This window comes from Streptomyces sp. NBC_01445 (genome assembly GCF_035918235.1).
In the GTDB taxonomy this organism is placed as follows: Bacteria; Actinomycetota; Actinomycetes; order Streptomycetales; family Streptomycetaceae; genus Streptomyces.
On the sequence record NZ_CP109485.1, the window covers coordinates 5,498,007 to 5,555,677 of the forward strand.

Here is a 57,671-nt window from a genome sequence, read left to right on the forward strand (position 1 = left end):
CCGGCCCGGCCATGGGATACGTGCCGTCGCCCGACGCCCACCCCGGCGCGGCCGCGCAGGTCCCTGCGGGGGGCGGTCCTGCCGCTGCCCGGGCCGCGGTGCGGGGGCCGGGACCGGGCGGGGAAGCGGCGCCCGCGCCTATGGCTCCAGCGCCCGCTCCTGCACCGGCACCTACTCCTGCTCCTGCTCCTGCTCCGGCACCGGCTCCGGCTCCTGCTCCTCAGGTATCCGCGCCGCCGGCCGTTGCTCCGGCAGAACCCGCGCCCGCGGCGCCGCCCGCCGGGGCCGCACCCGGCGCGTGGCCCACTGCCGCCCCCGCCGGTGGCGGCAGGCGCCCCGGCGGGTGGCCCACGGCCGCGCCCAGCGGCGGAGGCACTGGTGGGGGCCAGCCCTCCGCCGCGGCGCCCACGCCGCCCCCCGCCCAGCCCCAGCCGCAGGCGCCCGCTCAGCCCCCCGCCGCGGCACCGCCCGCCGCCGGTGGGCTCGACCCGCGCAGTCTGTGGCCGAACATCCTCGAAGTGGTCAAGAACAAGCGCCGCTTCACCTGGATCCTGCTCAGCCAGAACGCGCAGGTGACCGGCTTCGACGGCACGACCCTCCAGCTCGGCTTCCTGAACGCCGGAGCGCGGGACAACTTCGCGAGCAGCGGCAGCGAAGAGGTCCTGCGGACGGCGCTGGCCGAGCAGTTCGGCGTCCACTGGAAGGTCGAGGCGGTCGTCGACCCCTCGGGCGGCGGTGGTGGTGGCGGCCAGGCTCCGCCCCCCGCTCCGGGCGGCGGCTACCCGGGCCAGGGCGGTGGCTACGCGGGTCAGGGCGGCGGTGGTGCCCCCGCGGCACCCACTCCGCCGCGCCCGCCGGCCCCGCAGGCGCAGGCCCCGGCCGCGCCGCGCCCCCCGGAGCGGTCCGCTCCGCAGGCATCCGCCCCCGCGCCGAGACCGGCGGCCCCGGAGCCGCCCCCGGTCTCCATCGAGGACGACATCCCGGCCGACGACGACGCCGACCTCGACGAGTCGGGGGTCCTCTCCGGCCACGACCTGATCGTCCGCGAGCTCGGGGCGACGGTCGTCGAGGAATTCACGAACGAGTAGGCGGCCTCGTAGCGGGACCGGACAGCACGGGCCACGCAGCACAGCCACTGCCCACACGGCTCAGACCCCCGTAAAGGCCCCGGATCGGCCCCCGGCACCCCGTCCCATGGAGAAACGCACGAACCCCCGCCGCCCCCGCTCTCGGCGGCCCGTACAAGAGCACACCGGCCCGCCGCCTATGCTGGCTGGCGTGAAGGTCCTCGTCATCGGCAGCGGCGCCCGCGAACACGCCCTGTGCCGCTCACTGTCCCTCGACCCCGACGTCACCGCGCTGCACTGCGCGCCCGGCAACGCAGGAATCGCCGAGGTCGCCGAGCTACTCCCGGTCGACGCCCTCGACGGCGCTGCCGTGGCCCGGCTGGCCGGTGAGCTGGCCGCGGACCTCGTCGTGGTCGGTCCGGAGGCGCCCCTTGTCGCAGGGGTCGCCGACGCCGTACGCGCCGCGGGCATCCCCTGCTTCGGTCCCTCCGGGGAAGCCGCACAGCTGGAGGGCTCGAAGGCGTTCGCCAAGGACGTGATGGCGGGGGCCGGCGTGCCGACCGCCCGCTCGTACGTCTGCACCACCCCGGCCGAGGTCGACGAGGCGCTCGATGCCTTCGGCGCCCCGTACGTCGTCAAGGACGATGGCCTCGCGGCCGGCAAGGGCGTCGTCGTGACCGACGACCTCGAGGCCGCCCGCGCGCACGCCAACGCCTGCGACCGCGTCGTCATCGAGGAGTTCCTCGACGGCCCCGAGGTCTCGCTCTTCGCGATCACCGACGGCGTGACCGTCGTCCCGCTCCAGCCCGCGCAGGACTTCAAGCGCGCGCTCGACGGCGACGCGGGCCCCAACACCGGTGGCATGGGAGCCTATTCGCCGCTCCCGTGGGCCGACCCGAAGCTCGTCGACGAGGTCATGGAGACGGTCCTCCAACCGACGGTCGACGAACTGCGCCGCCGCGGCACGGCCTTCTCCGGCCTGCTGTACGCGGGGCTCGCGATCACCTCGCGCGGTGTGCGGGTCATCGAGTTCAACGCCCGGTTCGGCGACCCGGAGACCCAGGTCGTCCTGGCCCGCCTGAAGACCCCGCTCGCCGGCGTCCTCCTCGCCTCGGCCGACGGCACGCTCGCGGACCTGCCGCCCCTGCGCTGGAGCGACGAGGCGGCCGTGACCGTCGTCGTGGCCTCCCACAACTACCCGGAAACGCCGCGCACCGGCGACCCCATCACCGGGCTCGCCGACGTGGCCGCGCAGGACGCGCCCCACGCGTACGTCCTGCACGCCGGGACGAAGCGGGACGGGGACGCCGTCGTCAGCGCCGGTGGCCGTGTGCTCTCCGTGACCGCGACGGGCTCGGACCTCACACAGGCCCGCGAGCGCGCGTACGCGGCGGTCTCGCGGATCGGCCTCGACGGCTCGCAGCACCGCACCGACATCGCGGCGAAGGCGGCCGCGGAGGCCTGACCGTAAGCCTCACCTGCGTGGACCTCAGGCCCTTGATCCGAAGCGGATCAGGGGCCTGAATGTCATCTACCTCTACCCAAAGCCATTCCATCGAGTGACCGCTCGCCCATCCGGCTGACGATGCCTTGAGCCCCAACTAGGGTGCGGCGGAAGCGTTCGGGCACTTGGCCCACCGGCATTGCGATGTCAGTGACGGGTGCCACAGTGGGGGAATGGACAACGCCATGGGTGCAGGAAACATAAGCAGCAGGGGGTGACATCGGTCGTGTCCGGTATGGGTGCGGAGATGGGCGCGCAGGCCGCGCGCTCCCGGGCTCTCGCGGTGCTGCGCATCCGCGGCAGAGCGCTGGCCGTCGCCCTGCTGCCCGCGGCCTTCGCGGTCGTGCTGGCCGCGGGCGCCGCCACCGGGCACATGGCCGGCGACGGCTGGCGGACGGTGCGGTGGATCGTGACGGTCCTCGCCCTGGTCGTCCTGGCGTGCGCGGCGGGCATCGCCCTCGTGGTGGCCCGCGCCCGTCCGGCCGTCAGCCCGACGGTGCCGATCGCCGAGGAGCGGGCCCCCGATCTCTACCGGCTGGTGCGTGATCTCGCCGACCGGCTCGACGTCCCGGCCCCCTCCGCCATAGCGCTCACCCCGGACTGCGACAGCTGGCTGGAGGACCGTACGCACCCCGCGCACGGACCGCCCAGACCCAAGGACGACGAGGGCCGGATCCCGCGTGACGCCGACGGCCCGGGCATCCGGGGCGGCGGCGCCGGCAGAGGCCGGGTGCCGGCCGCGCCCGTCCTGGTCATCGGCTCCCCCTTCCTGTGGTGGATGCGCGTGGGCGAGCTGCGCGCCGTACTCGCCCCGGTCGTCGCCGGTACGGGGCCGTCGGCGCACCCGGACATAGCGGCCGCGCGCCGCTTCGTGCGGGGCCTGGACGCGGCGGTCGCCGTCGCTGCGGCGCCCGGTCGCGGACCGCTGGGGCGGGCGGTCCTCGGTTGCGTCGGCTGGGTCGCGCGCCTGCTCCTTCGCAGCTGCCGGGGCCACGCCGGCGAGATGGAGCGCGGGGTCGCCGCGGCCGCCGCCGAGCGCGCACAGACGGTGGACTACGGCGTGCGGATCGTCGCCCAGGAGCAGGTCGGCCTGGCCTACGCGGGCTGGGACCGGCTCCTCACCCGGGTCGCGCTGCCCGCCTGGCGCATGGGGCGCTGGCCCTCCCGTCTGGACGTGGGCGTCGTCGCCGCACTCACCGAGCTGTCCCGGCGCGACCGCCTCGCCGAGGGCTTCGCCTCCCGGCTCGGGGAGCGGCCCGCCTGCGATCTGCTGGAGGAGCCGGGCACGGTGGACGAGGCGGCGTCGCTGCTCGCGGCCAGGCTGTTCCACGGAGGCCCCGCCGAGCCGGGCCCCGACTGGGCGCCGGTCGACTGGCAGGAGTATCCGGACGAGGTCGTGGACCGTAAGTGGCGCATGGACGCGGCGCGCCTCCACCGCGTCCTCGACGCACTGGGCGTACGCAGCTCCGCGGACCCCGCGTCCCCCGACCCGGAGGGCCCGACACTCGCCCGGGTGATGGAGCACCTCGCATCGGCGACGCGTGCCGGGGACTCCGTAGGGCCCGTGGCCCCCGTAGACCGGGAAGATCCCACCGTCCCCGCCAAGGACCTCACCGACGCTGCCGACACCGACGCCACCGTCTCCCCCGACGACGACTCCACCGCCCCCGAGGACCCCGAAGACGCCGAGGAGCGCGAGGACACCCCCACCGCTCTTCTCGCCGCCGGCCTCAGTGCCGAGTCGGCCCGCGAGGAGAGTGAGCGCCCGGCCCCGCCCGTGCCCGCCGCCGGCCAGGGGCCCGACGACGCGCTGTGGGACGAGGGCATGCTCCCGCTCTTCCCGCTCCAACCACCCCGCACAGGACGCGAGTTGGTGGCCGACCACGTCACGGCGATGGTGTGCTGCGCCGCCGTGGACACGGCCGGAGCCGCCCCCGGCCTCGACTGGCTGGACGGCCCCTCACTCCTGGTCGACGGCGAGCGCGCCAAGGATCTGACCCCGCGGGTCCTGAGCCTCGTGGAAGAGGGAGACCCGGAGCCCCTGCGCGCCTGGCTCACCCGCCTCGGCATCCGCCCCGAGAAGCCGGTCCGACTGGTGTAGGCCGCGACGGCAATCGCGGCACACCCGCACCCCGCGCCTCTCGCATCCGCACCGTCCACCCCCAACCTCCGGAGGCTCACGTTCCGTTCACGTCAATTCGCGACGAACGGTGACGGAGTGCGTGCGTAATGTGATGTGCTGGGGTCGGTCGCTGACAGACGGAGCGCACGAGGGCTCGGGGGAGCGAGGGAGGGAAGCGGGCATGGGGCCGGAACGGGAGGGGCAGAAGGCCGAGTGGCCGGAACACGCGCGGTCACCCCGCACCATCCGCCGCTGGGAGTCCGGCGCGCTCGCCCACGCCGTGAGCGACCCCTTCGGCCAGGGCCCCCTGCCGTGGCTGCGCGGCAGCGAGCACTACTTCGACGACACGGGCCAGGTGGTCCCCTGGTACGTCGACCACGCCCCCCAGCCCGGCGCGAGCACCGTCGCCACCAGCATCCCCAGCCCCCGCACCGGCGGCCCCCGCACGGCCGACGACGTGCACCGCCAGATCAAGGGCTTCACGTCGACCGGAGCGGCCGCGCCCGGCGAGGCGATCGACTTCCACATCACGGTGGACCCGCCCCAGCAGTTCAGCGTCGACATCTACCGCATCGGTCACTACGGCGGCGACGGTGCCAGCAAGATCATCACCAGCCCGCGGCTCTCCGGCATCGTCCAGCCGGCCCCGCTCACCGCGGACCGTACGGTCTCCTGCCACCACTGGTGGCTGTCCTGGCGCCTGCAGATCCCGTCGTTCTGGAACGTGGGCGCGTACGTGGCCGTCCTCACCACCGTCGACGGCTACCGCTCGCACGTCCCCTTCACGGTCCGCGACAGCCGGCCCGCCGATCTCCTCCTGCTCCTGCCGGACGTGACCTGGCAGGCGTACAACCTCTATCCGGAGGACGGGCACACGGGCGCGAGCCTCTACCACGCGTGGGACGAGGAGGGGCGACTGCTCGGCGAGGGCGACGCCGCGACGACGGTCTCCTTCGACCGTCCGTACGCCGGCGCGGGTCTCCCCCTGCACGTCGGCCACGCCTACGACTTCATCCGCTGGGCCGAGCGGTACGGCTACGACCTCGCGTACGCCGACGCCCGCGACCTGCACGCGGGCCGCATCGACCCGACCCGCTACCGGGGCCTCGTCTTCCCCGGCCACGACGAGTACTGGTCGACGCCGATGCGCCGCACCACCGAAGTGGCCCGCGAGCACGGCACGTCACTCGTCTTCCTCTCCGCCAACACCATGTACTGGCAGGTGGAGTTGGGCCCGTCCCCGTCCGGCGTGCCGGACCGGCTGCTCACCTGCCACAAGCGCAGAGCGCCCGGGAAGTCCGCCCTGTGGCGCGAGATCGACCGCCCCGAGCAGCAGCTCATGGGCATCCAGTACGCGGGCCGGGTCCCGGAGCCGCACCCCCTCGTCGTGCGGAACGCCGACCACTGGCTGTGGGAGGCCACCGGGGCGCACGAGGGCGACGAGATCGACGGCCTGGTCGCGGGCGAGGCCGACCGCTACTTCCCGCGCACCGCGCTGCCCGAGCACGAGGACCGCATCCTGCTCGCCCACTCGCCCTATCGCGACAGCGAGCGGGCGCCGCGTCACCAGGAGACGTCCCTGTACCGGGCGCCGTCCGGATCGCTGGTCTTCGCGTCCGGCACGTTCGCCTGGTCCCCGGCCCTCGACCGCCCCGGCCATGTCGACCCGCGGATCCAGCGCGCGACGGCCAACCTCCTCGACCGGATCTGCAAACGCGACTGACCAGCCGCTCCCCGACCCGTCTCCGCAGCTGCCGCCCGCCGGACCCGTGGCCAAAACTCATCCCCGTATGAGCGAGAATCAGGTGCACTCGTACATATCCACGGGGAGGAACCGTGTCCGGATTCGTCGAAAAGCCCGAACCCCAGCAGGTGCCGGGCCTGGTACACCTCCACACCGGCAAGGTGCGGGACCTGTACCGGAACGAGGCGGGCGACCTCGTGATGGTCGCCTCAGACCGCATGTCCGCCTACGACTGGGTGCTGCCCACCCCCATCCCCGACAAGGGCCGCGTGCTCACGCAGCTGTCGCTGTGGTGGTTCGACCAGCTCGCCGATCTGGTCCCCAACCACGTCCTGTCGACCGAGCTGCCGCCCGGCGCCCCCGCCGACTGGCAGGGCCGCACCCTCATCTGCAAGTCGCTGCGCATGGTCCCCGTCGAGTGCGTGGCCCGCGGCTATCTCACGGGCTCCGGCCTCGTCGAGTACAACGACTCGCGCACGGTCTGCGGCCTCGCGCTGCCCGAGGGCCTGACCGACGGCTCGGAGCTGCCCGCCCCGATCTTCACGCCCGCCACGAAGGCCGAGGTCGGCGAGCACGACGAGAACGTGTCGTACGAGGAGGTGGCCCGCCAGGTCGGCGCGGAGACCGCCGCCCAGCTGCGCCAGATGACGCTCGCCGTCTACGGCCGGGCCCGGGACATCGCGCGGGAGCGCGGCGTGATCCTCGCGGACACCAAGTTCGAGTTCGGCTTCGACGGCGAGGCGCTGATCCTCGGCGACGAGGTCCTCACCCCGGACTCGTCCCGCTTCTGGCCCGCCGCCGAGTGGGAGCCGGGCCACGCCCAGCCGTCGTTCGACAAGCAGTACGTGCGGAACTGGCTGACGGGCCCCGAGTCGGGCTGGGACCGCAAGAGCGAGCAGCCGCCGCCGGCGCTTCCGCAGCAGATCGTGGACGCGACGCGCGCCAAGTACATCGAGGCGTACGAGCGCCTGACCGGCGTCAGCTGGTAACCACGGCGCCGCAGCTACGCGAAAGCCCCCGGCACCTGAGGTGCCGGGGGCTTTCTGTGGAGCGAACGACGAGGTTCGAACTCGCGACCTCAACCTTGGCAAGGTTGCGCTCTACCAACTGAGCTACGTTCGCACTGCGCCGTGGCGCGAGAGCAACTATACCCAACCTCGCTCCCGTGCGAGCCGCACTGCCGAGTGCCGGTTCTCGGCCCCGAGCTTCGAGACGGCGGACGACAGATAGTTCCGTACGGTCCCCTGCGAGAGCGCGGCGCGCTCCGCGATCTCCGCCACGGGCGCCCCGTCGGCGGCGAATTCGAGCACCTCGGCCTCGCGAGCGGTCAGCGGGGAGTCGCCCGCGGCGATCGCGTCGGCCGCCAACTCCGGGTCCACATAACGGTTTCCCGCGTGCACGGTCCTGATGATCTCGGCGAGCCGCTGGGCGCTCACGGTCTTCGGCACGAAGGCGCGCACCCCGGCGGACAGGGCCCGTTTCAGATGCCCGGGGCGCCCGTGACCGGTCACGATCATGACCCGGCACGCGGGCAGTTCACCGCGCAGCGCTGTGGCGACCTTCACACCGTCGGCGCCAGGCATCTCCAGATCGAGCACGGCCACATCGGGCCGGTGGGCCCGGGCCATGGCGAGCGCCTCGGGCCCGGTGGCGGCCTCGGCGACGACGACCAGATCGTCCTCGAGCCCGAGCAGCGCGGCGAGCGCCCCCCGGATGAGGTGCTCGTCATCGGCGAGCAGCACGCGCACGGTCACCCGGCGCTCCTTTCGTACGCGGCGTCGCGCCGCTGTTCCACGGTGGGCCCGGCGAGCGGCACCTCGGCCACGACCCGGAACATCCCGTCCGCATCCGGCACCACACCGGCCTCAAGCGTCCCGGCGACCTCGGCAAGGCGCTCCCGCAGCCCCGCGAGCCCCGACCCGCCGCTCAGGGCCCCAGGCGTTCCGGCCCCGTCGTTCTCCACGCTCAGGACCACCGCGTCCGGCCCCACCCGTACGCCGATGTCGCAGTGCCGGGCGTCCCCGTGCCGCAGGACGTTCGTCGTGGCCTCGCGGACGACCCAGCCGAGGGCGGACTGTATGGGGCCGGGCAGCTCGGCGGCCGGACCTGTCACCTCGCAGGAGATCCCCGCGGCGGTCAACACGCCCTGCGCTCCCGCCAGTTCGGCCGACAGGTCGGCTTCGCGATAGCCGCGTACGACCTCCCGCACTTCCCTCTGTGACTCCTGGGCGATGCGCTGCACCTCGGTCATCTGGTCCACGGCCTCGGGCCGCCCGCGCAGGGTGAGCTGGACCGCGAGCTCGCTCTTGAGCGCGATCACGGCGAGATTGCGGCCCATCACGTCATGGAGATCGCGCCCGAACCGCAGCCGCTCCTCGGCGACGGCGAGCCGCGCCCTGGTCTCGCGGGCCTCGTCGAGTTCGTGGACGGCGTTCAGCAGCCAGACGGAGAATCCGGCGGTCAGCGCGAAGATCGCGGTGGTGAACAGCACGGTGGCCGCCGTGATGAGAGCGGCGGGCGCGGGCAGCCCGGACGGCACGGACGCCGCCCCGGCACCGAGGGACGCGCCGAGCGCCGCGCCGATCACCCGCCTGCGGGTGCGCAGCCCGGGCGTGGCACAGCCCGCGCCGACCATGAGGATGCCGACGAAGAGGACGAGCGCCGTGCGGGTGCCGGCCTCCTCGTCCGCGGGCACCCGCAGCATCACGCCGAGCGTCCCGACGGCGATCACGGCGGTGACGACGCCGTACGCGATGACGAGGCGGACCGGCTGCTCGCGCCGGCCGCGCGTCCAGTCGAGCGCCCTGGACGTGGTCACCGCGCCGAACACGGCATGCGCGCAGAGCGCGAGGAACAGGGTCCACGCGAGCGCGGCCGGCACCTCACCGAAGGCGAGCGGCCCGAGCCAGCAGATCTCGACGAGCCCGAAGGAGTGCAGAGACCACCGTGTGTACGTCTCCACCTTCGCCGGGGTGCTCTTCCCCCGCCACCACGCGCCAGGCCGCCTCATGTCCCCGCTCCGTCGGATCAACGCCGTGGTTCCCAGCGGAACCACCGTCGTACAGCAAACACGGCGAGGACGGTCCAGGCCACAGCGGTGGCGACGGCGCCCAGGGCGTCGTACGCGGAGAGATCCCCGGTCCAGCCGCCCCGTACGAGGGTGATCACCGGCGTGAGGGGCAGCAGTTCGCACACCGACGCGAGACGGTCCGGCATGACTTCGAGCGGTACGACGGTGCCGGAGCCGAGCATCGAGAGGAGCAGCAGCGGCATGGCCGCGACCTGCGCGCTCTCGACGCTCTTGCTGAAACTCGCGGTGACGGCGGCGAGCGCGGGCCACATCACCAGCCCCAGCAGCAGCCCCACGACGGCGTAGTACGGCGCCTGCGGGGCTCCCACGTCGAGGAACGCCGTGCAGGCGGCGACGAGGACGAGGCTCTGCGCGAGGCCGATGGCGACGGAGGGCACCGCGGCGCCCGCGAGGATCTCCGCGTCCCGCAGCTCACCGGTGCGCAGCCGCTTGAGGACGAGTTCCTCGCGCCGCGCCGCGTACACGCCGACCAGCGCGCTGTAGACGGCGAAGAGGAGGGAGAAGCCGATCGCGGACGGCAGCAGCACCGAGCCGACGGTGAGCCCCGCACCCTTCAGGTCCATGCTGTCGATCGACGAGCGCACGCTGAACGGCAGCACCAGCGGCACGAACACCGCGGTGAAGAGCGTGCCCTTGCTGCGCCCGATCAGCGTCAGCTCCGCGCGGGCGAGCGCCCGCATCCGCCCTGCGGCCGTCGTGCCGCCCGTGACCGCGGGCTTCGTCCTGTCCGTCACGACCGCGCTCATCGCGCCGCCACCTCGTCCCTGTACTCCGTGCCGGCCGTGGTTTCCGTACGCGCCTCCTGCGCGATCCGCAGGAACGCCTCTTCGAGGGACGCGCTGCGCACGTCGAGCCCCCGCAGCTCGACCCGGGCGTCCCTGGCCCACAACAGGAGCCCGGTGGCGGCCCGTTGGAGCTCGCCGGTCCGCAGCCGGATGGTGCGGCCGTCCGTCTCGTGGCCGCTGACGCCGAGCTCGGCGAGCGGCGGGAGGTCGCCGGGGAAGTACCCGTCGGGAAGTTCGAAGGAGATGTGCGAGGGCTGGGCGGCGACGACCTCGTCGACGCGGCCCTCGGCGGCGATCCGCCCCTCGTGCAGGATGGCGAGCCGGTCGGCGAGCTCCTCGGCCTCTTCGAGGTAGTGAGTGGTCAGCAGCACGGTGGTGCCCTCGGCGCGCAGCTCGCGCACCAGGTTCCAGGTGGCGCGCCGCCCCTCGGCGTCGAGACCGGTGGTCGGCTCGTCGAGGAAGAGGACCTCGGGCCGGCCGAGCAGCGCGAGCGCCAGGTCCAGGCGCCGCTTCTCGCCGCCGGACAGCTGCTTCACGCGGACCCGGGACCGCCGTTCGAGCCCGACGAGCTCAAGGGCCTCACCGGCGGGCCGGGCACCGCTCGTGCATCCGCCCCACATCCGGACGGCCTCGGCGACGGTCAGCTCGGACGGAAAGCCGCCTTCCTGGAGCATGACCCCGACGCGCGGCCTGACCAGGTCGCGTTCCGTGTACGGGTCGTGCCCGAGGACCCGTACACGGCCGCCGGCCGGGACGGCGAGTCCTTCGAGGAGTTCGACGGTGGAGGTCTTGCCCGCGCCGTTGGTGCCGAGGAGGGCGAAGAGTTCTCCGCGGGCGACGGAGAAGGTCACTCCGCGCACCGCCTCGTACGAGCCCCCGTACACGCGTCGCAGATCGGTGACGTCGATCACGCGCTCGTTCGTTTCCATGCTCCGAGCCTTTCCCGGCGCCGGGGCGAGGAGCAGTGCGCGCTGTCACCGAACCGCATGACAAATGTCAGAGCGGGTCGCGGACATGCGCCGCGGGAGACGAGAGAGAGGCGGACATGCAGAAGGCCCCGATCCGATGGACCGGGGCCTTCAACTGGAGCGAACGACGAGGTTCGAACTCGCGACCTCAACCTTGGCAAGGTTGCGCTCTACCAACTGAGCTACGTTCGCACTGCCTCCGATCGACTCTCATCGATCGGCGCGAGCACCAGCCTACCGCACTCCGAAGAGTGGTCGGTACGCGATGCAGAGCGGGTGACAGGAATTGCACACTGCGCCTTCCCCCTGGAAGGGGGATGTTCTACTACTGAACTACACCCGCAAGACTCCGTGAGGTCCGGCCTTTCGGCCTCGCCCCTCGGCGTGTTCCAGACTTTAGCTGATCAACAGGGGTGCAGCGCAAGTCGGCTGCTCTGCGGGCTGTCGGGGGTGTCAGTTGGCCGCCTCGAACGCCTCGTAGACCCGCTTGGGGATGCGGCCGCGTGGCGGGACGTCCATCTTGTGCGAGCGCGCCCAGGCGCGGACGGCCGCCGGGTCGGCGGACACCGCGGTGTGCTTGAAACTCCTGACGGTCTTCCCCGACGCCGCACGGCCCGAGCCGGTCTGCTTGCGGCCGGCCTGGAGGAAGGGAGCCAGCGCCTTGCGCAGTTTCTTGGCATTGGCTGGATTCAGGTCGATCTCGTACGACTTGCCGTCGAGACCGAACACGACCGTTTCTGCGGCTTCTCCGCCGTCGATGTCGTCGGAGAGAGTGACCACGACACGCTGCGCCACGAATATCGGTCCCTTCGTGCGACATCTGCACCTTGACGTGCGCCGATGTCGACTGTCCGGCTGTTATGGGGCAAAGCAGAGGCGAACTGCCCGCTTTCGCCATTTCCTTTTTACCCTGCATGGCATTGCATTGTGAAGACCGACTAAATCCCCCCGCGTGTCCGGAGGCAATGGGTCTCCGAAATCTTTCCCCGGATTTTCCACGGGGTCACCGGGGCTGTTGCAGTAACGTGATCCGGCTCTCGTAGCTTCCTACGGTCTACGCGAGTAGAAATTTTGTCCGGGTAGTCTGAAGGGACCTGCTCAGCACCACACACCGGGAGTGCCAGTGGCACGCGTCGTAGTCGACGTCATGCTCAAGCCGGAGATCCTCGACCCCCAGGGCCAGGCGGTGCAGCGTGCACTGCCGCGCCTCGGTTTCGAGGGCATCTCCGACGTACGTCAGGGAAAGCGATTCGAACTCGAGGTTGACGGGCCCGTTGACGATGCCGTCCTCGCCCGTATCCATGAGTTGGCCGACACGTTCCTCGCCAACACCGTGATCGAGAACTTCACCGTGAAGGTGGAAGAACCCGCGGTGGGGGCAGAAAAGTGACCGCTCGTATTGGAGTCGTCACCTTTCCCGGATCCCTCGACGACCGGGACACGCAGCGCGCGATCCGACTCGCCGGCGCGGAACCCGTAGCCCTCTGGCACAAGGACAAGGATCTGAAGCAGGTCGACGCTGTCGTCCTGCCCGGTGGATTCTCCTACGGCGACTATCTGCGGGCGGGTGCCATCTCCCGGTTCTCGCCGGTGATGGAGAGCGTCGTCGACCAGGCCAAGGCGGGTCTTCCCGTTCTCGGTATCTGCAATGGCTTCCAGGTCCTGACCGAGGCGCATCTGCTCCCCGGCGCGATGCTCGGCAACGACCATCTGCACTTCATCTGCCGTGACCAGAAGCTGCGCGTGGAGAACACGGACACCGCCTGGACCGCCGACTACACGGCCGGCCAGGAGATCCACATCCCGCTGAAGAACATGGACGGCCGCTACGTCGCCGACGAGCGCACGCTGGACATGCTGGAGGCGGAGGGCCGCGTCGCCTTCCGTTACGTGGGCTTCAACCCGAACGGCTCGCTCCGCGACATCGCCGGCATCACGAACGAGGCGGGCAATGTCGTCGGTCTGATGCCGCACCCGGAGCACGCCGTCGAGCCGCTCGTCGGCTCCGGTCGCACCGACGGCCTCCCCTTCTTCACCTCGATCCTCAAGAAGCTGGTCGCCGCCTCATGAGCCTCGACACCGTTGAGAACGCCGCACAGACCCCCGACGTCGAGCTCCCCTGGGCCGAACTCGGCCTGAAGAAGGACGAGTACGAGCGCGTCGTGGAGATCCTCGGCCGCCGCCCGACCGGCGCCGAGCTCGCCATGTACTCCGTGATGTGGTCCGAGCACTGCTCGTACAAGTCGTCCAAGATCCACCTGCGCCAGTTCGGCGAGAAGGCGCCGCAGTCCGACGCGCTGCTCGTCGGCATCGGTGAGAACGCCGGTGTCGTGGACGTCGGCCAGGGCTACGCCGTCACCTTCAAGGTCGAGTCGCACAACCACCCGTCGTACGTCGAGCCCTACCAGGGCGCGGCCACCGGCGTCGGCGGCATCGTGCGCGACATCATCGCGATGGGCGCGCGCCCGGTCGCCGTTGTGGACCCGCTGCGCTTCGGCGCCGCCGACCACCCCGACACCAAGCGTGTCCTGCCCGGTGTCGTCGCCGGCATCGGCGGCTACGGCAACTGCCTGGGCCTGCCGAACATCGGCGGCGAGGTCGTCTTCGACGCCTGCTACCAGGGCAACCCGCTGGTCAACGCGGGCGCCATCGGCGTCATGCGGCACGAGGACATCCACCTCGCGAAGGCGTCAGGACCGGGCAACAAGGTCATCATGTACGGGGCCCGTACGGGCGGTGACGGCATCGGTGGCGCCTCGATCCTGGCCTCCGAGACCTTCGACGACGCGAAGCCCTCGAAGCGTCCCGCCGTGCAGGTCGGTGACCCCTTCCAGGAGAAGCTCCTCATCGAGTGCACCCTGGAGGCGTTCGCCGAGAAGCTCGTCGTCGGCATCCAGGACCTCGGAGCCGCCGGAATCTCCTGCGCCACCAGCGAGCTGGCGTCCAACGGCTCGGGCGGCATGCGCGTCGAGCTGGACGACGTACCGCTGCGCGACTCCACGCTCTCGCCCGAGGAAATCCTCATGAGCGAGTCGCAGGAGCGCATGTGCGCGGTCGTCGAGCCGGAGAAGGTCGCCCGCTTCCTCGAGATCTGCGAGAAGTGGGACGTCATCGCGACCGTCATCGGCGAGGTCACCGACGGCGACCGCCTGGAGATCTTCTGGCACGGCGAGAAGATCGTCGACGTCGACCCGCGCACGGTCGCCCACGAGGGCCCGACCTACGAGCGCCCGTACGCCCGCCCCGCGTGGCAGGACGCGCTCCAGGCCGACGATGCGAACAAGCTGCCGCGGCCCGCCTCCAAGGAGGAGCTGAAGGACCAGGTCCTGAAGCTGGTCGCGTCGCCCAACCAGGCGTCGAAGAAGTGGATCACCTCGCAGTACGACCACTTCGTGCAGGGCAACACCGTCCTCGCGCAGCCCGAGGACTCGGGCATGATCCGCATCGACGAGGAGTCGGGGCTCGGCGTCGCCATCGCGACCGACGGCAACGGCCGTTACGCGAAGCTCGACCCGTACCACGGCGCGCAGCTCGCCCTCGCCGAGGCGTACCGGAACGTCGCGACGACCGGCGCCAAGCCGCTCGCGATCTCCGACTGCCTGAACTTCGGTTCGCCCGAGGACCCGGACGTCATGTGGCAGTTCGTCGAGGCCATCCGCGGTCTCGCCGACGCCTGCCAGATCCTCGGCACCCCGGTGACCGGCGGAAACGTCTCGCTGTACAACCAGACGGGCGAGGCGGCGATCCACCCGACGCCGGTCGTGGCCGTGCTCGGTGTCATCGACGATGTCGCCCGCCGCACGCCGGTCGCCTTCAGGGAAGAGGGCCAGCTCCTCTACCTGCTCGGCGACACCCGTGAGGAGTTCGGCGGCTCGGCCTGGTCGCAGGTCGTCCACGACCACCTCGGCGGTCTGCCGCCGCAGGTCGACCTGGAGCGGGAGCGGCTGCTCGCCGACATCCTGATCTCGGCGTCCCGCGACGGCATGGTCGACGCCGCGCACGACCTGTCCGACGGCGGTCTGATCCAGGCCGTGGTCGAGTCGGCGATGCTCGGCGACAAGGGCGCGCGGCTCATCGTGCCCGACGGCCTGGACGCGTTCACGTTCCTGTTCTCCGAGTCGGCGGGCCGCGCGGTCGTCGCCGTCCCGCGGAGCGAGGAGCTGCGCTTCACCGACATGTGCGGCGCACGCGGCCTCCCGGCCACCCGCATCGGCGTGGTCGACGGCGACACGGTCGACCTCCAGGGCGAGTTCGCCCTCTCCCTCACGGAACTCCGCGAGGCCCACGAGGCGACGATCCCGGCGCTGCTGGCCTGACGATCGTCCCCGTACGAACGCGAAGGCCCCACCCGGCTGTAACTGCCGGGTGGGGCCTTCGCGTTGAGAGCCCCACGGGCAGGCGTGAGGCGCCGTCCCGCACGCACCCTGCTGGTAGCTTCGATGACTCGCGGGCCGGGATCCGGGGGTGGAGGAGCGGTGGACGTGCCGCGCCGTGTGCGCAAATCCGTCAACGTACTGCTGTGTCTGGTCGCCGTGGCGGGGATCGGGTGGAGCGGCCGCGAGATCTGGCAGGTCTGGCAGGGCCGGCACCAGATCGACGAGGCCTGTGCGGGGATCGTGCCGGCCGGGCGGGTGCTCGCGCTCTCGCCTGCTGGCGGCACCCTCTCGCACCGACAGGCGGACGAGGGGACGATCGAACTCGACGCGGGCCTGCCGCAGGACTGCGAGATCTTCAGCACCGAGGCGGGCGAGAAGCACGGCACCAGCAGCGGCGAACGGTGGTTCTTCACGGGCACGGTGGGTGCGCTGCCGGAACAGTCTGTGGTCACCGACGACCCGTTGGAAGAACTCGTGGACTTCAACGGCGACCCCACCTACCCCGTCCAGCCGCTCGGCGGCGGTGTGGCGGGCGTGGTGGGGGACACGGGGGTCATGGTCCAACTCCCCTGCCCGAAGGGACGGTCCAACGGAGTGCCGGTCACGGACCTGTGGGCGCGGGCCGAACTGATGGATCCTGGCCCGCATTTCACCGAGAAAGGCCAGCTCGGCGCGCACGACCGGCAGACGCTGGCGAAGGCCGCGGTCACCATGGCCAACCGTCTCGCCGAGCGGCTCGGCTGCGCCGAACGGCTGCCCGATCCTCCGGCGGACATCCCCGCCTTGACCGAGGGTCCGGTCCCGGCAGCGCGCGCGGACGGTACCTGCGCCTGGTACGGGAAGGCGGGCTTCTCCCGCCGGCCGGGGCTCCCCGACCAGGTCCTCCAGAGCCGCACGGACGACAGGCTGTGGGACGAGAGCTGCGGCCTCGTCCTCAGCGGGAGCCGCGCCCGGTCGCTCTGGCTGGCCGGGACGAAGGATCACGAACACCTCATCAGCCCGAAGCGGCCGGGCCAGTACTTCGTCTCCCTCCACACCTACGCGGGAGAGGAAGCCACAACCATCAGGCTCAGCCGCACCGACTACGACGAGCCCGCGGACGAGGCCGAACCGGGCAAGGCGGGCCGCAGCAGCGAGGAGCCGGTCTGGTGGGCCTCATCCGAGTGCGACGGGCGACCGCAGATCCACACCATGACCGTTGCCTACGGCTACGACGACCTGATGACCCCCGTCCTCGAGAAGGTCTTCCGGGCCTACGTCACCGACGTCACCGAGCGCCGCGGCTGCTCGCAGGTCAAGTTCCCCGCCGCCTCGACGTTCCACTCGGACCCCGATGCGGCCTAGGCCCACGTTCGCGAAGAACGCATGCCGGTCGCGGCATAGGCTCCCCCCATGCCACCGGCCAAGAAGCGCGCCCGCTCCTATGACTCCGCCAAGACCCGGACGGCGGTGCTCGCACAGTTCGCCCTCGTACGGGATGCAGTGGCGAGCCTCACGCCCGAGCAGCTCAGCGCCCCGACCCGGCTCGATGACTGGACCGTGCGGGAGCTGGCGGCGCACTTCACGATGGCGGTCGGCGCGGTGGTCAGGGGGCTGGAGATGCCCGAGCCGGCCAAGCATGAACTCCCGCTCCTGGACTGGCCGTCGGGGACCGCTACCGAGTCCGCCGCCATCGCCGACGGCACCCGGGAGCTCGCCGCGAGCGCCACACCCGAGGAACTCTTCGCGCGTACCACGGCCCGTATCGAGAAGTCCCTGGCCGAGGCCCCCGGCACCCGCCTGATCCCCACGCGGTTCGGCGCCATGACTCTCGCCGACTTCCTCGTCACCCGTACCGTCGAACTCGTCGTCCACACCGACGACCTGAACGACGCGCTGCCCGGACTCGATGTCCCCTACGACCGTCAGGCGCTCGCCGCCTGTACGAGGCTGCTCGCCGACGCCCTCGCCGTGAAGGCGCCCGGCGCGTCGACCGAGGTGCGGATCCCGCCGTTCGCCGTCGTCCAGTGCGTCGAGGGCCCCCGCCACACCCGCGGCACCCCGCCGAACGTCGTCGAGACGGACCCGCTCACCTGGATCCGCCTCGCCACCGGACGCGTCGAGTGGCGCGCCGCCCTGGACGACGCGAAGGTCAGCGCGAGCGGCGAGCGGGCCGATCTCAGCAAGCTGCTGCCCCTCATGAGCTGACCCGATGGCGGATCGGGGGAACCGATCCGACCGTCCCGCCCGTCCAACCGCCATGCACAAGCAATCCCGGAACCTCACCGTCCTGGCCGCGCTCCTGCCCCTCGCGGCCGTCGCAGCGTGCGGATCACAGACCGTGTCCGTCGGGGGTACGCCCGTCACCGGGGTCCGCTGGAACGTCGAGAGCGTCACCGTCGACGGCGCCACGACACAGGCCCCCGGGAGCACCTACGTGGAGTTCCCCTCGGCGGACCGGGCGCGCGGCAACAACGGCTGTAACCGCTTCGACGCGGAGGCCGAGATCGACGGCGACACGATCCGTATCGGCAGGAGCACCGTGACGATGTCGATGTGCATGGACAAGAAGCAGCGGGACTTCGAGAAGACCTTCAGCCGCGCCATCGCCGGCAGCAACACGGCCAGGACCGACGGTGACCACCTCACCCTCACCACCGACGACGGCGACACGATCGCCCTGGTCAAGGACCGTCCGGCCCCGCTGACCGGCACCGAGTGGACCGTCACGAGCCTGCTCTCCGACGACGTCGCGATCTCACTGCCCAAGGAGGTCGCGGGCCACGCCAAGATGACCTTCGAGAAGGACGGCCAGGACGGCACCGCCACCGGAAACCTCGGCTGCAACCGCTTCCGCGCGAAGGCCGAGTTCCGCGACGGCCACCTCACGCTCCGCAGGCCCGTCACCACCCGCATGCTCTGCCAGGGCCCGCGCATGGACACCGAACGCGCCCTCCTGAAGCTCTTCGCCCAGAAACTGTCGTACGAGGTCCGGGGCCGCACCCTCACGCTAACGGCCCCCGACGGAACCGGCGCCGCGGCGGGAGCGGGCCGGGACTGACCGGACAGCGCCCGCACCCCGCACCCCGCACCCGCCTCCGCAGCGAATTCCGTCACACTCGCCACCGCCCACGCGCCCGGCGCCGCCCCCACTGGCGCCCACCGCCCTGCACCCGCCGCCGGCGCCGCACCCGAGCCCGCCCAGCCATGCCCGTAGCACACGAAGAACCAGGTCAGCATCATGATCGCGCCGAATGGCCGGGACAGGCGGAAGGGGGTGGGCGGAGGCCGGCGCACCCCCGGACGGAGGCTTCACGGGCGGGCGCCACCGGCTCGACCAGGCGCGGGATCACGTTCGTCAATTCGGACCAGTGGTCGATCTCGCCTACACTCGGAGGCGTGCCACGTGGTGACGGTCGACTCAATCATGATCTGCTCCCCGGCGAGAAAGGCCCCCAGGACGCTTGTGGCGTCTTCGGTGTCTGGGCTCCCGGTGAAGAGGTCGCCAAGCTGACTTACTTCGGGCTCTACGCCCTCCAGCATCGAGGTCAGGAATCCGCGGGAATCGCGGTGAGCAATGGCTCCCAGATTCTCGTCTTCAAGGACATGGGCCTCGTGTCCCAGGTCTTCGACGAGACCTCTCTCAGCTCTCTCCAAGGTCATATCGCGGTCGGTCACGCCCGCTACTCGACCACCGGTGCCTCCGTGTGGGAGAACGCCCAGCCGACGTTCCGTGCCACCGCGCACGGCTCGATCGCGCTCGGCCACAACGGCAACCTGGTCAACACGGCGCAGCTCGCCGAGATGGTCGCGGCCCTCCCCAAGGAGAACGGCCGCAACACCCAGCTCGCGGCGACCAATGACACCGACCTCGTCACCGCGCTCCTCGCGGGCCAGGTCGACGACGACGGCAAGCCGCTGACCATCGAAGAAGCCGCCGCCAAGATCCTTCCGGATGTTCAGGGCGCCTTCTCCCTCGTCTTCATGGACGAGCACACCCTCTACGCGGCCCGCGACCCGCAGGGCATCCGCCCGCTGGTCCTCGGCCGGCTCGAGCGCGGCTGGGTCGTCGCCTCCGAGTCCGCCGCCCTCGACATCTGCGGCGCCAGCTACGTGCGCGAGATCGAGCCGGGCGAGTTCGTCGCCATCGACGAGAACGGCCTGCGCACCTCCCGATTCGCAGAAGCGAAGCCCAAGGGCTGTGTCTTCGAGTACGTGTACCTGGCCCGCCCCGACACCGACATCGCCGGGCGGAACGTGTACCTCTCCCGCGTGGAGATGGGCCGCAAACTCGCCAAGGAAGCACCGGTCGAGGCCGACCTGGTCATAGCGACGCCGGAATCGGGCACTCCCGCCGCGATCGGTTACGCGGAGGCCTCCGGCATTCCGTTCGGCGCTGGACTGGTCAAGAACGCGTACGTCGGCCGGACCTTCATCCAGCCCTCGCAGACCATCCGGCAGCTCGGTATCCGGCTGAAGCTCAACCCGCTCAAGGAAGTCATCAAGGGCAAGCGCCTGGTCGTCGTCGACGACTCGATCGTGCGCGGCAACACCCAGCGCGCCCTGGTCCGCATGCTCCGCGAAGCGGGCGCGGCCGAGATCCACATCCGGATCTCCTCTCCCCCTGTGAAGTGGCCGTGCTTCTTCGGCATCGACTTCGCGACGCGCGCCGAGCTGATCGCCAACGGCATGTCGATCGACGAGATCGGCAAGTCCCTGGGCGCCGACTCCCTCTCCTACATCTCCATCGACGGCATGATCGAGGCCACGACCATCGACAAGCCGAACCTCTGCCGCGCCTGCTTCGACGGCGAGTACCCGATGGACCTTCCCGACCCCGAGCTGCTCGGCAAGCAGCTCCTGGAGACCGAGCTCGCGGCAGGCCCGGCGAACACCGCCGCCACCGACGCCCTCCGTCGCCCGTAAGACCCCCGTCGTACGACACGAAAGTTCTCAAGCCATGTCTGAGACACCTGGTGCCAGCTATGCGTCCGCGGGCGTCGACATCGAAGCGGGCGACCGCGCCGTCGAACTGATGAAGGAGTGGGTGAAGAAGACGCAGCGCCCCGAGGTCGCCGGCCTCGGCGGTCTCGGCGGATTCGCCGGCCTCTTCGACGCCTCCGCCTTCAAGCGTTACGAGCGTCCGCTGCTCGCCTCCGCCACGGACGGAGTCGGCACGAAGGTCGACATCGCCCGCCGCCTCGGCGTGTACGACACCATCGGTCACGACCTCGTCGCGATGGTCATGGACGACATCGTGGTGTGCGGCGCCGAGCCGCTGTTCATGACCGACTACATCTGCGTCGGCAAGGTGCACCCCGAGCGTGTCGCCGCGATCGTGAAGGGCATCGCCGAGGGCTGTGTCCTCGCCGGCTGCTCCCTCGTCGGCGGCGAGACCGCGGAGCACCCGGGCCTGCTCGGCGCGGACGACTTCGATGTCGCGGGCGCCGGCACCGGCGTCGTGGAGGCCGACCGGCTGCTCGGCCCGGATCGTATCCGTACGGGTGACGCGGTGATCGCCATGGCGTCCTCCGGCCTTCACTCGAACGGGTACTCGCTGGTCCGCCACGTCCTCTTCGACCGCGCGAACCTGAAGCTCGACCAGCACATCGAGGAGCTCGGCCGCACGCTTGGCGAGGAGCTTCTGGAGCCCACCAAGATCTACTCGCTGGACTGCCTGGCGCTGACCCGCACCACGGACGTCCACGCGTACAGCCACATCACGGGCGGCGGCCTCGCGGCCAACCTGGCCCGGGTCATCCCGGACGGCCTGCACGCCACCGTGGACCGCTCCACGTGGGCGCCCGGCGCGATCTTCGACCTCGTCGGCAAGGCCGGCGCGGTCGAGCGCCTGGAGCTCGAGAAGACGCTGAACATGGGCGTCGGCATGATGGCGATCGTCCCCCAGGACGCGGTGGACTCGGCGCTCGCGACGCTCGCCGACCGCGGCGTGGACTCGTGGGTCGCCGGTGAGATCACCGAGCGCGGCGAGCACAGCACGGGCGCGGCGCTCACGGGTGACTACAGCAAGTAAGGCCCGCAGGGCAGCACAAAACCCGGTCCGGCGGTGTGACCACCCCGGACCGGGTGAAGTGCAGTTGCTACGAAAACGAGAACTGCGAAGAACTACTGCTGGACTGCAGACTGCAGGACTGCGAGGTCAAGCGCCGCGGCGCTGCGACGAGGGACCGGACTCATCTGAGTCCTCGTCATCCTCGTCGTCGTTATACAGATCCGCGTACTGGGCGTACGGGTCGTCTTCCTCGTCGTCGTCCTCGAACGGCTCGCCATTCGGCGGCTGATTCGAGGTCGAAGCGCCCAGCTCATTGGCCAGACGCGACAGGTCAGTCCCGCCGCTGCTGTACTTCAGCTGGCGGGCGACCTTCGTCTGCTTGGCCTTTGCCCGGCCGCGCCCCATGGCTCGACCCCCTCGGTGACGGGGCTCGACGGCCCCAGAGTCTTGACACGCGTTCATGATCTCGAACGGGCTCTCCGCAGAGAGACCCGTCCTTAGGGCTTCCACGGTACCTGCTCCCGCGGCCATACGGTACGTCGCCCGCAGGACGCGCCTGGGCGCAGGACCAGCAAGGTGCCCTGTCCTCGCTGGTCAGCTGCGATTTTAACCTCTTCTTGGCGGGCGACCCGCCGACGGGCGTGAGTCTTGTCTCCCGCATCCGCCGCCGGGCCGCTCCCGGGCACCCCGAACGTCAGCGGCGGCGGGCCTCCGCCATGCGCTGCTCGGCGATCCGGTCGGCCGCGGCGGCCGGCGGAATCCCGTCCGCCTTCGCACGAGCGAATATGGCCAGCGTCGTGTCGAAGATCTTCGTCGCCTTGGCCTTGCACCGGTCGAAGTCGAAGCCGTGCAGCTCGTCGGCGACCTGGATCACTCCGCCGGCGTTCACGACGTAGTCGGGCGCGTAGAGGATCCCGCGGTCGGCGAGGTCCTTCTCCACGCCCGGGTGGGCGAGCTGGTTGTTGGCCGCGCCACAGACGATCTTCGCAGTGAGGACGGGGACGGAGTGGTCGTCGAGCGCGCCGCCCAGGGCGCACGGAGCGTAGATGTCGAGACCCTCGGTACGGATGAGCGTCTCGGTGTCCGCCACGGCCCGGACGGACGGGTGCTTGTCCTGAATCCGGCGTACGGACTCCTCGCGCACGTCCGTGATCACGACTTCGGCACCGTCCGACAGGAGGTGCTCCACGAGGTGGTGGCCGACCTTGCCGACGCCCGCGACGCCGACCTTGCGGTCGCGCAGCGTCGGGTCGCCCCACAGGTGCTGGGCGGAGGCCCGCATGCCCTGGAAGACGCCGAAGGCGGTGAGCACGGACGAGTCGCCGGCGCCGCCGTTCTCGGGCGAGCGCCCGGTCGTCCAGCGGCACTCGCGCGCGACGACGTCCATGTCGGCGACGTAGGTGCCGACGTCGCACGCCGTCACGTAGCGCCCGCCGAGGGAGGCGACGAAGCGGCCGTAGGCGAGCAGCAGTTCCTCGCTCTTGATCGTCTCGGGGTCACCGATGATCACGGCCTTGCCGCCGCCGTGGTCGAGGCCGGCCATGGCGTTCTTGTACGACATCCCGCGCGAGAGGTTCAGGGCGTCGGCGACGGCCTCCGCCTCGCTCGCGTACGGGTAGAAGCGGGTGCCGCCGAGGGCGGGGCCCAGGGCGGTGCTGTGGATGGCGATGACGGCCTTGAGGCCACTGGCGCGGTCCTGGCAGAGCACGACTTGCTCATGGCCGCCCTGATCCGATCGGAACAGGGTGTGCAGAACATCGGCAGGGGCGCCGGTTACGTCGGTCACTGTGGTGACTCCCGGTCAAGTAGCGGCGGTTGGAGACGGTGCCCGTACGGGTGGCGGGTCCCGTTGGGCAAGAGACTAGAGCCTGCGCCGAGCCGCCAGATGCGCAGTGCCGGGGATCACCCTCTCCCGGAGTACTCGCGTGTCCGGCCAGGTGCGATCAGCTTCGGCCATGGGACGATTTGCAGTGTTTTCCAGGCGCAGGCCGGGGGAGGGAGCAGCCGTGCCCAAGGTGTCTTCGGTGACCGTGCCCTACGCGTCGTATCTACGCGTGTACGAACCCCTCGCGGCGTTCCCCGAGCCCGAGCGGAGCCACTGGGAGCGCTATGCGCAGCGCCGCGAGCGCCCCTCCTACCAGGACGAACTGCGCCGCTCGCTGGCCGACTTGCTGCCCACCCCGCCGGTGCCCGTGCCGGTCCACGAGAGCGACGACGCGTTCGTCATCGAGACGGACGGTGTGGTGTGCGTGTGTCCCTGGCGCACGCGACTGCGCGGCTGGCAGGCGCTGGACGAGCTGCCGGGGCGCCTGCCGACCCCCGTGCTGGACGCGGTGCTCCCGCCGGTGGTCCGCCGGCAGTCCGCCGCGGACTACGAGCGCTGGCTGGCCCGCAACCCCGACGCCCGCCCCTGGATCCGCACGTCCACCTGGCAGATCCCGCTGAACTGGTTCGTGCTCGTCGCGGACGAGGAGCGCGAGTACGGCAAGGGGGCCGCGGACGGCGAGGCGCCGGTGCTGCGCTACCGCACGCCGATGGTGCAGGCGCGCCGCCGGGTCGCGCGGGGGCTTCGCACGCTGCGGGACACGATGGACGAGGGGCCGCTGATCGACGGCCTGGTGGATGTGGGGCGCTGGCTCGAAGAGTTCCATCCGCGTTCATTCGTCGAACTCGACTACGGCGGCCTGGTGCACGCCTTGTCCGCGGAGGATCTGGATGGTGATCATTCCGCTGCGGACGTGGCGGAGGGGATCGAGGCGCTGCGGCGCGGTGATGGTGACGGTGCAGAAGCGGCGTACGCGCGGCTGATGGAACGTTGGCGTGCGGTGCGGGACCGGCAGTTCGCGAACTGACCGGACAGACGTGCGGGGACGTAGGTCCTGAACCGGGCTTTTGCCTCAAGCGTGATGGACCGCACTTACTTCTCCCTTGCGTCCATCGCCCCCCCTCGTGCCAAAATAGGACAAGGAGTCCGGGGAGGGCTCCTGCCGGCTGCTTTCGTCCGCGTTCAGCCGGAATCTCAGCATTGCACGCTATGGGGGGTCTCGTGACTCCTGGCGCCACTGTGACTGATCGTCACAGTGGCGTGACTGTCCGCTATGGCATGGTCCATCGGCTTCCGTCGCTGATGAACACCTGGGAGGGCAATTCCATCGGTTTGGCCGACGCGGCTGGACGGATGGTGTAGTTGTAGTGCCGAGGACAAGCCGTTCGTCCTATAACCGACTCGACTCGCGTCCGCCATTTCGGGCAACGCGGGTCAAGGTGCAGAATTTAGAGGAATGAACCGAGAAGGTTCGGTTCTCCCGAGGAGGCCGCTCATGACCGCTCGCACCCCTGATGCCGAGCCGCTGCTGACCCCGGCTGAGGTCGCCACGATGTTCCGCGTCGACCCGAAGACGGTGACGCGCTGGGCAAAGGCTGGCAAGCTCACGTCGATTCGCACGCTCGGCGGGCATCGCCGCTACCGCGAGGCGGAGGTTCGCGCACTGCTCGCGGGCATTCCGCAGCAGCGCAGCGAGGCCTGAACAACTGAATAAAACGGGCGTTCCGGGCCCTCTAGCCCTTTTCGCGCCCAACCTATAGCTCCACACGACGCGGGTCTGCCCCAACAGGCCCACGCCTGCTCATGCTTCAAGGGTGCGTCGTCGATCGCGCTGGACTCCGCCGGGTCCAGCGCGATTTTTTTATGCGCGGATCCGTGCGGGTCGGGCGGCCTGTGGGGTGCCTGTGCGTGGCTTTGTGGGCGGCCCTGTGGGTCCCTGATGGAGCGCCGGTGACGGTCTGCCGGGGAGCGCCGGCGGGTGCTCGGCGGGTCGCCGGAGAGGTCCGTCGGAGGGGTCGCGGGGTGAGCCTTCGGGAGTGCCCCGGCGGGTCCTGAGGGTGGTGCAATTGCACATATTAAATTGAGGTGTTGTAGGGCGGGTGTAAGAAACGCTGTTTCCAAAACTGATCCCGTGATGCCCGTCACACGCTCGAACACTTGTTGCTGGCGAGGCCCTTGGGTTAGAGGGGATTCGCGTGGCGGTGTCCGTCGTTCTCCCCCAGGCTCCCACCAGTTGGGGCCGCCGTCCGGCGCCTTTGGTCATGCGGTGGAGGGACTTTCGTCCTCCGTGGCCCCCCGGTCCCTCTCGCGGCCTCCTGCGGGCTCTCTGCCGGGCTCCAGGGCGAGGCGCAGGAGTTGGTGGCAGACGGGGCAGTGCCGGGTCAGATGGCGGTAGCCGGAGGCGGCGGAGAGGTGGGCACGCAGCAGAGCGCGCGTCTCGTGCCGGGCGGATGCCGCCATGCGTCACCTCCGGGTCGGGAATCCCTGCTGTCTGAGTACCGGGGGAGCGGGACACAGTCAAGACGCCCGGGGGCGGGGCGCGGAGGCACGGACGCGCAAGGCCGGGCCTCACGGGCGGGCGCACACACGACTGAGGCCCGCACCCCTTGCGGGATACGGGCCTCAGTCTTACGTGCGGTCCTGACGGGATTTGAACCCGCGGCCTCCACCTTGACAGGGTGGCGAGCACTCCAAACTGCTCCACAGGACCTTGCTTGCGGCACTTGGTGTTGCTCTGTGCTGCGAGATGAGACTGTACAGCAGCGCAGGCCCGGCGGTCGAACTCACTTAACGTGCTCGGTCCGTTACGGCGCTGCGGCGTCGATCGCCTTCACGATCCGCTTGTCCGAGACGGGGTACGCGGTGCCGAGCGCGTGGGCGAAGTAGCTGACCCGCAGCTCCTCCAGCATCCAGCGGATGTCCAGGACCTCCTGCGGCACGGGCCGCCCCTGCGGCATCTGTTCGAGCAGCCACGCGTACTCGTCCTGCATCTCGTGGACCTTCTCCATGCGCGACGTGTCCCGCTGGACGTTCGTCGGCATCTGCGTCAGGCGCCGGTCGGCCGCGACCAGGTAGCGCACCAGGTCGGGCAGGCGCCGCAGGCCGGTGTCCGTGACGAAGCCGGGGCGGATCAGGGCCGTCAACTGGGTCCGCACGTCCGTGAGGTTGGCGAGCAGCGTCGGGCTCTTCGTGGACTTCAGGCGGCGCTCGCAGGCCTGCCAGGCGGCGAGCACCTGCTGGACCTGGCCCACCGTCCGTACGGTCGTGTCGACGATCTCGGCGCGCACCTTGTCGTAGAGCTTCCGGTACGACTCCTCGTCCCAGGCCGGGCCGCCGAAGTCCGCGATGAGCTTGTCGCAGGAGGCCATGGCGCAGTCGTCGAAGAGCGCCTGGACCGTGCCGTGCGGGTTCGCGGACAGGGCGAGCTTCTGGGGGTTGGTCAGCTTGTCCGAGGCGAACTTGCCCGGGTTGACCGGGATGTTGCGCAGGATCAGCCGGCGCGTGCCCTTCCACATCGCCTGCTGCTGCTCGGCCTCCGTGTCGAAGAGGCGGACGGAGACCGTGTTCCCGTCGTCGACCAACGCCGGGTACGCCTTGACGGGCTGGCCGGCGCGCCGGGTCTCGAAGACACGGCTGAGCGTGCCGATCGTCCAGTCCGTGAGGCCCGAGCGCTCCACGGACGCGCCGCCCGAGCGCTCGGCCGTGGCCGCTGCCGCCTGCGAGATCGCCTTGCGGGCCTTCGGCTTGAGGCGGAGCTTGAGCGCCTCCAGGTCCTTGTCCTCGCCGAGGGTCCTGCGCCGCTCGTCGACGATCCTGAACGTGATCTTCAAGTGGTCGGGTACGCGGGACAGGTCGAAGTCGTCGGGGGCGACAGGGACGCCGACCATGCGCTGGAGCTCGCGGGCGAGCGTCGTGGGCAGCGGTTCCTGCAAGGGCACAGCCCGCTCCAGGAACGCCTTCGCATAGTTCGGCGCCGGGACGTAGTGCCGGCGGACCGGCTTGGGCAGGGAGCGGATCAGCTCCGTGACCACGTCCTCGCGCAGGCCCGGGATCTGCCAGTCGAAGCCCTCGGACGTGACCTGGTTGAGCACCTGGAGCGGTACGTGGACGGTCACACCGTCCGCGTCCGCACCCGGCTCGAACTGGTACGTCACCCGGAACTTCAGCGGACCCTGGCGCCACGAGTCCGGATAGTCGTCCTTGGTGATGGCCTCCGCCGACTCGCGGATGAGCATCGAGCGCTCGAAGTCGAGGAGTTCGGGCTCGTCCTGCTTCTTGTGCTTCCACCAGCTGTCGAAGTGGGCGCCCGAGACGACATGGTCCGGGACCCGCTGGTCGTAGAAGTCGAAGAGCGTCTCGTCGTCGACGACGATGTCGCGGCGGCGGGCACGGTGCTCCAGCTCCTCGACCTCGGTGAGCAGCCTGCGGTTGTCCGAGAAGAACTTGTGGTGCGTGCGCCAGTCCCCCTCGACGAGCGCGTTCCTGATGAACAGCTCGCGGCTCACCTCGGGGTCGATGCGCCCGTAGTTCACCTTGCGCTGGGCGACGAGCGGGACGCCGTACAGCGTCACCTTCTCGTACGCCATCACGGCCGACTGGTCCTTCTCCCAGTGCGGCTCGCTGTACGTGCGCTTGAGGAGGTGTTCGGCGAGGGGCTCGACCCACTCCGGCTCGATCTTCGCGTTGACGCGGGCCCACAGCCGCGACGTCTCGACGAGCTCGGCGGACATGATGAAGCGCGGGGGCTTCTTGAAGAGGGCGGAGCCGGGGAAGACGGCGAACTTGGCGTTGCGCGCGCCCAGGTACTCGTTCCGCCCGCCGCGTTGCTTGGGGTCCTTGTCCGTGGACTCCTTCACGTCCTTCATCCCGATGTGGGAGAGCAGGCCGGCGAGCAGCGAGATGTGGACCTGCTGGTCGGGGGCGTCAGCACCCGCCGAAGGCTCCTCCAGATGAAGGCCCATCTGCTTGGCGACCGTACGCAGCTGCGTATAGATGTCCTGCCACTCGCGGATGCGCAGGAAGTTCAGGTACTCCGACTTGCACATGCGGCGGAACGCGGACGAGCCGAGCGTCTTCTGCTGCTCGCGCACATAGCGCCAGAGGTTGAGGAACGCCAGGAAGTCGGACGTCTCGTCCTTGAAGCGGGCGTGCTGCTGGTCCGCCTGCGCCTGCTTGTCGCTGGGGCGCTCGCGCGGGTCCTGGATGGACAGCGCGGCCGCGATCACCATGACCTCGCGCACACAGCCGTTCTTGTCGGCCTCCAGGACCATCCGGGCCAGGCGCGGGTCCACCGGCAGCTGGGCGAGCTTGCGGCCCTGCTCGGTGAGGCGTTTACGGACGTCCTTCTCCGCCGGGTTCAGCGCGCCCAGCTCCTGGAGGAGCTGCACGCCGTCGCGGATGTTGCGGTGGTCCGGCGGGTCGATGAAGGGGAACTTCTCGATGTCGCCGAGCCCGGCCGCGGTCATCTGGAGGATGACGGAGGCGAGATTCGTACGGAGGATCTCCGCGTCCGTGAACTCGGGGCGGGCGACGAAGTCGTCCTCCGAGTACAGGCGGATGCAGATGCCGTCCGACGTACGGCCGCAGCGGCCCTTGCGCTGGTTGGCGCTGGCCTGGCTGATCGCCTCGATGGGCAGGCGCTGCACCTTCGTGCGGTGCGAGTACCGAGAGATGCGGGCGGTGCCAGGGTCGATCACGTACTTGATGCCGGGGACGGTCAGCGAGGTCTCCGCGACGTTCGTCGCGAGGACGATGCGGCGGAGCGAGCCCGAGGGGCGCTGGAAGACGCGGTGCTGCTCCGCGTGCGACAGGCGCGCGTAGAGCGGCAGGACCTCGGTGAACCGGAACTTCTTCTTCTCCAGCGCGTCCGCCGTGTCGCGGATCTCGCGCTCCCCGGACAGGAAGACGAGGATGTCGCCCTTGCCCTCGCCCTGGAGCTCCTCCACGGCGTCCGTGATCGCGGTGATCTGATCCCGGTCGGCGTCGTCCGAATCCTCTTCGAGCAGGGGTCTGTAGCGCACCTCGACCGGATACGTACGGCCGCTGACCTCGACGATCGGGGCGTCACCGAAGTGGCGGGAGAAGCGCTCGGGGTCGATCGTCGCCGACGTGATGACGACCTTCAGGTCCGGGCGCCTGGGCAGCAGCTGCGCCAGATAACCGAGCAGGAAGTCGATGTTCAGGGACCGCTCGTGGGCCTCGTCGATGATGATCGTGTCGTACGCGCGCAGCTCGCGGTCCGTCTGGATCTCGGCGAGCAGGATGCCGTCCGTCATCAGCTTCACGAACGTGGCGTCCGGGCTGACCTGGTCCGTGAAGCGGACCTTCCAGCCGACGGCCTCGCCCAGCGGGGTGTCCATCTCGTCGGCGATCCGCTCGGCGACCGTGCGGGCCGCGAGCCGGCGGGGCTGGGTGTGCCCGATCATGCCGCGCACGCCGCGGCCGAGCTCGAGGCAGATCTTGGGGATCTGGGTCGTCTTGCCGGAGCCGGTCTCGCCCGCGACGATCACGACCTGGTGGTCGCGGATCGCGTCGGCGATCTCGTCCTTCTTCTGGCTGACGGGGAGCTGCTCGGGATACGTGATCTCGAGCGCCTCGTACCGGCCGCGGCGCTGCGCCGTCCGGGCCTCGGCCTTCTCGGCCTCCGCCTCGATCTCGGCGAGCACGGCGGCCCGGGCTTCGGGCTTGCGGATGCGGCGCGCGCCTTCGAGCCTGCGGCCGAGCCGGTGCGCATCGCGCAGGGACAGCTCGGACAGGCGCTGGGCGAGGGTGCCGAGGACGGGGGCAGGCTGCGTAGACATACGTCCTTCAGGATCTCACCTCCGGGAAACGGGTGGCGAATGGTTTTGACGTGGGCCGGTATCAGTGGAGACCGGGGCGTTTGCCGCTGAAGGTCCGATACGGGTGTTTTAACGTGTCCATATGTCTGAGCCGAGCGACGACGATCACGATCACGGCGCACACGACCACGGCGCGCACGGGCGCGTGCCGACGCGCGGGGAGCGCTGGGAGGACTTCAAGAAGTCGCCGTTCCTGCCCGCGACCGTCCTCGTGTTCATCATCGCGGCCGCCGCGGGCCTCTTCGCGGGGTCGTACACCTACACGATGGCGAACCCGACGCCGCACCGGATTCCCACGGCGGTGGTGGGCGCGGCGAACGCGAAGCACGGCGGGGCGGCGTTCCTGGCCGGCATGGAGAAGGCGCTGAACGCGTCCCTCGAAGTGCATCTGTACGACAGCGTCGCGGCGGCCGCCGAGGGCGTGGACCAGCAGAAAGTCTTCGCGATCCTCGACGTACGGCACGGGGACCGCGTCGCGCTCAAGGTCTCGGGAGCCTCCGGCGCCTCGGTGGCGCAGGTCCTCGCCGAGACCACCCCGCAGGTCGGCGCCGCACTCGGGGTCCCGGTCACCGTGACCGACATCAAACCGCTTCAGAAGGGCGACCCGCGCGGCCTCGCGATCTTCTACATCTCGCTGGCTGCCGTCATCATCGGCTTCGTCGGCGCGATCCAGCTGAGCGTTCAAGCGAGCGCCCTCAATCCGCTGGAGCGCATCGCCTACACCGCGGTGTACGCGATGCTCGGGGGCTTCGTGATCGCGGCGGTCGTGGACTGGTGGCTGGGCGCGCTCGATCTGCCGTTCGCCGAGTCCTGGGCCATCCTCGCGCTGACGATGTTCACGTCGGGGATGGTCTTCACGATGTTCAACACGCTGGTCGGCCGCTGGGCGATGATCCCGACCTGGGGGCTGATGGTGCTCCTCGGCAACCCGTCGTCGGGCGGCGCGGTGTCGTGGCCGCTGCTGCCGTCGGCGCTCGGCCGCATCGGGCGGTGGCTGCCGCCGGGCGGCTCCGTGAACGCGCAGCACACGGCCGTGTACTTCGGCGGGCACCAGCACGTGTTCCCGTTCCTGGTCCTCACGGCATGGGCCCTGCTGTCGACCACGATCTTCTGGGTCTGGCGCCACCGCCACCCGGGCGGCCGAACGACGGAACCGGCCCATGTGGGGGCGCCGGGGGCGTGACCCTGTCGGGTGACTGCGCCCGGATACGCCGAAAGCCCCGTCGGAGACAGGGCTTTCGGACGGTGGCTCAAGCGGTGTTCCGCTGGGAAGACGCAACAGGCCCCGTCCGGGGACGGGGCCTGAATCTTGTGGCTGGGGCCGGGATCGAACCGGCGACCTATCGCTTTTCAGGCGATCGCTCGTACCAACTGAGCTACCCAGCCACGCGGTTCGCGAACGAATCGCAGCGGTCCTGACGGGATTTGAACCCGCGGCCTCCACCTTGACAGGGTGGCGAGCACTCCAAACTGCTCCACAGGACCAAGCTGTTGTGCGACACAAGTGTCGCACAGGATGTTGCGTGCCCCCAACGGGATTCGAACCCGTGCTACCGCCTTGAAAGGGCGGCGTCCTGGGCCACTAGACGATGAGGGCAAAACTACTGGCCTTGCTGCTTCTGCGTCTATCGCCCAGAAGAGGACGTGAGAAGCATGTGACTCCGCTTCCCCCAAGAGGTTCCGCTTCTTCCTCGACCTCTGGAGGTCTTGGAACGGTCAAGCCCTGACCGGCGCCCTTGGGCACGTCGCAGACTGTACTACGGCGTTTCGGTGTCAGCCAAACCGAATAGGCGAGGGTGTGGGCGAGCCCGTGGGCGGCGTCGGCGAGGGGGTCGCGCCCGGCTGGTTCTCCTTGGGCAGATGGCGGCTGACCTGTGCCGTCGTCAGGCCGAGGCCGCCCAGTTCGATCTCGTCCCAGGCCTGCAGACGGCGCGTGTCGCGGTCCAGATAGAGGACCGACGCCTGCACCGGGTCGGGGGAGCCGTCGTCGACGGCGCGCAGACCGCTGCCGCCGGTCGAGCCCTCGATACGTAGCCGCGTGCCCAGCTTCATCACCTCGGTCGCTTCGTGGTGGATGTGGCCCGCGAGGACCAGCGGGACCGTGCCGTCCGTCTCGCGGGCGGCCACCGGGTTGTGGGCGATCGCGATGTCCACCGGCGTGCCCGCCTCCCGCTGGTCGCGCAGCGCGGAGGCGAGCCGGATGCCCGCCATGCGCTCCGCCGGGTCGCCCTGCGCCTTGACCGCGCGGTCCGGCGTGTACTGGGGGTCCCCGGTGCCGGCGAAGCGCAGCCCGGCGACGGTGACCGCCTTGCCGTTGTCGAGGACGCGGACGTTCCTGATGTGTGAGAGGTAGCGCTGGGTGGTCGCCGAGTCGTGGTTGCCGCGGACCCAGATGTACGGGGCGCCGAGGTCCTTGATCGGGTCGAGGAACGGGTTCTCGGCCGCCGAGCCGTGGTCCATCGTGTCGCCGGAGTCGACGATCACCGAGATGTCGTACTGCTCGACGAGCGAGGAGATGATCTTCCAGCTGGCCGGGTTGAGGTGGATGTCCGAGACGTGCAGGACGCGGATCGTGGACGGGTCCGGCCGGTACGCGGGGAGCGTCGACGTCACGTCGTAGAGCTTGGTCACATTGGTCACCAGGCGCGCCAACTCCTTTTGGTAGACGTCGAATTCGGTGACGATCGAGCGCGCGTTGCCGACGACCGAGGGGGCCGAGGAGAGCAGGCCCGAGAACTTCGGCTCCAGGACCGACTTGGGGTTCCAGGTCGCGTACGCCGCCCCTCCCGAGGCCGCCAGGAGGGCGAGTGCGAGGCCGCCGGCGCCGAGCGCGCGGCGGGGGCGGCGGTAGACGGCGAGGCCGAGCGCGGTGGCGCCGGAGACGACGGCGACGCAGGAGCGCAGGGCGAGGTCGAGGGTGCCGTGCTCGACGTCGCGGGTGACCTCGTCCTGGAGGCCCGAGAGGCGCTCGGGGTGGTCGACCAGGGCCTGGGAGCGGACCGGGTCGAGGCGGTCGACGTCCACGTCGAGGCGGATGGGGGCCGTGTGCGACTTGAGTTCCAGGGAGCCGAGCGGCGAGACGTTGATCTTCGTGCCGCCGGTCAGGGACGGGCGCAGCGTCATCCGGGTGTCCATCGGGCCCACCGGGACGCGGACGTTCCCCACGACGAGCAGGCCGAGCCACGCGCCCATGAGGACGACGGCCGCGAGGCCCAGGGCGCGGAGGTACGGGCGGGGCTGGAGGGTGAGATCGCCGGTGGGGCGGGGGCGGCGGGCGCGATGGTGGCGGCCTACCGCGGAGGGGATGTTCCGCAGGGCGGACAGGGCGGCGACAGCGGGGGCGCGGGCCATTGGTCCCGTATGCCCATACGGATGGTCCCGTATGCCCGGACGGACAGGTCGATCTGGGGGTGAGTGGCCGACAATGGCCGTGTGCTGGAGATGACGCGCGAGGAGTTCGAGGAACTGGTCGCCGAAGCCCTGGACCGGATTCCGCCGGAGCTGACGCGGCTCATGGACAACGTGGCGGTGTTCGTCGAGGACGAGCCCGCCGCCGGGGAACCTGAGTTGCTCGGCCTCTACGAAGGGACGCCGCTGACGGACCGGGGTGAGTGGTACGCGGGCGTGCTGCCCGACCGCATCACCGTCTACCGGGGACCCACGCTGCGGATGTGCGAGTCCCGCGAAGACGTCGTCGCGGAGACGGAGATCACCGTGGTCCACGAGATCGCCCACCACTTCGGGATCGACGACGCGCGGCTGCACGCCCTCGGATACGGGTGACGGCCGGGCCGTGAGCGGGCGTGTCCTCTTGCGGGGGACGGGAGTTGGGAACGGTGACGCCGGTTCTTTTCGGCGGTTCCCGTATCGCTTCAGCTCCAGCTTTTCAGCGCCCCGGAGGTGCTCGCCCGTGCGCCAGCTGTCCGTACCCCCTCGTCTGGTCCGACTGGCCGCGGCGGTGGTGGCCGTCACGGCGGCGACCACCGGCTGCATGAGCGTCGCCCACGAGGGGGGCGGGACCGCCCCGTCGCACTCGGCGGGGCGGCACGGCGGGCGGGCGGCGCCGGACGGCGGGGCGGTGGTCCCCGGGGGCGGCGAGGAGCAGGCCGGGGGCCGGGAAGGCGCGAAGGGGTCGTCGTCGCCGAGCGGCACCGCGTCCGACGCGGCCTCGCGCGCCGCCTCGCCCTCCGCGAGTCCCTCCAACGGCGCAACGGGTCCGGTGAAGCCCTCGGCGAGCGGGCGGACCACGCCACCGTCCCGGCCGACCCCGACGCGCACCGTGCCGGACACGCCCACGCCGCCCCCGGACACCCCCACGCCGACGCCGGACCCGACCACCGCGGAGCCCTCGTCGTCGGCGCACGAACAGGCGTCGGCCCGGGTGCAGGTCGACCGGGAGCCGGCGCCGCGGGCGGGGATGCCTGCGTAGGACTCTTGCCCAGGGGTCGGGTGTGAGCGGGGTCTCAGGGGATCGGTTTGCGCGAGGGGGTGGTGGGTGACTATGGTGGTAGATCGTTTGATCCCATTTGCCCGGCGCCGTTAAGAGAGCGCCGCGTGGCGCGTTCTCTCCCCAGCCGTGGCTGGACCGCATTGAGGCGGTCGATTGCGAAATTCACGGAGTTGACGGGCGCGTGCCGAGACTCCGGAAGGTTTCGCATTTCGCATGTCCATTTCCAGTTCTGACCACACCGTCATGCCCGAGAACGACGAGGCCGTGCAGGTTCTCGCCGTCGACGAGGACGTGACTGCCGTTGCCGTCGGAGAGGTCGCTGACAGCGCCTCCGCCGAGGTCGACACCGACACCCCCGCCGAGCCCACCCTGACCTTCGGCGACCTCGGTCTGCCCGAGGGCATCGTCCGCAAGCTCGCGCAGAACGGCGTGACCGCGCCGTTCCCGATCCAGGCCGCGACCATCCCGGACGCCCTGGCCGGCAAGGACATCCTCGGCCGTGGCCGCACCGGCTCCGGCAAGACCCTCTCCTTCGGTCTGCCGACCCTGGCGCGTCTCGCCGGCGGTCACACTGAGAAGAAGAAGCCCCGCGCGGTCATCCTGACCCCGACCCGCGAGCTGGCGATGCAGGTCGCCGACGCCCTCCAGCCCTACGGCGACGTCCTCGGCCTGAAGATGAAGGTCGTCTGCGGCGGTACGTCCATGGGCAACCAGATCTACGCCCTCGAGCGCGGCGTCGACGTCCTCGTCGCCACCCCGGGCCGTCTGCGCGACATCATCAACCGTGGCGCCTGCTCGCTCGAGAACGTCGAGATCGCCGTTCTCGACGAGGCCGACCAGATGTCCGACCTGGGCTTCCTGCCCGAGGTCACCGAGCTGCTCGACCAGGTCCCGGCCGACGGCCAGCGCATGCTGTTCTCGGCCACGATGGAGAACGAGATCTCCACGCTGGTCAAGCGCTACCTGACCAACCCGGTCACGCACGAGGTCGACGCCGCCCAGGGCGCCGTCACGACCATGACCCACCACATCCTGATCGTGAAGCCCAAGGACAAGGCGCCGGTCACCGCCGCGATCGCCTCCCGCAAGGGCCGCACGATCATCTTCGTCCGCACCCAGCTGGGCGCCGACCGCATCGCCGAGCAGCTCCAGGACGCCGGCGTGAAGGCCGACGCGCTGCACGGCGGCATGACGCAGGGTTCTCGTACCCGCGTCCTCGCCGACTTCAAGGACGGCTACGTCAACACGCTCGTCGCCACCGACGTCGCCGCCCGCGGTATCCACGTCGACGGCATCGACCTGGTCCTGAACGTGGACCCGGCCGGTGACCACAAGGACTACCTGCACCGCTCGGGCCGTACCGCGCGTGCCGGCAAGTCCGGTGTCGTCGTCTCCCTGTCGCTGCCGCACCAGCGCCGCCAGATCTTCCGCCTCATGGAGGACGCGGGCGTCGACGCCTCGCGCCACATCATCCAGGGCGGTGCCGCCTTCGACCCGGAGGTCGCCGAGATCACCGGCGCCCGGTCCATGACCGAGGTCCAGGCCGAGTCCGCGGGCAACGCCGCGCAGCAGGCCGAGCGTGAGGTCACCTCCCTCACCAAGGAGCTGGAGCGGGCCACGCGTCGCGCCGGCGAGCTGCGCGAGGAGGCCGACCGCCTCACCGCGCGTGCCGCCCGTGAGCGCGGCGAGGACGCCGAGGGTGTCGCCGCCGCCGTCGCCGCCGCTGCCGAGAAGACCGCCGAGGCGTCCGTCCCGGAGCAGGCTGCCGCGCCGGCCGAGCGCCAGGAGCGTTCGTCCTCGTACGAGCAGCGTCCGCAGCGCCGTGACGAGCGGGGCAACTACGAGAAGCGCGACCGTCGCGACGACCGTCCGTCGGGCGGCTTCAACCGTGACCGTCGTGACAACGACCGTGGTGGCTTCCGTCGCGACGACCGTCCCTCCGGTGGCGGCTTCAACCGTGACCGTCGTGACAACGACCGTGGTGGCTTCCGTCGCGACGACCGTCCCTCCGGTGGCGGCTTCAACCGTGACCGCCGTGACGACAACCGTGGCGGCTTCGACCGCGACCGTCGTGACGACCGCGGTGGCCGTTCCTTCGAGCGTCGTGACAACGACCGTCCGTCCGGCGGCTTCCGCCGTGACAACGACCGTCCGTCCGGCGGCTTCAACCGTGACCGTCGCGACGACCGTCCCTCCGGTGGCGGCTTCAACCGCGACCGTCGTGACGAGCGCCCCTCGGGCGGCGGCTTCCGCCGTGACGACCGCCCCTCCGGCGGCCACCGCGGCAGCGACCGTCCGTTCAACCGTGACCGTCGCGACGACCGTCCCGCCGGCGGCGGCTTCCGCTCCGGTGGTCACGACCGTCCGTACGGCCGCCGCGACGACCACCGCGGTGCGGGCTCCGGCTCGACCGGTGGTTCCTCGTTCCGCCGCGACGAGAAGCCGCGCTGGAAGCGCAACGGCTGAAACGGCTGAAGGCCGCGGTACCTGACGGCCTGACCTGAGAAGGGCCCGGGAGACGATCACGTCTCCCGGGCCCTTCTTTCCTTTCGCGCTCCTGTACCGCCGTTCACCCGCGGGCATTTTTTGGCCAATGCCCGCGCATGCCCCGCCCCCGGTACGGGAATCGCTGGGGGCATGACAAGTGACCCGACGACGCAGCAACCGCCGCCATCGACCGACGAGGAACGTCTCGCCCAGCTCGGCTACACGCAGGTCCTCGCCCGCAGGATGTCGGCGTTCTCCAACTACGCCGTCTCCTTCACGATCATCTCGGTGCTCTCCGGGTGCCTGACGATGTATCTGTTCGGGATGAACACCGGCGGCCCCGCCCTGATCACCTGGGGGTGGGTCGGGGTCGGCCTCATGACGCTGTTCGTCGGGCTCGCGATGGCGGAGATCTGTTCCGCGTACCCGACCTCCGCCGGCCTCTACTTCTGGGCGCACCGGCTCGCACCCGCGCGGACGGCCGCCGCTTGGGCGTGGTTCACGGGCTGGTTCAACGTCCTCGGTCAGGTCGCGGTGACCGCCGGAATCGACTTCGGCGCCGCGTCCTTCCTCGGCGCGTATCTGAACCTCCAGTTCGACTTCGAGGTGACGCCGGGGCGGACGATCCTGCTGTTCGCGGCGATCCTCGTGCTGCACGGACTCCTCAACACCTTCGGCGTGCGCATCGTCGGGCTGCTCAACAGCGTCAGCGTCTGGTGGCACGTCGTCGGCGTCGCCGTCATCGTCGGCGCCCTCGCCTTCGCGCCGGACAGCCACCAGTCCGCGTCCTTCGTCTTCACGAAGTTCGTCAACAACACCGGCTGGGGCAGCGGGTTCTACGTCGTCCTGATCGGACTGCTGATGGCCCAGTACACCTTCACCGGCTACGACGCCTCCGCGCACATGACCGAGGAGACCCACGACGCGTCCACCGCGGGGCCGAAGGGCATCGTGCGGTCCATCTGGACGTCCTGGATCGCCGGGTTCGTGCTGCTCCTCGGCTTCACCTTCGCCATCCAGTCGTACCAGGGCGCCCTCGGCTCGGCCACGGGCGCGCCGCCCGCGCAGATCCTGCTCGACGCGCTCGGGGCGACCGCCGGGAAGCTGCTGCTCCTCGTCGTCATCGGCGCGCAGCTCTTCTGCGGCATGGCCTCCGTCACCGCCAACAGCCGTATGATCTACGCCTTTTCGCGTGACGGCGCGCTGCCGTTCTCGCATGTCTGGCACACCGTCAGCCCGCGCACCCGTACCCCCGTCGCCGCGGTGTGGCTGGCGGCGCTCGGCGCGCTCGTGCTCGGACTGCCGTACCTCATCAACGTCACGGCGTACGCGGCCGTGACCTCGATCGCCGTCATCGGTCTCTACATCGCCTACGTCGTCCCGACCCTGCTGCGGCTGCGCAAGGGCGACGACTTCGAGCGCGGGCCCTGGCACCTGGGCAGGTGGTCGCGGCCGATCGGGATCGTGGCGGTGGTGTGGGTCGCCGTCATCACGGTCCTCTTCATGCTGCCGCAGGTCTCGCCGGTCACATGGGAGACGTTCAACTACGCCCCGATCGCGGTCCTTGTGGTCCTCGGATTCGCGGGCGTGTGGTGGCTGGTGTCGGCCCGGCACTGGTTCCTCAACCCGGAGCACGCGCGGACCGTCGCGCGTGAGGCGGGGCGCGTGGGAGCGCCGGAACCGGTCGATCCGTGAGCGGCGGGCGCCCCGCCCGGCCGCCCGTGTGACATCCGACAGGCCGCGGAGGCCGATACCCGATCGGCCTCCCGGCCCCGGCGGGCTATGCTCGGGGATGCGTCGGCGCGGGCCGGCGCGTGGACCCTTAGCTCAATTGGCAGAGCAGTGGACTTTTAATCCATTGGTTGTGGGTTCGAGTCCCACAGGGTCTACCGCGTGAACAGCGGCCCGGACGGCTTCGGCCGGCCGGGCCGCTGTGCTGTTCCCGCCGAACTCCGCCGGCCCTCACGCCTCCCGCAGGTACCGCCTCTTCACCGCCGTCAGCGCGACCGCGTACAGGGCGAGGACCGCCGCGAGGAGCGCGTAGTACACGGGCGGCAGGGGAGTCATGCCGAGCGGGCGGGCGGCGGGGGTCAGGGGCAGCAGGATGCCGACGGCGGTCAGGGACGCGACCGCCCAGCGGACCGGGCCCGGGGTGCGCGGGGCGCGGCCGGTGCGCAGGAGCAGCATCACCAGAGCCTGCGTCAGGAGGTTCTCGGTGAACCAGCCCGAGTGGAACGCAGCCTCGTCGGCCGCGCCCGCCGTGGAGCGCAGGGCGAGCGCGAGGACGCCGAAGGTCGCGAGGTCGGCGGCGGCGTTGAGGACGCCGAACCCGGTGATGAAGCGCAGGAAGTCGCGCGGGCGCAGCGTCGTGGGCCGGCGCAGGGCGTCGGGCGCCGGGCGGTCGAAGGCGAACGAGAGCTGGGCCCCGTCGAAGCACAGGTTCTGCGCGAGCACCTGCGCCGGGAGCATCGGCAGGAACGGCAGCAGGAGGCCCGCCGAGAGCATCGCGATCACGTTGCCGAGGTTCGAGGAGAGCGTGACGCGCAGATACGTGGCGATGTTGCCGCTGCTGTGGCGGCCCGCGGCGATCGCGTGGCCGATCGCGGTGAGGTCCTTGCCCGGCCGGTCCGCGGGCTGCGCGAGCACGATGTCCGCCGCGTCGCGCGCCACGGGGACCGCGTCGCGCGGGCAGATCCCGACGTCGGCGGCGCGCAGCGCGGGCAGGTCGTTCACGCCGTCGCCCAGGAAGCCGACGGTCGTCTCCCCGCCGGCGCGCAGGGCGGTGACGATGCGCGCCTTGTGGGCGGGGGTACAGCGGGCGAAGACGGTGGTGCGGTGGGCGAGGCGGGCCAGTTCCCCGTCCGTGAGCGCGTCGAGGACGTCCGCGGTCTGTACGTCGCCGGGGGCGAGCCCCAGATCGCGCAGGGCGCGAGCGGCGGTGCCGGGGTGGTCGCCGGTGAGCACCTTGACCGTGACGCCGCGCTCTCCGAGATCGCGCAGGGCCTGCGCGGCGGTCGGCACGAGGGCGTCGGTGAAGGCGACGAAGCCGGTGAAGGTGAGGCCGCGTTCGTCGGCGGTGCGGTACGGGCGGTGCCGGGCGGGGCGTTCGGCGGTCGCCACGGCGAGGAGCCGGAGCCCGTCGCCGGACAGCGCCGCGGCCCGGGCGAGCAGGCTCGCGCGCTCGGTGTCGTCGAGGGCGCACCGGTCGAGGACGTTCTCCACGGAGCCTTTGACGGCGAGCGTGACCGTGCCGAGGCCGCCGGGCCGCCGGACGACGGCGGTGGCGAGGCGGCGTACGGGGTCGAAGGGCAGGGCGGTGATCCCGTCGTACGTGTCCGTGACGGCCGGGTCTGCCGCGAGGCCCTGCGTGATGACCGCCTCGTCGAGCGTGTCCGGGGTCGGCAGGTCGGCGAGCTGGAGCGTCCACCAGGCGGCGACGGCCGCCCAGTGCAAGGCGTCGGGGTCGGTGCGGGCGAGGTCGACGGCCGGGCGGTCCTGGGTGAGGGTGCCTGTCTTGTCGACGCAGAGGATGTCGACGGCGCCGATGTCGTGCAGCGCGGGGAGCCGTTTGACGATGACGCCGTGGGTGCGGGCGAGCAGCGCGGAGCCGCGGGCGAGCGCCGTCGTGACGATGACCGGCAGCATCTCCGGAGTGAGCCCGACGGCCACCGCGACGGCGAACGGCAGGGTCTCCAGGCCCCGGCCGCGCAGCGCGGCGCCCGCCATCAGGACCAGCGGCGGCGTCAGCAGCATGAAGCGGATCAGGGTCCAGGAGATGCCGTGCACGGAGCGCTCGAACGCGCTCGCCCCGCGCGGTGCGCCGACCGTGCGGTGGGAGGCGGCGAAGCGGGTGCCGGCGCCCGTCGCGAGCACCACGGCGCTCGCGCTCCCGGAGGCCACGCTGCCGCCCTGGAAGCACAGATGCGCCGACTCGCCGTCCGTGGGCAGGTCCACGGGCCGCTTGTCGACGGGCACCGACTCCCCGGTGAACGCGGCCTGTTGCACGGTCAGGCCCTGCGCCCGCAGGAGGCGTACGTCGGCGGGGACCAGGTCGCCGGGACCGAGCAGCACCACGTCGCCGGGCACCAACTGGCTTACGGGGGCCTCGTGTTCGGCCGGTGGGGCGCTCTCGTCGTCGCCGGGGCGGCGCAGCACGGTCGCCGTCGTCGCGACCAGGTCGCGCAGGCCCGCCATGGCGCTGTCCGCGCGGCGCTCGCCGGCGGAGCGCAGGCCGCAGCTGACGGCGACCAGGACGAGGATCACGCAGGCGGTGCCCCAGGCCGCGACGGTCGCCGAGACGAGGCCGAGGCAGAGCAGGACGCCGGTGAACGGGTCGCGCAGGCTGCGGGCGGCCAGGCGGGGCCAGGACAGGGGACGCGTATCCGGCAGGACGTTCTCGCCGTGGCGGGCGAGGCGCCGCTCGGCCTCCGCCTCGGTGAGGCCGCGCGGGCCGCTGTCGAGGGAGCGCAGGAGCTGGAGGGTCGTACGGCCGGGGTCCGTCTCCGGGGCTGTGTCGGTCACTCTCGGGCGCCGTCAGGGATTCTCGGGTGTCGTCACCGTCGTCTTCTCCCGTTCATCGGACCGCGAAAGGCTCCCCGGCAATGGGTTCGAGCCTTCAGTTTAGGGGCGGAACTTCTGCCGCCCTCCGCTAGTTTCTACAGAGCTGTAGAAGATCAGTACGTGTCGATCGAGGAGAGTCATGGCCCTGTGGGATCGCTTCAAGGAGTCCGCGTCGACGATGCAGACGCAGCTCATGGCGAAGAAGAACGACCTGAAGAGCGGCGCCTTCCGTGACGCGAGCATGGCGATGTGCGCGCTGGTCGCCGCGGCCGACCGGAACATCGACCCGGCCGAGCGCAGCCGCGTGGCCCAGCTCATCTCCACGAACGAGGTGCTGCAGAACTTCCCGGCGGACCAGCTCCAGAGCCGCTTCGACGCGAATCTGAACAAGCTGACCGCCGACTTCGACTTCGGCAAGGTCAGCGTCCTCCAGGAGATCGCCAAGGCGAAGAAGAAGCCCGCCGAGGCGCGCGCGGTCATCCAGATCGGCATCGTCATCGGCGGCGCGGACGGCGACTTCGACAAGGCCGAGCAGGCCGTCGTCCGCGAGGCCTGCCTGATGCTCGACCTGCCCCCGCACGAGTTCGACCTGTAGGCGGATACACCGAAGGCCCGGAACCATTGGTTCCGGGCCTTCGGCCTTCAGTAGCGGGGACAGGATTTGAACCTGCGACCTCTGGGTTATGAGCCCAGCGAGCTACCGAGCTGCTCCACCCCGCGTCGGTAAACACGACTCTACGCCATTGCGGCGACAGAACGCGAATCGGTTGCCCGGCGTTCCATGGTCCGCCGCCTCGGGCCCCTTTCACCCGGTCGGTCCCGCCAGGTCGCCCGCCGCCTTTTGCAGGGGAACCCTGGGGTGGGGCCCGACGACGTGCGCAGGCGCGGGACCGACGCGGACGGTGGCGGGAGACGAGCGGTGGGGCAGCGAGGAGGACACGGGCGAGAGGCGGAGCAGGGCCTGTCCCGGGCCCGGTTCTTCGTACGTCTGCTGCCCGTGCTGCTCATCGTGGTCGGGGCGATCTACGACTACGTCACGCCGTCGACGTTCACCGGCGTGCCCCTCTTCACCGCCGCCCCGCTGGTCGCCGCCCCGTTCTTCTCGCCCCGCGGCACTTTCCTGACCGGCCTCGCGACCGTCGCCGTCGTACTCGGGGTGCATCTCAGATACACCCGCAGTTACGACACCGATGCCATCACCGAACTCGTCACGGTCGTCACCGTCGCCGTCCTCGCCTGTGTCATGAACCGCGTCGTGCGGCGGGGCAGTGAGCAGCTCACCTCCGTGCGCCAGATCGCCGAGGCGGCCCAGCGCGCCGTCCTGCCCGAGCCAGCGGAGCGCATCGGCGGCCTGGAGATCGCGGCCCGCTACGAGGCGGCCCAGGAGGGGGCCTTCATCGGGGGCGACCTGTACGCGGTGCAGGACACCCCGCACGGGGTGCGGCTCGTCGTGGGCGACGTACGCGGGAAGGGCATGGGCGCGGTGTCCGCCGTGGCCGTCGTCATCGGCGCCTTCCGGGAGGCGGCCGAGCAGGAGGCGACCCTGGAGGCGGTCGCGCAGCGCCTGGAGCGGGCGCTCGCGCGGGAGGGGCTGCGGCGCAACGGCCTCGACGAGTCCGAGGGTTTCACCACGGCCGTGCTCGCCGAGATCCCGCACGGCAACGCCCTCGTACGGGTCATCAACCGCGGCCATCCGGAACCCCTGATCCTGGGCGGCGACGGGGCGCTCAAGGTCCTGTCACCGCCGGAGCCCGCGCTGCCGCTCGGGATGGGTGGCCTCGGCAGCTGGCCCGACCGGGCGTCCGAGACGGAGTTCCCGTCCGGGGCGACGCTGCTGCTCTACACCGACGGTCTCTCGGAGGCGCGCGACGCGGAGGGCACCTTCTACGACCCCGCGGCCCGGCTCGCGGGGCGGATGTTCTCGGGCCCCGATCCGCTGCTGGCCGCGCTCACCGCCGAGGTCCGCCGGCACACCGGGGGCGGCACGACGGACGACATGGCGCTGCTCGCGGTGAGGCGGCCGTGAAGCAGCAGTGAAGCAGCCGTGACCGCCGCCTTCACCTTCCGTAGTCGAACGGCGTCGCTGCGCATAACATTTGACAAACCGTCAGATGAGCGGCCCGCTCCGACGGCCGGTCAACTCGCCCGATTCCGCCCGCTCGTGCCCCGATAAGTCCAGGCCAAAGGCGTTAACGATCAGTCGGAACGGCTTGGAATCGGACCCCGGTGTCTATTAACGTTCGATAACGCAGCGCGGTCGTCCCAGCCGTCACAAGAGATGGCTCCGTGCGCACGCGCCTAATCCCGCAAGGGAGCCGGGGAACCACCAACTTGGGGTGAATCGGACGTCTTTCCTTGCGGAAGGCGTCGGTAGGAGACCTTCCTGCTCCGAACCCGTCAGCTAACCCGGTAGGCGAGAAGGAAGGAAAGGAGCGCGCCCCCGTGGCGTCCAACCGGCCTGCCCCAGAGTTCTCCTACGCGCCGATCGACGAAGAGTTCGGCGAAGCGGACGAGCGGACCTGGGACGAGTGGAATCCCACCGAGGAGTCCGTCCGCCCCGTACGCGGCAGGCACCGCGTAGCCAAGCAGCGCGGCGGTCTCGCGCGCAGCTCCACAGTTCTCGGGGTCGGCGTGATCGCGGCCGTCGGCGCGGGCGGCATCGCCACCGCGCAGGGCGGCAAGCCCCCCGTACACATCTCGATGCCCGACCTCTCGGCCGTCAAGGACTCGCTGCCCGACGCCAAGTCGCTGCCCGGCGTGGGCGCGCTGATATCCGACGGTTCGGACGACGACTCGTCCGGCGCCGACGCGGCCCCGCTGACCGGCGCCGGCATCACCACCGCGGACGCCGAGCAGGGCACGACCGCCGGTGAGGCCCTGCGCGCCCGCATCATGCAGCAGGCCGAGCAGCAGCAGGACCAGGCCGCCGACGCCGAGGCCGCAGCCGCCGAGGAGGCCGCCGCGAAGAAGGCCGCCGAGGACGCGGCCAAGGAGCAGGACGCCGCGTCTGCGAAGGCCGCCGCCGAGAAGAAGAAGGCGGAGGAGGCTGCGAAGAAGAAGGCCGAGGCCGAGCGCCTCGCCAAGCTCGCCAAGAGCTTCACGCTGCCGGTCGCCTCCTACACGATCACCGGCACCTTCGGTCAGCCCGGCTCGATGTGGTCCTCCGGCTATCACACGGGTCTCGACTTCGCCGCTCCCACGGGTACGCCGCTGAAGGCGATCCACTCCGGCACCGTCAAGGAAGCAGGCTGGGCGGGCGCGTACGGCTACCGCACCGTCCTTGAGCTCCCGGACGGCACCGAGCTCTGGTACTGCCACCAGTCGTCCCTCAACGTCAGCGCCGGCCAGAAGGTGACCAGCGGCGACGTCATCGGCCGCGTCGGCGCCACCGGCAACGTGACCGGGCCGCACCTCCACCTGGAGGTCCACCCCGGCGGCCAGGCGACCGGAGTGGACCCCGCGCCGTGGCTGCGCTCCAACGGCCTGACCATCTAAAGGCTCGTAACCCGGCTCGTAACCCTCCGAACCCCGGTGGTCCTGACGGCAACCCCCCGACGTCAGGGCTGCCGGTCGGCCATGCCCGGAATATCTTGCTCCGTATCGGTGTTCCGACAGGCCATGACTTCTCTTCGCAAGCTTGGCTCGTCAGACCTCGAGGTGTTCCCGCTCTCCCTCGGCGGCAATGTGTTCGGCTGGACCGCCGACGAGGCGCAGTCCTTCGCCGTGCTCGACGCGTACGTCGCCGCCGGCGGCAACTTCGTCGACACGGCCGACGCGTACTCGTCGTGGGTTCCGGGCAACAAGGGCGGCGAGTCCGAGACCGTCATCGGCAAGTGGCTGGCCGCGCGCGGCAACCGCTCCGATGTCGTCATCGCCACCAAGGTCGGCGCCCACCCCGACTTCAAGGGCCTGTCCGCGAACACCATCAAGTCCGCCGCAGACGAGTCGCTGCGCCGCCTCGGCACGGACTACATCGACCTCTACTACACGCACTTCGACGACCCGTCCGTGCCGGTCGAGGAGATCATCACCGCCCTCGACGAGCTGGTGAAGTCCGGCAAGGTGCGCGCCATCGCCGCGTCGAACCTGACCCCGGAGCGCCTCCAGGAGTCCCTGGACTTCTCCGACCGCGAGGGCCTCGCCCGCTACGCGGCGCTCCAGCCGCACTACAACCTCGTCTCGCGCGACACCTACGAGGGCCGGCTCCAGGAGGTCGCCTCGCGCAGCGGTCTCGCCGCCGTCCCGTACTACGCCCTGGCGTCCGGGTTCCTGACGGGCAAGTACCGGCCGGGCACCGAGGTCGACAGCCCGCGGGCCGCGGGCGCGGGCCGGCACCTGCAGACCGAGCGCGGCGTGCGCGTCCTCAAGGCCCTCGACGAGGTGGCGCAGGCGCACGGCGCCGAGGTCGCGACGGTCGCCCTCGCCTGGCTCGCGTCCCGCCCGACGGTGGCTGCGCCGATCGCGTCCGCCCGCACCGTGGAGCAGCTGCCGGCGCTGGTGGCCGTGGCCGACCTGGAGCTGACGGACGCGGAGCTCTCGAAGCTCACGGAGGCGTCCGCCTGAGGCGTACTCAGTAGCGGTACGGGTTGTACGCGTTGTGGGCACTGTGCGCGGGGAACTGGGCGACCGGCCCCGCGTGCACCGGCCCCGCGTACATCGGCGGCACCCACACGGGCGGCGCGGTGGCGCGGGACGCGTAGGCGAGGGCGGGGCGGGCCGCGTGGCGCCGCGCCCACAGCTCGTCGAGCAGTTCCCGCTCCCGTACGACATAGTCCGCCCCGGCCCGCCCGCGCCGCCCGCGGTGGCGCAGGAGCGCGAGTGAGGTCGCGTACTGCTGGTACTGGGCGACGGCCTTGGCCGTCCCCTTGCCGCCGTGGTGCTGCGCGAACTCGCGGGCCAGCCGGCGGGCGCGCATCGAGCCGAGGGCGAACGGCTCGGCCGGGCCGACCCAGCCGGCCGCCGCGTACGCGGGCAGCTCGGAGCGCACCGTGCGCAGTTCGCGCTGGCGGGTCCCGATCGCGAGCCAGGTCAGCAGCCCGAACGCGGGCATCATGAACAGCGCGTAGACCCCGAAGAACCCGAACCGGCCGAACGCCGACGAGCCGTTCCACGTGGCGTGCATGCCCATCGCGAGCAGCAGCCCGGTGAGGGGCAGGAACACGCGCCGCACCGGCCCGCGGTCGGGCGCGGTCCGGGCCGCGACGCCGAAGCCGATGCCGGTGAGCACCGTGAACAGGGGGTGCGCGAACGGCGACATGACGATGCGTACGAAGAAGGTGGCGGCGGTCACCGAGGCGATGCCGGTGCCGCTGTTGAGCTGGTCGGTGCCGAAGGCGTTGCCCAGATAGAGGATGTTCTCGGTGAACGCGAAGCCGGTGGCGGTGACGCCGGCGATCACGACGCCGTCGACGATCCCGGTGAAGTCCCGTCTGCGGAACAGGAAGATGAGCAGGACGGCGCAGGCCTTCGCGGACTCCTCGACGATGGGCGCTATGACCGTCGCGCCGAGGGTGTCGGCGTTCGCGGGGTCGGCCGAGTTCGTGGCGATCCAGTGGGTCGCGAAGCTGTTGGCGACGATCGCGATCAGCGCGGCGGCGCAGGCGCCCCAGGCGAAGGAGAACAGCAGGTTTCGCCAGGGCCCGGGCGCGACCCGGTCCAGCCAGCGGAACGCGGCTATCAGCAGCGGGACGGGCAGGACAGCGAGGCAGAGCCCGACCAGGAACCCCTTGGTGCCGGTCTGTTCCCGCACGAGGGCGAGGATCACCAGGCCGGAGAGCGTCAGGAGCGAGACGAGCGCCCAGGCGTGCACGGCCTTCCGCTCCCACCAGCGCGGATGCCGCAGCGTGCCGGGCCCCGGAGCGCCTGCTCCGGGCTGCGCGTGCGGAAACGCATTCGGATACGAGGGATAGGTCGCCACAGTGTTGACCCTAACGAGGGACGGGCCCGGCCGCGACGGGGTGTCAGTCCGCGGCGGTGGCCGGTGCGTGCGCGGCGCGCAGGAAGAGCAGGTCGTGGACCACATGGCCCTTGTCCAGGCCCTGGCCCTCGAAGCGCGTGAGGGGGCGGAACGCGGGCCGGGGCGCGTACCCGCCGTCGGCCTGCGTGTTCTCGTAGTCCGGGTGTTCGGTCAGGACTTCGAGCATCTGCTCGGCGTACGGCTCCCAGTCGGTCGCGCAGTGCACCAGGGCGCCGGGTTTGAGGGGGACCTTGGCGAGGCTGAGGAACTCCGGCTGGATCAGGCGCCGCTTGTGGTGGCGCTTCTTCGGCCAGGGGTCGGGGAAGTAGACGCGCAGCCCGTCGAGGGAGGCGGCGGGGAGCATCTCGCGGAGCAGGATGATCGCGTCGCCGTTGGCCACCCGTACGTTCGTCAGGCCGTTCCGCTCGGCGAGGCCCAGGAGGTTGCCCTGGCCCGGGGTGTGCACGTCGACCGCGAGGATGCCGGTGTCGGGGTCGTCGGCGGCCATCTGCGCCGTCGCCTCGCCCATGCCGAAGCCGATCTCCAGGACGACGCGCTTCCTGCCGTCGAACAGCTCGTCGAGGTCGAGGACGCGCTGCCCGTCGATGTCGAGGCCCCACGCGGGCCACAGCCGCTGGAGGGCGTCCGCCTGGCCCGTGGTGACGCGGCTGCGGCGGGGCTGGAAGCTGCGGATGCGCCGCTCGAAGTGCGAACCGGCGGGGTCGGGCGCGGGCCCCTCGGGAAAGCGCGGCTCGCCCTTGGCGCGTGCGGGAGCCGGGGCTTCGGGACCGGCGGCCTCGGGGGTGTGGGCTTCGGGGGTGTGGGGTGACTCAGACACAGTGAGGCGATTTTAGACGCCGGATCCGGCCGGGGCCCAAGCTCAGGCCCCGGAGGCCAGGCCCCAGAGCTCAGGACCTGAGCTCACAACCCGCAGCTTGGGACCCGAGCGCGGCCAGGGCTCGCCGGGCGACCTCGCGGCCGATCGGGAGCGAGGCCGTCGCCGCGGGGGACGGCGCGTTCAGCACATGCACCGTGCGCGGGGCCTCGCGGATCAGGAAGTCGTCGACCAGGGTCCCGTCCCGCAGGACCGCCTGCGCCCGGACGCCGGCGGGCGCGGGCACCAGGTCGTCCGCGGTCACCGCGGGCAGCAGCCTGCGCACCGCCGCCGTGAACGCGTCCCGGGACACCGAGCGGCGCAGCTCCCCGGCCCCGTACCGCCAGTGCCGGCGCGCTATCCGCCAGGAGCCGGGCCAGGCCAGCGTGGCGCCGAGCTCGCGCGGTCTGACCGTCGACCAGTCGTAGCCCTCGCGGGCCAGCGCGGGCACCGCGTTCGGACCGACGTGCACGCTCTTGTCGATGCCGCGCGTGAGATGGACGCCGAGGAAGGGGAACGCCGGGTCCGGCACCGGATAGACCAGGCCGCGCACGAGCTCGGGGCGGGCCAGCTCGAAGTACTCACCCCGGAAGGGGACGATCCGCATGCCGGGGTCGTCCCCCGCGAGCCGGGCGATCCGGTCGCAGTGCAGCCCCGCGCAGTTCACCAGGACGCGCCCCCGGACGACATCCCCGGCGGCCGTGCGCACCGCGACACCACGCTCCGCGCGGCGGTCGATCTGCATCACCTCAGCGCCGTACCGGATGTCCGCGCCCGAGGCCTCGGCGAGATGCCGGGCCACGGAGGCGTAGTCGGCGACACCCGTCGTGCCCACGTGGATCGCGGCGAGGCCGCGCACATACGGCTCGTACTCGCCGATCTGGGCGGGGCCGAGCTCCCGCACCGGAATCCCGTTCTCCCTGCCGCGCTGGACCAGGGCGTGCAGGCGGGGCAGCTCGTCGCGCTCGGTGGCCACGATCAGCTTGCCGGTGACCGCGTGCGCGACGCCGTACTCCTCGCAGAACTTGACCATCTCGGCCGCGCCCCGCACCGCGAAGCGGGCCTTGAGCGATCCGGGGCGGTAGTACACACCGCTGTGGATGACCCCGCTGTTACGCCCCGTCTGGTGTCTGGCGGGGCCGTGCTCCTTCTCCAGGACGGTCACACGGGTTCCCGGTACCGCGCGCGTGAGGGCGTACGCCGTCGACAGACCGACGATCCCGCCGCCGATCACCAGCACATCGCAGTCGTACCCGCTCGTCATCACCGTGCCTCACCTCCCGACCCCGATACTGCACTGCGCCACTGACAACGCGTTCAAACCCGGGCGGTAGCCGTTCGGCTGGACCGGTTCTTCACACCTCTGCCCTACGCCGGCGCCATCAGGAGCGGCCTCGCCCTCTCCCGCAGCTCCACCACGCGCGGCTCGTCCCCGTACGGCTCGAGGCGGTGCAGCAGATCCTTCACGTACTCGGTGGTCCGGGCCGACGAGATCCGCCCCGCCACCTCCAGCGCGCGCGTGCCCTGCTCGCACGCCGCGTCCAGGTTCCCCGACTCCAGCTCGGCGACCGCCGACACCACGAGGCGTAACCCGTGCGAGCGCACGAACTCCTCCGTGGGCTTCGACAGGGCCTGCTCCGTGAAGCGCCGCACCTGGCGGGGTGCCTTCAGGTCGCGGTAGCACTCGGCGGCGTCGGCGGCGAGGCGGTCGTACGAGTAGAAGCCGAGCCACGACGGGTCGTGGTCCCCGTCGCGCGCCCGCTCCAGCCAGCCCTCCGCGGCCCGCAGCGCGGCACCCGCGGCGTGCGCGTCACCGGCGCGCGCGTGTGCGCGTGCCTCCACGAGCCGGAAGAAGCTCATCGTCCGGGCGGTGGCGAGCCCGCGATTGCGCTCCAGGGCGGCCTGCGCCAGATCCACCCCTTCGTCGCCGAACCCGCGGTACGTCGCCTGGAGCGACATCGACGCCAGCACGTAGCCCCCCAGGGGCACGTCCGCCGCCGCGCGCGCGAGCCGCAGCGCCTGGATGTAGTAGCGCTGCGCCGCCTCCTGCTGGCCCGTGTCGAACGCCATCCACCCGGCCAGGCGCGTCAGTTCGGCGCTCGCCCCGAACAGGGCGCGCCCCACGTCGTCCGAGTACGCGCCGAGCAGCAGCGGGGCCGCCTCGACGCGCAGGCACTCGGGGACCATCGACGAACGCCAGTCGCCGCCCCCGTACTTGGAGTCCCAGCGCCGCGCGTCCTCGGCCGCCTCGCGCAGTTTCCGGACGTCACTGTGGCCGACCTTCTGAGGCGTGTTGTCCCCGCCGCTCTCCAGCGGCTGGGCGTCGCGTGCGACCGACGAGTCGGCCGGCGTTATCAGCCATCTCGACGCGGGCGTCGCGTACGCGCTCACCGCGAACGATCCGGCCAGCGACTGCCAGATGCCGCCGCCCGTGCGGCGGCCCGCGAGGTCGAGGCGGTACAGCTCCGTCGCCGACTTCACCGCCGCCCCCACGTCGCGCGGGAAGGCGAGGCCCACTTCGGGCGCGGGATCCGCGTCCGCCAGGCCGATCTCGTGCAGCGGCACGGGCCGGCCCAGCTTCTGGCCGATGGCGGCGGCGATGAGGTGCGGCGCAGCGCCCTGCGGCACCATGCCCTTGGAGACCCAGCGAGCCACCGAGGTCTTGTCGTAGCGAAGCGTCAGACCGCGTTGCGCGCCAAGGTCGTTGACCCGCCGCGCCAGGCCTGCGTTGCTGATTCCCGCGAGGGCGAGAACGGTGCCGAGTTTCTCGTTCGGCCCGCGTTGCTCCCTGGACATGCGCCACCCCTCGACACAGCCGGCTGCCGCGGTGGCATAACCGCGCGGCATTCGTACACCCAGCGTAGTTCGCCGGATCCCAAGCGTTAAGGGGCATAGTTCCGGATGGCGGGAATATTGTCCGTACGGGAGTACGTGCCCGGGGCGCCGCCGTCACGGTGTGCTCCGCCCGTGTGGCCGTGCGCCTGTGCGTGCGCTCTTCTGCGGTCATGGGGGGAGGGCTTCCATGGATGGTGCGTGGGTCGGCCCGCTGTACTGGATCCAGCGGGCTGGGGGACACCGCCGCCTTCATCCCCGCGGGCGGCGGACCGGTCCGGGAGGTGCAGGGCGCCTCCCGGACCGTGCGTTGCGCGCCGTGGCCGATGTGGTGTGCACAGGTCTGGCCATCCACGGCCGATTTGGCCGAAAAACGATGGTGCCGTACGGCGTCACCGATGCCCCCGAGCGGTCTCTGGGGGGTTCAACTGCCGCTCAAAAGGGGCGCATTCGGTGGCGCACGTGCCGCCCGGTCGCCTCTCTCGTAGGCCTCCTTCGTGGCAGCATGGGGACTCTGTTCCTGTGATTTCCTCTGATTCCTTCTGACGAGGTTCTGTCCACAACCTGTGGAGGCGGCGATGCGGTGGTTGGTGGGGTGGAGCAGTACCGCCGCCGGGCCCGTGCGGTTCGGGTCCGCGGGCTCGACCGGACCTGACGGGGAGACCGTCCATCCCGTGGGTTCGCAGCTCCTGTGGGGTGACCCCGATCCGCTGTGGGCGGTCGGCGACTGGCGTCCGGACGAGGTCAGGATCGTCAGCGCCGACGAGCAGACCCGTATCGCCGTACTCGGCACCTGCGGCGCCACCGACGAGCAGCTGCGGGTCGGCCTGTTCGCCGCGCGCGGCGGGGCCCTGCGCCACCTCACCGCCTGGTCCGGCAGCTACACCGCGGTCGTCCAGGTCGGCCGGCGCCTCATGGTCGCCGGTGATCTCGCGGGCGCACGGCCCGTGTTCTACACGCCCTGGGCCGGCGGCACCGCGTACGCGACGGCCGCCCTGCCGCTCGCCGACCTGATCGAGGCCCACCTCGACATCGGCCATCTCGCGGCCCTGCTCGCCGCCCCCGACGTGCCCGAAGCCCTGCACGACTCGACGCCGTACCAGGGCGTACACCGCATCCCGCCGGGCCACGCGCTGATCCTGCGCGCCGGTGCCCGCGAGATCGCCGGCTACGAACCGGTCGCGTCGCTCGCCGTCGCCGCGCCCTCCGCGGACCCCACCGGCGCGGTGGACGCCCTGCGCGACGCGCTCGTCGAGGCCGTACGCGCCCGGCTCGCCGCGCCCCGGCACGTCCCCGGCGCCGACATCGACCCGGGACCCGTCCCCGGCATGGGCCCCGCCGAGCGGCGCGCGGCCCGCGGCATGCCCGTGCCCGGCATCGGCGCCGACCTCTCCGGAGGACCCGCGTCCGGAACTCTCGCGCTGCTCGCGGCGGGACTGCCCGGGCTGCCCGGCACGGTCCTCGGCCACGGCACGGGCGCGGGCGAACGCCTCCTCGCCGTCACCTTCAACGACCTGTCCGCGGGCGCCGAAGGACGCGAGGCCGAACTCCAGCGCGCGGGCGCCATCGCCGCGAACCCCCGGCTGCACCACGTCGTCGTCACCGCAGGCGAAGAGGCGCTCCCTTACGCCGAGTTGGACGGCCCCCTCACCGACGAGCCCGGCCCCTCCCTGATCACCGCCGCCCGCCACCGCACGCGCCTTCTCTCCGGGAGCGCCGACCACTTCACGGGCTACGGCGCCCGCCAGGTCCTCGACGCGCACCCGGCCCGCCTTGCCGACCTCCTCATGGACCGGCGCCGGCGCCACATGGTCAAGCCGGTCGCCGCGCTCGCCAAGGCGGACGGCGGTTCCGTGCTGGTGCCCGCGCGCGTGTACGGCGCGGCGCGCAAGCTGGCCCGCACGCCGTACAAGGCGGGCATCGCAAGCCTCGCGGAGCGGCTGCTGCAGCGGAATTTCGAGGACCCGGGCGGTGAAGCGGGCGCCGTCGGCGCATCGCTCGCGGCCCTCGCCTGGGCGAGACCGGGGCCCGCCGCGCGCTGGCTGACGGGCGAGGCCCTCGCTGAAGTATCGGTTCGCCTCCAGGACGGCGCGACGCGTCCGGGGCCAGGACCGGGGCAGCGGCCCGGCGCGTTCCGGGCCCGCGCCGCTCTCGCCCGTCACGCGGCGGACCTGCGCGTCCTCGAACAGGCCGCCGAGGTCCGCTTCCAGCGCCTGCACGCCCCCTTCCTCGACAACCAGGTCGTACGCGCCTCCCGCGCCCTCCCCGAGGCGCTCCGCGTCCGGCCCGGCGCCCGCGCCGACATCCTGCGCACCGTCCTCGAAGGCGCCGGCGTCAGCGAACTCCCCGCCGGCTGGGGCGCCCCCTCGCACGCGTCATCCGCCGCGGCGGCCCGCACCGGCCTGCGCGTCCGTGCCGACCACCTCATCCAGCTCTTCGACACCCCGCTCCTCGCCCAGACCGGCCTGATCGAGGCCCGCGTCGTCCGGAAGGCCCTGCGCGCGGCGGCCGACGGCGAGCCCCTGCCGCTGGACGGCCTCGCCGACCTCGTCTCCCTCGAACTCTGGCTGCGCCGCCTGCTCGCCCGCCGCGGCACCTGCTGGACCGGCACCCCGGCCCGCCAGCGCGCCGTCCCCACCGGGAGCGTCGCACCGCAGCGGGGCGCACTGGGAGCCGGGCGCTGAAGCACTGCGCCCGTGGTGTCCTCAGCACCCCGAACCGGAATCCGCGCGACTGAGCCCGTCCCGACCGTGAGAATGGACCCGTGCGGTACCGAATCCTGGGCGTCACCGAGGCGTACGACGATCAAGGCACACCCCTGCCCGTGGGCGGACAGCGCCTGCGCGCCCTGCTCACGTCGCTCGCGCTGCAAGCCGGCCGCACCGCCCCCGCGGACGCGCTCATCGACGACGTATGGGCCGACGAGCCACCCGCCGACGCGACCGCCGCCCTCCAGGCCCTCGTCGGCCGACTGCGCCGTGTCCTCGGCAAAGACGCCGTCACTTCGGAGGCGGGCGGCGGCTATCGCCTCGCCGCCCGCCCCGACGACGTGGACCTGTACGTCTTCGAGCGCCTCGCCCGTGAGGGCACGGCCGCCCTCACGGCGCACGACCCGGCGACCGCGTCCCGCGCCCTGCGCGACGCGCTCGCCCTGTGGCGCGGACCCGCACTCGCCGACCTCGCCGACCGCACCGCCGCGACCCGCCCCGAGGCCCAGCGCCTCGAAGCGGCACGCGCGCGCGTGGCGGCCGATCTGCAGCTCGGCCGCGCCGCGGACGTCGTACCGGAGCTGACCGAACTCACCCGCGCCCACCCGTACGACGAGCCGCTGCACGCCCTCCTCATCCGCGCCCTGCGCGACGCGGGCCGCGGTGCCGACGCACTCGCCGCCTACGAGACGGCCCGCCACACCCTCGCCGACGGCCTCGGCGCGGACCCCGGACCCGAACTGGCCGCCCTGTACGCCGACTTGCTCGACCCCGCCCGCGTCCACGCCGGAGAGTCCGGCCGCCCGGCGCCGCCCCGGCAGTCGCAGCGCGCCGGCAATCTGAGGCCACGCCTCAACTCGTTCGTCGGCCGGGAACCCGAACTCGACGCCATCCGTTCAGACTTGCGAGCGGCCCGCCTCGTCACCCTTACCGGACCGGGCGGCTCCGGCAAGACCCGCCTCGCCGAGGAAGCCGCCGCCGAGCACCCCCGTGCCTGGCTCGCCGAGCTCGCCCCGCTCGACCAGCCCGAGGCCGTGGCGGGCGCCGTCGTCAGCGCCCTCGGCCTGCGCGAGACGGTCCTGATGACCAGCGAGCACACTGCGCCGCAGGACGACCCCGTGGCGCTGCTCGTCGAGCACTGCGCCCAGCGCAGCCTGCTCCTGATCCTTGACAACTGCGAACACGTCATCGGCGCCGCGGCCGAGCTCGCCGAGACCCTCCTCACCCACTGCCCCGGCCTCACGGTCCTCGCCACCAGCCGCGAACCCCTGGGCGTGCCCGGCGAGTCCGTGCGCCCCGTCGAACCCCTGCCGCCCGACCCCGCGCACCGCCTGTTCGACGAGCGCGCCCGCGCCGTGCGCCCCGACTTCGACGTCACCGGCGACCCCGAGGCCGTGGCCGAGATCTGCCGCCGCCTCGACGGCCTGCCGCTCGCCATCGAACTGGCCGCCGCCCGCCTCAGACTCCTCACCCCCCGCCAGATCGCGGACCGTCTCGACGACCGCTTCCGCCTGCTGACCAGCGGCAGCCGCACCGTACTGCCCCGCCAGCAGACCCTGCGCGCGGTCGTCGACTGGTCCTGGGACCTCCTCGACGAGCAGGAGCGCACGGTCCTGCGCGAGGCGTCCGTCTTCGCCGGCGGCTGGGACCTGGAGGCCGCGGAGGCCGTCTGCACCGGCCCCGCATCCGACCTGATCGGCGCGCTCGTCGACAAGTCCCTCCTGGTGGCCACCCCGGGCCACGGCAGCATGCGGTACCGGATGCTGGAGACGATCCACGAGTACGCGACCGAACGCGCCGCCGAGACACCGCTGCTGCGCACCGAGGCCGAGCGGCGCCACGTCGCCTGCTTCCGAGCCCTCGTCGAGAAGGCCGACCCGCTCCTGCGCTCCGCCGAGCAACTCCCCTGGATCGAGCGCCTGGAGACGGAGCTCGACAACATCCGCGCCGCCCTGCACCGCTCCACGGTCACCGGCGACACCGAGTCCGCGGTCGAACTCGCCCTCTCCACCGGCTGGTTCTGGTGGCTGCGCAACTACCGCAGGGAGGGCGCCGAATGGGTCGGCCACATCCTGGAGGAGCTGCTCCCGACGCCCCGCCCGGAGCGTCCGGCCCCCTCCGAATGCCGGGGCCCCCGGTCCGACGGGCGGACGTTCCCCGCTGCGGGCGACCTGGCGGACGAGGACGACCCGCTGTACTGGCCTCTCATGGAGCTGCGCCTCCTGCACATCTTCTTCGTGGCCCAGTCCGAACCCGAGAGCGCCCTGCGCGGGGAGGCCGACCGTGAGTACCTCGTGCGGGTGCGCGACGCCTTCGCGCGGCCCGGGCCCACGGGGGCCCGCTTCCCCGGCATCATCTGGCCGTTCACCGTGCACTTCCTGGACAACCCGGAAGACGTCAGGGCCGCCCTCGACCAGGCCATCGCCAACTGCCGGGTGTACGGCGGCGAGTGGGAGGTCGGCGTCACCCTGATGTTCCGTACGCACACCGCCGTCGACGGGCCGGGCAACCTCACGGGCGTCGACGACGACGTCGCCGAGCTGCGGACCATCAGCCGCCGCGTCGGGGACCGGTGGATGCGGGCCCAGGTGTGCAGCGCGGCCGGTGAGGCGGCCATCGCGCGCAGCCGGTTCGACGAGGCGAAGGGCGAGTTCGAGGAGGCGCTGCGCCTCGCCTACGAGGTGGCCGCCTATGCGGAGGCACCGTTCCTCATCGCCCGGCTCGGAGAGATCGCCTACCGCTCCGGTGAACCCGAAGCGGCCCGCAAGCTCCTGGCCGAGGCGAGCGGGGAGGCCGACCGGTACGGGGTGCCGGACCCGCATGCATACGTGCACCTCCTGAACGCGCTGATGGCGGTGGAGGACGGCGAGGTGGCACGGGCCCGCGCGCTGTGCGACGAGGCGGCCAGGGAGTCGTCGCGCGGTACGCCGCCTCCGCAGTTCACGGCGGCCGTCGGGGGTGTCGACGCGCGGATCACCGCGGCCGAGTCGGGGCCCGCGCGCGGCCTCTCGGTCCTCACCGACGCCCTGCGGTACGCGGTCGAGACCCGTTGCGCGGAGATCGTCAACGCGGGCCTCGCGGGCCGCGGAGCACTGTTCCTGGCCCAGCTGGGCGACACGGAGGGCGCGGTACGGCTGGTGGCCGCGTCCGACGGCTGGCTCGGCGGCGCCGAGCGCCCGCTGCCCGAACGCGCCGAGATCGAGGCGATGGAGGCGGAGGCGGTCGCCGCACTGGGCGCCGACAGGTACGCCGAAGCGCGCGCCGCGGGGGCGGGACACACGGCGGCCGAGGCGGTCACTCACCTGACGGAACACGTCCGCCGCTTCAACTAGGACCGCTCACGCCTCAGCCGGGGCTCACCGGCAGGTGAAACGGGACTCCGCCCAGTCCCCGACCGCGAGGGAGTCGAAGTTCGTCTGTGGCTCGGTGACCAGCCGGATCGCCGTGCGCCCCGCGAGATTCACATGAACCGGAACGGCAGCGTCCCCGCC

Annotated in this window: 42 protein-coding genes, 9 tRNA genes and 1 riboswitch (2 of these 52 cut by a window edge); of the genes, 27 read left to right on the forward strand and 24 right to left on the reverse strand. The window is 71.5% G+C overall.

The annotated features are described in order from the left end of the window. The 5 genes from OG574_RS25100 to OG574_RS25120 all read left to right on the forward strand — a co-directional run. Nucleotides 1-1,088: the 3' end of a DNA polymerase III subunit gamma and tau gene (locus tag OG574_RS25100; protein ID WP_326775042.1), read on the forward strand. The gene continues 1,183 nt to the left of window position 1, outside the view; the window shows 1,088 of its 2,271 coding nt (coding positions 1,184-2,271); its start codon lies off the left edge, out of view; it ends in the stop codon at nt 1,086-1,088. 190 nt (nt 1,089-1,278) lie between these two features. Next, on the forward strand, nt 1,279-2,532 hold the full coding sequence (gene purD, locus OG574_RS25105) for a phosphoribosylamine--glycine ligase (RefSeq protein ID WP_326775043.1): 1,254 nt from the start codon (nt 1,279-1,281) through the stop codon (nt 2,530-2,532). Between the two features lie 274 nt (nt 2,533-2,806). Then, entirely contained in the window at nt 2,807-4,672 is a 1,866-nt protein-coding gene (locus tag OG574_RS25110; RefSeq protein WP_326778609.1) for a hypothetical protein, read from the forward strand. A 202-nt stretch (nt 4,673-4,874) separates the two neighbouring features. Beyond that, nucleotides 4,875-6,416 (forward strand): N,N-dimethylformamidase beta subunit family domain-containing protein, encoded by a 1,542-nt coding sequence (locus tag OG574_RS25115; protein WP_326775044.1) that lies wholly within the window; start codon nt 4,875-4,877, stop codon nt 6,414-6,416. A gap of 113 nt (nt 6,417-6,529) precedes the next feature. After that, entirely contained in the window at nt 6,530-7,426 is an 897-nt protein-coding gene (locus OG574_RS25120) for a phosphoribosylaminoimidazolesuccinocarboxamide synthase (RefSeq protein ID WP_100598939.1), read from the forward strand. A gap of 57 nt (nt 7,427-7,483) precedes the next feature. Here OG574_RS25120 and OG574_RS25125 read toward each other — a convergent pair. The 8 genes from OG574_RS25125 to OG574_RS25160 all read right to left on the reverse strand — a co-directional run bounded on the left by OG574_RS25125 (nt 7,484) and on the right by OG574_RS25160 (nt 12,076). After that, nucleotides 7,484-7,559 (reverse strand) — tRNA-Gly (locus OG574_RS25125). Nucleotides 7,560-7,582: 23 nt separating this feature from the next. Next, complete coding sequence (locus OG574_RS25130) at nt 7,583-8,191, reverse strand: response regulator transcription factor (protein ID WP_100598940.1); 609 nt, start codon at nt 8,189-8,191, stop codon at nt 7,583-7,585. After that, the gene (locus OG574_RS25135) at nt 8,188-9,447 is read right to left on the reverse strand and encodes a sensor histidine kinase (RefSeq protein ID WP_326775045.1); all 1,260 of its coding nucleotides are present in this window, start codon (nt 9,445-9,447) and stop codon (nt 8,188-8,190) included. The genes OG574_RS25130 and OG574_RS25135 overlap by 4 nt, the downstream gene beginning before the upstream one ends. Nucleotides 9,448-9,464: 17 nt before the next feature. After that, on the reverse strand, nt 9,465-10,274 hold the full coding sequence (locus OG574_RS25140) for an ABC transporter permease (protein ID WP_398376067.1): 810 nt from the start codon (nt 10,272-10,274) through the stop codon (nt 9,465-9,467). Then, on the reverse strand, nt 10,271-11,242 hold the full coding sequence (locus OG574_RS25145; RefSeq protein WP_326775046.1) for an ABC transporter ATP-binding protein: 972 nt from the start codon (nt 11,240-11,242) through the stop codon (nt 10,271-10,273). Before OG574_RS25145 ends, OG574_RS25140 begins: the two co-directional genes overlap by 4 nt. Nucleotides 11,243-11,397: 155 nt before the next feature. Further along, a tRNA-Gly gene (locus tag OG574_RS25150) sits at nt 11,398-11,473 on the reverse strand. 79 nt (nt 11,474-11,552) lie between these two features. Further along, nucleotides 11,553-11,624 (reverse strand) — tRNA-Gly (locus tag OG574_RS25155). Nucleotides 11,625-11,734: 110 nt separating this feature from the next. Further along, nucleotides 11,735-12,076 carry a histone-like nucleoid-structuring protein Lsr2 gene (locus OG574_RS25160; protein WP_326775047.1) on the reverse strand — a complete coding sequence of 114 codons (342 nt, stop codon included), beginning with the start codon at nt 12,074-12,076 and terminating at the stop codon, nt 11,735-11,737. 328 nt (nt 12,077-12,404) lie between these two features. Between OG574_RS25160 and purS the strand changes: the two genes are divergently transcribed. From purS to purM, 8 genes are all read left to right on the forward strand, one after another. After that, complete coding sequence (gene purS, locus OG574_RS25165; RefSeq protein ID WP_100598945.1) at nt 12,405-12,671, forward strand: phosphoribosylformylglycinamidine synthase subunit PurS; 267 nt, start codon at nt 12,405-12,407, stop codon at nt 12,669-12,671. Then, nucleotides 12,668-13,351 (forward strand): phosphoribosylformylglycinamidine synthase subunit PurQ, encoded by a 684-nt coding sequence (purQ, locus tag OG574_RS25170; protein WP_100598946.1) that lies wholly within the window; start codon nt 12,668-12,670, stop codon nt 13,349-13,351. Before purS ends, purQ begins: the two co-directional genes overlap by 4 nt. After that, a complete protein-coding gene (purL, locus tag OG574_RS25175) occupies nt 13,348-15,597 on the forward strand; it encodes a phosphoribosylformylglycinamidine synthase subunit PurL (protein ID WP_326775048.1) in 2,250 nt (749 codons plus the stop codon). Before purQ ends, purL begins: the two co-directional genes overlap by 4 nt. Nucleotides 15,598-15,762: 165 nt before the next feature. Continuing rightward, nucleotides 15,763-17,001: a hypothetical protein gene (locus OG574_RS25180; protein ID WP_326775049.1), complete on the forward strand. Its 1,239-nt coding sequence runs from the start codon at nt 15,763-15,765 to the stop codon at nt 16,999-17,001. 48 nt (nt 17,002-17,049) lie between these two features. Then, nucleotides 17,050-17,844: a maleylpyruvate isomerase family mycothiol-dependent enzyme gene (locus tag OG574_RS25185; RefSeq protein ID WP_326775050.1), complete on the forward strand. Its 795-nt coding sequence runs from the start codon at nt 17,050-17,052 to the stop codon at nt 17,842-17,844. Between the two features lie 52 nt (nt 17,845-17,896). Then, nucleotides 17,897-18,697 (forward strand): META domain-containing protein, encoded by an 801-nt coding sequence (locus OG574_RS25190; protein WP_326775051.1) that lies wholly within the window; start codon nt 17,897-17,899, stop codon nt 18,695-18,697. Between the two features lie 338 nt (nt 18,698-19,035). Next, nucleotides 19,036-20,562, forward strand: a complete 1,527-nt coding sequence (gene purF, locus OG574_RS25195; protein ID WP_326775052.1) for an amidophosphoribosyltransferase — start codon at nt 19,036-19,038, stop codon at nt 20,560-20,562. A 34-nt stretch (nt 20,563-20,596) separates the two neighbouring features. After that, a complete protein-coding gene (gene purM / locus OG574_RS25200) occupies nt 20,597-21,670 on the forward strand; it encodes a phosphoribosylformylglycinamidine cyclo-ligase (RefSeq protein ID WP_326775053.1) in 1,074 nt (357 codons plus the stop codon). Between the two features lie 126 nt (nt 21,671-21,796). On the opposite strand, the gene OG574_RS25205 is transcribed toward purM, so the two are convergent. Continuing rightward, entirely contained in the window at nt 21,797-22,054 is a 258-nt protein-coding gene (locus OG574_RS25205) for a DUF3073 domain-containing protein (protein WP_116512208.1), read from the reverse strand. Nucleotides 22,055-22,343: 289 nt separating this feature from the next. Next, entirely contained in the window at nt 22,344-23,435 is a 1,092-nt protein-coding gene (locus tag OG574_RS25210) for a Leu/Phe/Val dehydrogenase (protein ID WP_326775054.1), read from the reverse strand. Nucleotides 23,436-23,655: 220 nt separating this feature from the next. Here OG574_RS25210 and OG574_RS25215 point away from each other — a divergent pair, with 220 nt between their 5' ends. Both OG574_RS25215 and bldC read left to right on the forward strand, forming a co-directional pair. Continuing rightward, a complete protein-coding gene (locus tag OG574_RS25215; RefSeq protein ID WP_100598954.1) occupies nt 23,656-24,501 on the forward strand; it encodes a hypothetical protein in 846 nt (281 codons plus the stop codon). Between the two features lie 468 nt (nt 24,502-24,969). After that, on the forward strand, nt 24,970-25,176 hold the full coding sequence (bldC, locus tag OG574_RS25220) for a developmental transcriptional regulator BldC (RefSeq protein ID WP_003949541.1): 207 nt from the start codon (nt 24,970-24,972) through the stop codon (nt 25,174-25,176). A gap of 557 nt (nt 25,177-25,733) precedes the next feature. On the opposite strand, the gene OG574_RS25225 is transcribed toward bldC, so the two are convergent. From OG574_RS25225 to hrpA, 3 genes are all read right to left on the reverse strand, one after another. After that, nucleotides 25,734-25,934: a DUF6274 family protein gene (locus tag OG574_RS25225; RefSeq protein WP_326775055.1), complete on the reverse strand. Its 201-nt coding sequence runs from the start codon at nt 25,932-25,934 to the stop codon at nt 25,734-25,736. Between the two features lie 175 nt (nt 25,935-26,109). After that, nucleotides 26,110-26,184 (reverse strand) — tRNA-Asp (locus OG574_RS25230). 94 nt (nt 26,185-26,278) lie between these two features. Continuing rightward, complete coding sequence (hrpA, locus tag OG574_RS25235) at nt 26,279-30,274, reverse strand: ATP-dependent RNA helicase HrpA (RefSeq protein WP_326775056.1); 3,996 nt, start codon at nt 30,272-30,274, stop codon at nt 26,279-26,281. A gap of 121 nt (nt 30,275-30,395) precedes the next feature. On the opposite strand from hrpA, the gene OG574_RS25240 reads away from it, so the two are divergent. Next, nucleotides 30,396-31,496 (forward strand): ABC transporter permease, encoded by a 1,101-nt coding sequence (locus OG574_RS25240; protein WP_326775057.1) that lies wholly within the window; start codon nt 30,396-30,398, stop codon nt 31,494-31,496. A 129-nt stretch (nt 31,497-31,625) separates the two neighbouring features. On the opposite strand, the gene OG574_RS25245 is transcribed toward OG574_RS25240, so the two are convergent. The 4 genes from OG574_RS25245 to OG574_RS25260 form a co-directional block, all read right to left on the reverse strand. Beyond that, nucleotides 31,626-31,699, reverse strand: a tRNA-Phe gene (locus OG574_RS25245). A 24-nt stretch (nt 31,700-31,723) separates the two neighbouring features. Continuing rightward, nucleotides 31,724-31,798: transfer RNA gene (locus OG574_RS25250), tRNA-Asp, on the reverse strand. A gap of 39 nt (nt 31,799-31,837) precedes the next feature. Beyond that, a tRNA-Glu gene (locus OG574_RS25255) sits at nt 31,838-31,910 on the reverse strand. A gap of 176 nt (nt 31,911-32,086) precedes the next feature. Next, a complete protein-coding gene (locus OG574_RS25260; protein WP_326775058.1) occupies nt 32,087-33,664 on the reverse strand; it encodes a metallophosphoesterase family protein in 1,578 nt (525 codons plus the stop codon). An 81-nt stretch (nt 33,665-33,745) separates the two neighbouring features. On the opposite strand from OG574_RS25260, the gene OG574_RS25265 reads away from it, so the two are divergent. The 5 genes from OG574_RS25265 (at nt 33,746) to OG574_RS25285 (ending at nt 39,139) form a co-directional block, all read left to right on the forward strand. Continuing rightward, entirely contained in the window at nt 33,746-34,096 is a 351-nt protein-coding gene (locus OG574_RS25265) for a metallopeptidase family protein (protein WP_326775059.1), read from the forward strand. Nucleotides 34,097-34,223: 127 nt separating this feature from the next. Further along, nucleotides 34,224-34,742, forward strand: coding sequence for a hypothetical protein (locus tag OG574_RS25270; RefSeq protein ID WP_326775060.1), 519 nt, complete (start codon nt 34,224-34,226; stop codon nt 34,740-34,742). 234 nt (nt 34,743-34,976) lie between these two features. Continuing rightward, nucleotides 34,977-37,229 (forward strand): DEAD/DEAH box helicase, encoded by a 2,253-nt coding sequence (locus tag OG574_RS25275; RefSeq protein ID WP_326775061.1) that lies wholly within the window; start codon nt 34,977-34,979, stop codon nt 37,227-37,229. Between the two features lie 171 nt (nt 37,230-37,400). After that, a complete protein-coding gene (locus tag OG574_RS25280) occupies nt 37,401-38,945 on the forward strand; it encodes an amino acid permease (RefSeq protein ID WP_398376075.1) in 1,545 nt (514 codons plus the stop codon). 121 nt (nt 38,946-39,066) lie between these two features. Beyond that, nucleotides 39,067-39,139 (forward strand) — tRNA-Lys (locus OG574_RS25285). 73 nt (nt 39,140-39,212) lie between these two features. Here the strand turns inward: OG574_RS25285 and mgtA are convergent. Further along, entirely contained in the window at nt 39,213-41,771 is a 2,559-nt protein-coding gene (gene mgtA / locus OG574_RS25290; RefSeq protein ID WP_326775062.1) for a magnesium-translocating P-type ATPase, read from the reverse strand. A 178-nt stretch (nt 41,772-41,949) separates the two neighbouring features. On the opposite strand from mgtA, the gene OG574_RS25295 reads away from it, so the two are divergent. Then, nucleotides 41,950-42,405 (forward strand): tellurite resistance TerB family protein, encoded by a 456-nt coding sequence (locus tag OG574_RS25295; protein ID WP_326775063.1) that lies wholly within the window; start codon nt 41,950-41,952, stop codon nt 42,403-42,405. A gap of 51 nt (nt 42,406-42,456) precedes the next feature. Here the strand turns inward: OG574_RS25295 and OG574_RS25300 are convergent. Beyond that, nucleotides 42,457-42,530, reverse strand: a tRNA-Met gene (locus OG574_RS25300). Between the two features lie 199 nt (nt 42,531-42,729). On the opposite strand from OG574_RS25300, the gene OG574_RS25305 reads away from it, so the two are divergent. The 3 genes from OG574_RS25305 to OG574_RS25315 all read left to right on the forward strand — a co-directional run bounded on the left by OG574_RS25305 (nt 42,730) and on the right by OG574_RS25315 (nt 46,373). Beyond that, the gene (locus OG574_RS25305) at nt 42,730-43,836 is read left to right on the forward strand and encodes a PP2C family protein-serine/threonine phosphatase (RefSeq protein ID WP_326775064.1); all 1,107 of its coding nucleotides are present in this window, start codon (nt 42,730-42,732) and stop codon (nt 43,834-43,836) included. Between the two features lie 259 nt (nt 43,837-44,095). After that, a riboswitch (cyclic di-AMP (ydaO/yuaA leader) is annotated at nt 44,096-44,241 on the forward strand. A gap of 11 nt (nt 44,242-44,252) precedes the next feature. Next, nucleotides 44,253-45,305, forward strand: coding sequence for a M23 family metallopeptidase (locus tag OG574_RS25310; RefSeq protein ID WP_326775065.1), 1,053 nt, complete (start codon nt 44,253-44,255; stop codon nt 45,303-45,305). A gap of 123 nt (nt 45,306-45,428) precedes the next feature. Beyond that, nucleotides 45,429-46,373 carry an aldo/keto reductase gene (locus OG574_RS25315; protein ID WP_326775066.1) on the forward strand — a complete coding sequence of 315 codons (945 nt, stop codon included), beginning with the start codon at nt 45,429-45,431 and terminating at the stop codon, nt 46,371-46,373. A gap of 7 nt (nt 46,374-46,380) precedes the next feature. Here the strand turns inward: OG574_RS25315 and OG574_RS25320 are convergent, their stop codons facing one another. From OG574_RS25320 to OG574_RS25335, 4 genes are all read right to left on the reverse strand, one after another. Next, entirely contained in the window at nt 46,381-47,727 is a 1,347-nt protein-coding gene (locus OG574_RS25320) for a PrsW family intramembrane metalloprotease (RefSeq protein WP_442816848.1), read from the reverse strand. Between the two features lie 43 nt (nt 47,728-47,770). After that, nucleotides 47,771-48,604 carry a tRNA (guanosine(46)-N7)-methyltransferase TrmB gene (gene trmB / locus OG574_RS25325; protein WP_326775067.1) on the reverse strand — a complete coding sequence of 278 codons (834 nt, stop codon included), beginning with the start codon at nt 48,602-48,604 and terminating at the stop codon, nt 47,771-47,773. Nucleotides 48,605-48,674: 70 nt separating this feature from the next. Next, nucleotides 48,675-49,904, reverse strand: a complete 1,230-nt coding sequence (gene lhgO / locus OG574_RS25330; RefSeq protein ID WP_326778613.1) for an L-2-hydroxyglutarate oxidase — start codon at nt 49,902-49,904, stop codon at nt 48,675-48,677. A gap of 104 nt (nt 49,905-50,008) precedes the next feature. Further along, nucleotides 50,009-51,436, reverse strand: a complete 1,428-nt coding sequence (locus OG574_RS25335; RefSeq protein WP_326775068.1) for an MFS transporter — start codon at nt 51,434-51,436, stop codon at nt 50,009-50,011. A 614-nt stretch (nt 51,437-52,050) separates the two neighbouring features. Between OG574_RS25335 and OG574_RS25340 the strand changes: the two genes are divergently transcribed. Then, nucleotides 52,051-54,156, forward strand: coding sequence for an asparagine synthase-related protein (locus OG574_RS25340; protein ID WP_326775069.1), 2,106 nt, complete (start codon nt 52,051-52,053; stop codon nt 54,154-54,156). A gap of 80 nt (nt 54,157-54,236) precedes the next feature. Further along, a complete protein-coding gene (locus OG574_RS25345) occupies nt 54,237-57,512 on the forward strand; it encodes a BTAD domain-containing putative transcriptional regulator (RefSeq protein ID WP_326775070.1) in 3,276 nt (1,091 codons plus the stop codon). A 24-nt stretch (nt 57,513-57,536) separates the two neighbouring features. Here OG574_RS25345 and OG574_RS25350 read toward each other — a convergent pair whose 3' ends face one another. Then, on the reverse strand, nt 57,537-57,671 hold the 3' end of the coding sequence (locus tag OG574_RS25350) for a sigma-70 family RNA polymerase sigma factor (RefSeq protein ID WP_326775071.1). It continues 1,818 nt past the right edge of the window; the window shows 135 of its 1,953 coding nt (coding positions 1,819-1,953); its start codon lies beyond the right edge, outside the window — the gene reads right to left on this strand; the stop codon is at nt 57,537-57,539.

Bases quoted from the DNA above. Each gene is read 5' to 3' on its own strand.
- OG574_RS25140 (WP_398376067.1), bottom strand. From the start codon at position 10,274: ATGAGCGCGGTCGTGACGGACAGGACGAAGCCCGCGGTCACGGGCGGC.
- OG574_RS25185 (WP_326775050.1), top strand. From the start codon at position 17,050: ATGCCACCGGCCAAGAAGCGCGCCCGCTCCTATGACTCCGCCAAGACC.
- OG574_RS25135 (WP_326775045.1), bottom strand. From the start codon at position 9,447: ATGAGGCGGCCTGGCGCGTGGTGGCGGGGGAAGAGCACCCCGGCGAAG.
- OG574_RS25225 (WP_326775055.1), bottom strand. From the start codon at position 25,934: ATGGCGGCATCCGCCCGGCACGAGACGCGCGCTCTGCTGCGTGCCCAC.
- OG574_RS25240 (WP_326775057.1), top strand. From the start codon at position 30,396: ATGTCTGAGCCGAGCGACGACGATCACGATCACGGCGCACACGACCAC.
- purM (WP_326775053.1), top strand. From the start codon at position 20,597: ATGTCTGAGACACCTGGTGCCAGCTATGCGTCCGCGGGCGTCGACATC.
- bldC (WP_003949541.1), top strand. From the start codon at position 24,970: ATGACCGCTCGCACCCCTGATGCCGAGCCGCTGCTGACCCCGGCTGAG.
- OG574_RS25275 (WP_326775061.1), top strand. From the start codon at position 34,977: ATGTCCATTTCCAGTTCTGACCACACCGTCATGCCCGAGAACGACGAG.
- OG574_RS25340 (WP_326775069.1), top strand. From the start codon at position 52,051: ATGCGGTGGTTGGTGGGGTGGAGCAGTACCGCCGCCGGGCCCGTGCGG.
- OG574_RS25280 (WP_398376075.1), top strand. From the start codon at position 37,401: ATGACAAGTGACCCGACGACGCAGCAACCGCCGCCATCGACCGACGAG.
- OG574_RS25115 (WP_326775044.1), top strand. From the start codon at position 4,875: ATGGGGCCGGAACGGGAGGGGCAGAAGGCCGAGTGGCCGGAACACGCG.
- hrpA (WP_326775056.1), bottom strand. From the start codon at position 30,274: ATGTCTACGCAGCCTGCCCCCGTCCTCGGCACCCTCGCCCAGCGCCTG.
- OG574_RS25315 (WP_326775066.1), top strand. From the start codon at position 45,429: ATGACTTCTCTTCGCAAGCTTGGCTCGTCAGACCTCGAGGTGTTCCCG.
- purL (WP_326775048.1), top strand. From the start codon at position 13,348: ATGAGCCTCGACACCGTTGAGAACGCCGCACAGACCCCCGACGTCGAG.
- OG574_RS25145 (WP_326775046.1), bottom strand. From the start codon at position 11,242: ATGGAAACGAACGAGCGCGTGATCGACGTCACCGATCTGCGACGCGTG.
- OG574_RS25205 (WP_116512208.1), bottom strand. From the start codon at position 22,054: ATGGGGCGCGGCCGGGCAAAGGCCAAGCAGACGAAGGTCGCCCGCCAG.
- OG574_RS25295 (WP_326775063.1), top strand. From the start codon at position 41,950: ATGGCCCTGTGGGATCGCTTCAAGGAGTCCGCGTCGACGATGCAGACG.
- OG574_RS25335 (WP_326775068.1), bottom strand. From the start codon at position 51,436: ATGTCCAGGGAGCAACGCGGGCCGAACGAGAAACTCGGCACCGTTCTC.
- lhgO (WP_326778613.1), bottom strand. From the start codon at position 49,904: ATGACGAGCGGGTACGACTGCGATGTGCTGGTGATCGGCGGCGGGATC.
- OG574_RS25110 (WP_326778609.1), top strand. From the start codon at position 2,807: ATGGGTGCGGAGATGGGCGCGCAGGCCGCGCGCTCCCGGGCTCTCGCG.
- OG574_RS25260 (WP_326775058.1), bottom strand. From the start codon at position 33,664: ATGGCCCGCGCCCCCGCTGTCGCCGCCCTGTCCGCCCTGCGGAACATC.
- OG574_RS25190 (WP_326775051.1), top strand. From the start codon at position 17,897: ATGCACAAGCAATCCCGGAACCTCACCGTCCTGGCCGCGCTCCTGCCC.